Annotated in this window: 41 protein-coding genes and 1 tRNA gene (1 of these 42 running past the window's edge); 27 read left to right on the forward strand and 15 right to left on the reverse strand. The window is 59.4% G+C overall.

The features are described from left to right. The 4 genes in view from IEV00_RS09260 to IEV00_RS09275 are tightly spaced (at most 57 nt apart) and all read right to left on the reverse strand, a layout consistent with a single transcriptional unit that may run on beyond the window. A protein-coding gene (locus tag IEV00_RS09260) for a SulP family inorganic anion transporter (RefSeq protein ID WP_188360073.1) crosses the window boundary here: on the reverse strand, positions 1–1517 show its 5' portion. Its footprint begins 1 nt before the window's first position; the window shows 1517 of its 1518 coding nt (coding positions 1–1517); it begins with the start codon at positions 1515–1517; the stop codon is cut by the window's left edge — 2 of its three bases fall inside, at positions 1–2. 22 nt (positions 1518–1539) lie between these two features. Then, positions 1540–2787, reverse strand: coding sequence for a glycoside hydrolase family 76 protein (locus IEV00_RS09265; protein ID WP_188360074.1), 1248 nt, complete (start codon positions 2785–2787; stop codon positions 1540–1542). Between the two features lie 57 nt (positions 2788–2844). Continuing rightward, on the reverse strand, positions 2845–3924 hold the full coding sequence (locus IEV00_RS09270) for a pseudouridine synthase (RefSeq protein WP_188360075.1): 1080 nt from the start codon (positions 3922–3924) through the stop codon (positions 2845–2847). A 3-nt stretch (positions 3925–3927) separates the two neighbouring features. Beyond that, positions 3928–4815, reverse strand: coding sequence for a DNA-formamidopyrimidine glycosylase family protein (locus IEV00_RS09275; RefSeq protein ID WP_188360076.1), 888 nt, complete (start codon positions 4813–4815; stop codon positions 3928–3930). 149 nt (positions 4816–4964) lie between these two features. Between IEV00_RS09275 and IEV00_RS09280 the strand changes: the two genes are divergently transcribed. Further along, positions 4965–5120 carry a hypothetical protein gene (locus tag IEV00_RS09280; RefSeq protein WP_188360077.1) on the forward strand — a complete coding sequence of 52 codons (156 nt, stop codon included), beginning with the start codon at positions 4965–4967 and terminating at the stop codon, positions 5118–5120. 98 nt (positions 5121–5218) lie between these two features. On the opposite strand, the gene IEV00_RS09285 is transcribed toward IEV00_RS09280, so the two are convergent. Then, positions 5219–10423, reverse strand: a complete 5205-nt coding sequence (locus IEV00_RS09285) for a DNA glycosylase AlkZ-like family protein (RefSeq protein ID WP_188360078.1) — start codon at positions 10421–10423, stop codon at positions 5219–5221. A gap of 124 nt (positions 10424–10547) precedes the next feature. Here IEV00_RS09285 and IEV00_RS09290 point away from each other — a divergent pair, with 124 nt between their 5' ends. Next, complete coding sequence (locus tag IEV00_RS09290) at positions 10548–11144, forward strand: malonic semialdehyde reductase (RefSeq protein ID WP_188360079.1); 597 nt, start codon at positions 10548–10550, stop codon at positions 11142–11144. A 95-nt stretch (positions 11145–11239) separates the two neighbouring features. On the opposite strand, the gene IEV00_RS09295 is transcribed toward IEV00_RS09290, so the two are convergent. The 3 genes from IEV00_RS09295 to IEV00_RS09305 form a co-directional block, all read right to left on the reverse strand. Further along, positions 11240–12040 (reverse strand): DUF4232 domain-containing protein, encoded by an 801-nt coding sequence (locus IEV00_RS09295; protein ID WP_188360080.1) that lies wholly within the window; start codon positions 12038–12040, stop codon positions 11240–11242. Positions 12041–12080: 40 nt separating this feature from the next. Beyond that, a complete protein-coding gene (locus IEV00_RS09300; protein WP_188360081.1) occupies positions 12081–12401 on the reverse strand; it encodes a 2Fe-2S iron-sulfur cluster-binding protein in 321 nt (106 codons plus the stop codon). 995 nt (positions 12402–13396) lie between these two features. Then, positions 13397–13469 (reverse strand) — tRNA-Arg (locus IEV00_RS09305). 399 nt (positions 13470–13868) lie between these two features. On the opposite strand from IEV00_RS09305, the gene IEV00_RS09310 reads away from it, so the two are divergent. Beyond that, on the forward strand, positions 13869–15746 hold the full coding sequence (locus tag IEV00_RS09310; protein ID WP_188360082.1) for a phosphoenolpyruvate carboxykinase (GTP): 1878 nt from the start codon (positions 13869–13871) through the stop codon (positions 15744–15746). Between the two features lie 131 nt (positions 15747–15877). Beyond that, positions 15878–17359: a sugar ABC transporter ATP-binding protein gene (locus IEV00_RS09315; RefSeq protein ID WP_188360083.1), complete on the forward strand. Its 1482-nt coding sequence runs from the start codon at positions 15878–15880 to the stop codon at positions 17357–17359. Positions 17360–17454: 95 nt separating this feature from the next. Here IEV00_RS09315 and IEV00_RS09320 read toward each other — a convergent pair whose 3' ends face one another. Continuing rightward, the gene (locus IEV00_RS09320; RefSeq protein ID WP_188360084.1) at positions 17455–17823 is read right to left on the reverse strand and encodes a hypothetical protein; all 369 of its coding nucleotides are present in this window, start codon (positions 17821–17823) and stop codon (positions 17455–17457) included. A 264-nt stretch (positions 17824–18087) separates the two neighbouring features. Between IEV00_RS09320 and IEV00_RS09325 the strand changes: the two genes are divergently transcribed. The 4 genes from IEV00_RS09325 (at position 18088) to IEV00_RS09340 (ending at position 21707) form a co-directional block, all read left to right on the forward strand. Continuing rightward, positions 18088–18576 (forward strand): RrF2 family transcriptional regulator, encoded by a 489-nt coding sequence (locus IEV00_RS09325; protein WP_188360085.1) that lies wholly within the window; start codon positions 18088–18090, stop codon positions 18574–18576. A gap of 304 nt (positions 18577–18880) precedes the next feature. Further along, positions 18881–20071: a globin domain-containing protein gene (locus tag IEV00_RS09330; RefSeq protein WP_188360086.1), complete on the forward strand. Its 1191-nt coding sequence runs from the start codon at positions 18881–18883 to the stop codon at positions 20069–20071. Positions 20072–20294: 223 nt separating this feature from the next. Continuing rightward, on the forward strand, positions 20295–20894 hold the full coding sequence (locus IEV00_RS09335; protein WP_188360087.1) for a DUF1648 domain-containing protein: 600 nt from the start codon (positions 20295–20297) through the stop codon (positions 20892–20894). Between the two features lie 18 nt (positions 20895–20912). Next, the gene (locus IEV00_RS09340) at positions 20913–21707 is read left to right on the forward strand and encodes a sulfite exporter TauE/SafE family protein (RefSeq protein WP_188360088.1); all 795 of its coding nucleotides are present in this window, start codon (positions 20913–20915) and stop codon (positions 21705–21707) included. A gap of 107 nt (positions 21708–21814) precedes the next feature. Here IEV00_RS09340 and IEV00_RS09345 read toward each other — a convergent pair whose 3' ends face one another. Further along, a complete protein-coding gene (locus IEV00_RS09345) occupies positions 21815–23218 on the reverse strand; it encodes a phosphomannomutase/phosphoglucomutase (protein ID WP_188360089.1) in 1404 nt (467 codons plus the stop codon). A gap of 113 nt (positions 23219–23331) precedes the next feature. Between IEV00_RS09345 and manA the strand changes: the two genes are divergently transcribed. From manA to nrdG, 5 genes are all read left to right on the forward strand, one after another. Next, entirely contained in the window at positions 23332–24522 is a 1191-nt protein-coding gene (gene manA, locus IEV00_RS09350) for a mannose-6-phosphate isomerase, class I (RefSeq protein ID WP_188360090.1), read from the forward strand. 276 nt (positions 24523–24798) lie between these two features. Next, complete coding sequence (locus IEV00_RS09355) at positions 24799–25086, forward strand: ACT domain-containing protein (protein WP_229723164.1); 288 nt, start codon at positions 24799–24801, stop codon at positions 25084–25086. A 9-nt stretch (positions 25087–25095) separates the two neighbouring features. Then, complete coding sequence (locus IEV00_RS09360) at positions 25096–26460, forward strand: PFL family protein (RefSeq protein ID WP_268234178.1); 1365 nt, start codon at positions 25096–25098, stop codon at positions 26458–26460. 239 nt (positions 26461–26699) lie between these two features. Further along, complete coding sequence (nrdD, locus tag IEV00_RS09365; protein WP_188360091.1) at positions 26700–28577, forward strand: anaerobic ribonucleoside-triphosphate reductase; 1878 nt, start codon at positions 26700–26702, stop codon at positions 28575–28577. After that, positions 28561–29157 carry an anaerobic ribonucleoside-triphosphate reductase activating protein gene (gene nrdG, locus IEV00_RS09370; RefSeq protein ID WP_188360092.1) on the forward strand — a complete coding sequence of 199 codons (597 nt, stop codon included), beginning with the start codon at positions 28561–28563 and terminating at the stop codon, positions 29155–29157. The genes nrdD and nrdG overlap by 17 nt, the downstream gene beginning before the upstream one ends. 19 nt (positions 29158–29176) lie before the next feature. Here nrdG and IEV00_RS09375 read toward each other — a convergent pair whose 3' ends face one another. The 3 genes from IEV00_RS09375 to IEV00_RS09385 are packed head-to-tail and all read right to left on the reverse strand — an operon-like array spanning position 29177 to position 31923. After that, the gene (locus tag IEV00_RS09375) at positions 29177–30313 is read right to left on the reverse strand and encodes a DNA polymerase III subunit delta' (protein WP_188360093.1); all 1137 of its coding nucleotides are present in this window, start codon (positions 30311–30313) and stop codon (positions 29177–29179) included. Further along, positions 30310–30987 carry a dTMP kinase gene (tmk, locus tag IEV00_RS09380; protein WP_188360094.1) on the reverse strand — a complete coding sequence of 226 codons (678 nt, stop codon included), beginning with the start codon at positions 30985–30987 and terminating at the stop codon, positions 30310–30312. The genes IEV00_RS09375 and tmk overlap by 4 nt, the downstream gene beginning before the upstream one ends. Before the next feature lie 24 nt (positions 30988–31011). Next, a complete protein-coding gene (locus IEV00_RS09385) occupies positions 31012–31923 on the reverse strand; it encodes an Lrp/AsnC family transcriptional regulator (RefSeq protein WP_188360095.1) in 912 nt (303 codons plus the stop codon). A gap of 130 nt (positions 31924–32053) precedes the next feature. On the opposite strand from IEV00_RS09385, the gene IEV00_RS09390 reads away from it, so the two are divergent. The 7 genes from IEV00_RS09390 to IEV00_RS09420 all read left to right on the forward strand — a co-directional run bounded on the left by IEV00_RS09390 (position 32054) and on the right by IEV00_RS09420 (position 38917). Beyond that, complete coding sequence (locus IEV00_RS09390) at positions 32054–33514, forward strand: MFS transporter (RefSeq protein WP_188360096.1); 1461 nt, start codon at positions 32054–32056, stop codon at positions 33512–33514. A 35-nt stretch (positions 33515–33549) separates the two neighbouring features. Then, entirely contained in the window at positions 33550–34533 is a 984-nt protein-coding gene (locus tag IEV00_RS09395) for an amidohydrolase family protein (protein WP_188360097.1), read from the forward strand. A gap of 77 nt (positions 34534–34610) precedes the next feature. After that, entirely contained in the window at positions 34611–35354 is a 744-nt protein-coding gene (locus tag IEV00_RS09400) for an arylamine N-acetyltransferase family protein (protein WP_188360098.1), read from the forward strand. Positions 35355–35386: 32 nt separating this feature from the next. After that, a complete protein-coding gene (locus tag IEV00_RS09405) occupies positions 35387–36358 on the forward strand; it encodes an NADPH:quinone reductase (RefSeq protein ID WP_188360099.1) in 972 nt (323 codons plus the stop codon). A gap of 222 nt (positions 36359–36580) precedes the next feature. After that, positions 36581–37774: a trans-sulfuration enzyme family protein gene (locus IEV00_RS09410; RefSeq protein ID WP_188360100.1), complete on the forward strand. Its 1194-nt coding sequence runs from the start codon at positions 36581–36583 to the stop codon at positions 37772–37774. A 16-nt stretch (positions 37775–37790) separates the two neighbouring features. Further along, positions 37791–38093 (forward strand): DUF2516 family protein, encoded by a 303-nt coding sequence (locus IEV00_RS09415; protein WP_229723165.1) that lies wholly within the window; start codon positions 37791–37793, stop codon positions 38091–38093. Positions 38094–38176: 83 nt separating this feature from the next. Further along, a complete protein-coding gene (locus tag IEV00_RS09420) occupies positions 38177–38917 on the forward strand; it encodes a phosphoglyceromutase (RefSeq protein WP_188360101.1) in 741 nt (246 codons plus the stop codon). Between the two features lie 72 nt (positions 38918–38989). Here the strand turns inward: IEV00_RS09420 and phoU are convergent, their stop codons facing one another. After that, complete coding sequence (phoU, locus tag IEV00_RS09425; RefSeq protein ID WP_188360102.1) at positions 38990–39631, reverse strand: phosphate signaling complex protein PhoU; 642 nt, start codon at positions 39629–39631, stop codon at positions 38990–38992. 310 nt (positions 39632–39941) lie between these two features. Between phoU and IEV00_RS09430 the strand changes: the two genes are divergently transcribed. Together IEV00_RS09430 and IEV00_RS09435 are read left to right on the forward strand one after the other, a co-directional pair. Beyond that, the gene (locus tag IEV00_RS09430; protein WP_229723166.1) at positions 39942–40982 is read left to right on the forward strand and encodes a sensor histidine kinase; all 1041 of its coding nucleotides are present in this window, start codon (positions 39942–39944) and stop codon (positions 40980–40982) included. Next, positions 40982–41662, forward strand: coding sequence for a winged helix-turn-helix domain-containing protein (locus IEV00_RS09435; protein WP_188360103.1), 681 nt, complete (start codon positions 40982–40984; stop codon positions 41660–41662). Before IEV00_RS09430 ends, IEV00_RS09435 begins: the two co-directional genes overlap by 1 nt. Positions 41663–42209: 547 nt before the next feature. Here IEV00_RS09435 and IEV00_RS09440 read toward each other — a convergent pair. Then, on the reverse strand, positions 42210–42827 hold the full coding sequence (locus tag IEV00_RS09440) for a hypothetical protein (RefSeq protein ID WP_188360104.1): 618 nt from the start codon (positions 42825–42827) through the stop codon (positions 42210–42212). Between the two features lie 243 nt (positions 42828–43070). Between IEV00_RS09440 and IEV00_RS09445 the strand changes: the two genes are divergently transcribed. The 5 genes from IEV00_RS09445 to rlmB all read left to right on the forward strand — a co-directional run bounded on the left by IEV00_RS09445 (position 43071) and on the right by rlmB (position 47457). Further along, complete coding sequence (locus IEV00_RS09445) at positions 43071–43556, forward strand: CarD family transcriptional regulator (RefSeq protein WP_188360105.1); 486 nt, start codon at positions 43071–43073, stop codon at positions 43554–43556. 27 nt (positions 43557–43583) lie between these two features. Next, positions 43584–44351 carry a 2-C-methyl-D-erythritol 4-phosphate cytidylyltransferase gene (ispD, locus tag IEV00_RS09450; protein WP_229723167.1) on the forward strand — a complete coding sequence of 256 codons (768 nt, stop codon included), beginning with the start codon at positions 43584–43586 and terminating at the stop codon, positions 44349–44351. Beyond that, positions 44351–44827: a 2-C-methyl-D-erythritol 2,4-cyclodiphosphate synthase gene (gene ispF, locus IEV00_RS09455; RefSeq protein ID WP_188360107.1), complete on the forward strand. Its 477-nt coding sequence runs from the start codon at positions 44351–44353 to the stop codon at positions 44825–44827. Before ispD ends, ispF begins: the two co-directional genes overlap by 1 nt. A 47-nt stretch (positions 44828–44874) precedes the next feature. Further along, on the forward strand, positions 44875–46284 hold the full coding sequence (gene cysS, locus IEV00_RS09460) for a cysteine--tRNA ligase (protein ID WP_188360108.1): 1410 nt from the start codon (positions 44875–44877) through the stop codon (positions 46282–46284). A gap of 192 nt (positions 46285–46476) precedes the next feature. Next, positions 46477–47457, forward strand: coding sequence for a 23S rRNA (guanosine(2251)-2'-O)-methyltransferase RlmB (gene rlmB, locus IEV00_RS09465; protein WP_188360109.1), 981 nt, complete (start codon positions 46477–46479; stop codon positions 47455–47457). The last annotated feature ends 523 nt before the right edge of the window (positions 47458–47980 follow it).

The following is a 47980-nucleotide window of genomic DNA, read 5'->3' on the forward strand; positions in this document are numbered from 1 at the left end:
TATAACCTGCCGGTCAAGCGCCCGTGCAGTTCTCCCGAGACTTCATCGAGCCCTATAACCCGGGCAGTTTTGCCCAGGCGGTGGTATTTAGTAACCACCGAATCTAGGGCTGAGACGGTAGAGGCATCCCACACGTGGGAATCGCTCATGTCGATGATGACCTGCTCGGGGTCCTCCTGGTAGTCAAAGAGCGTGTAAAGATCGTTTGATGAGGCAAAGAAAAGCTGCCCGCTCACCCGATAGGTTGCCACAGCCGGCGAATCCGAAGAAGCGCCGTCCTCAGACAGGGAAACGGTGCGGGCCACCGTCACAAAGCGCGCTACGCGGCGGGCGAAGAGGGCCATCGCCAGCAAAATGCCAGTGCCTACTCCCAGGGCGAGATTATGGGTGGCCACGGTGATGAGTACGGTTGCCAGCATCACGGCCGTCTCTGCCTTGGGCATGGTTTTCAGGGTTGAAGGAGACACTGAATGCCAGTCGAAGGTGGTCAGGGCAACGAAAATCATGATAGCCACCAAGGCTGCCATGGGAATCATCGCCACAATATCGCCCAGAAGGAGCGAGAGCAACAGAATAAAGAAACCGGCAAAGAAGGTGGAGATTCGGGTGCGAGCGCGGGCACCGTTGACGTTAATCATGGTTTGGCCAATCATGGCGCAGCCGCCCATGCCTCCAAAGAAACCGGCCGCCAGATTGGCGATGCCCAAGCCTGCAGATTCACGGGTTTTATTGGAGTGGGTATCGGTGATGTCATCAACCAGCTTGGCAGTCATCAGCGACTCAACTAAGCCAACAAAAGCCATACCCAGGGCATAGGGAAGAATCACCCGCAGGGTTTCGAGCGTGAGGGGTAGCGCTGGGAAAAAGAGGGTCGGTAAGGACGACGGTAGCTCGCCGTAGTCGCCCACGGTAGGTACCTGCGCCCCGGTTAATACTGCAAAGAGCGTGAGGAGAACAATGACCACCAGTGGTGCCGGAACGGCCTTTGATAGCCGAGGTAGTCCAAAGACCAGAAGCACTCCCACCGACACCATGGGATAGACCAGCCAGGGAACCCCAATGAGCTGGGGCAGCTGCGACGAGAAGATAAGAATCGCCAGTGCATTGACGAAGCCGACCATCACCTGGCGGGGAATAAAGCGCATGAGCTTGGCGACTCCCAGGGCAGCAAAAATAATCTGGAGCAGACCTGCCAGTAGAACGGTGGCAACCAGGTAGTCGGTACCGTGGCTTGCCACCAGCGGAGCAATTACCAGGGCAGTGGATCCGGCGGCACCCGAGATCATCGCGGGCCTGCCGCCTGTAATCGCGATGACCATCGCCAAAATAACAGAGGTGAAGAGCCCGGTTTTGGGGTCTACTCCTGCTACCACGGCAAAGGCAAGGGCTTCGGGAATGAGCGCCAGCGAGGTCACCAGACCTGCAAGTATCTCAATCAGAAGAAGGTGGGGAGATTTGAGGGTGAACAGAACAGACTGCCTGCGCAGGGGAGCTAGTGCGTGAGAAGTAGGGACCATATTCCTTAACAGGGTTGAGAAGTTACAGAGTGGCCGCAGCCTCAAGAATCATCCAGGCCTGTAGCTGGGAGGAGAGCTCTACGGGAGCCCCCGGCTTGAGGGTCTCCGAGGAATGCAGGGTGGAAGAGGTCGAGAAGAGCACCGCTGCCTCACCGCGGATTTCGTTGACGTCGATTCCCATCTCGTTCAGGGGCAGGTCGGGGTCAAATTCGCGGCGGCCCTCCCAGAGAATTTCGGCGGTGTTGAGCACCAGCTCGCGGGCGCGCTCGCGCAGGTCGGCCGGAGCCTGGGGAGAGCGTGCCACATAGGCAAGGTAGCGGGCAAGAATGCCGGTGAAGAGCCCGCCGTCACCGCCTGCCTGGGTGCGCAAAACGGTGAGCTTCTCACCAGAACTGGCCACGGTGAATTCGGAGGTAAAGTGCCGGTCGATTCCTTCAAAAAGGGCGGAGAGCCGCTCGGATACATCGCAGCGAAGTTCCCCGCCTGCTTCGACTACCTCAAGCAGGGCGGCCAGCACCGGCCCCTGGTTGTAACTAAAGAGACCGCGCTCCAGTGAGATAGCGCCGTCCTTGACCTTCAGCCCGTCGAGGTAGGCGGATTCCTCACCCGACCACAGCGATGAATCCAGCCAGTTCAGCAGGCCGGCGGCGCGCTGGGGCTGCTGGCCTCGCACGAAAGCCAGGGCGGCGGGAGCGGTGGCGGGGGTATTCTTGAAATCGTGCCGGGCAGACCAGAACATGCCGCCGCCCAAATCATCGGTTGCCCCCTTGGCCAGGGCAGCGAAGAGTGCCCGTCCGGCATCAGAGGCCAGGGAGTCGGGCCGCCCGCGCAGGGTCAGCGAAAGGTCATTGAGGCGGCCGGCTGCCAGGGCAAGCCAGGCCATGTCGTCGTAGAAGGCGTTGGTAAAAACGTTGAAATTACGGGTTTTGATACCCCGCAGAATCTTCTGGGCTGTTTCAAACCACTCATAGGCCCCGGAGGAATTGTGCAGGCGGTGCTCCCGGGCCGCGGCGTCTAGCGCACAGTCGAGAAAATGCGCCTGCCACCAGTAGTGCCAGTCGGCAAAGCGCTTACCCAGCGTGCGGGTTTCGGGAATCTGAACGCTACCCACCAGGGTGCCGGGAATGCCCATGACCTTTTTTCCAAAGAGTCTGATCACCGAGCGCCCGGCCAGTTCGGCGCGCCGGTTGAGCTCCTGGGCGTGCTCGGAGTCGAGACGCTCAACTTCATCGGGGTTCAGGTGGGCTGGGTGGGGGTTGGTGTTCTTCATGGCTCTCCTCGGGGTCTGCTCTCTAGTCTAGCGGGCATAGCCGGTAGGCCAGCAAAATTAGGCGCTGAGCTGGGTTAGCTTCAGCTGCCTCTGGCTTGTAATGGTGGTCGCCTCGCCGGTAACGGGGTGCTCGAAACTGACCGAGCGCGCCAGCAGCTGCAGGGGTAGTAGCGGTTCGTCGGGGTGGTAGCCGAGAACCCGGGGGTAGAGGACGTCGCCGGCGATAGGGGAGCTTAGCGCCCACAGGTGGGCGCGGAGCTGGTGGGTTTTGCCGGTGTGGGGTTCCAGCCTCAGGTGCGCCAGCCTGCCGCGGGGAAAGGAAAGTTCTGGGTTGACGCTTGAGGTCTCGGGGAGGACGCCGCTGGCCAGGCTAAACTCCCGCAGGCAGGTGATCCGGGTGCGGGAATTGGTGGCTAGCCCGGCAGCTTCTGCCGCCTCAGCCGTGAGCTGGGAGACCTGCAAATTCCCGTGCTGCTTGGTGATTCTGCTGGAAAATTCTATAGATTCTCCCTCACCCAGCCTTTCGATAGGAGCCGCTACCGCTTCGTAGACCTTAGAGACAAACCTCTCCTGAAACATAGTTTGAAAGGGCGCCCGAGCCTCGGGAGTTTTGGCAAAGAGAACCACCCCGGCGGTGAGCCGGTCGAGCCGGTGAATCGGAATCAGATCCGGGTTATTTTCCCGCACCCGCAGTTTAGCCAGGGCGGTGTGGAGCACGAAAGAACCGTTGGGGGTGGTGGGCAGAAAGTGGGGTTTGTCAATGGCAAGAACCCAGTCGTCTTCAAAGAGCACCGGCATGTCGAAGGGAACCGGGCGCTCATCGCCAAGCTGACGGTAGTACCAAATCTGCTGACCTGCCAGCGGGGCCCCGGCGGAAACCTGCCGCCCGTCGTCATCCACCACTTCACCGCGCTCGAAGCGGGCGGCGATGGGCGCGCGCTCGTGCGGAAAGAAGCGCGCCACCAGGTAGTCCAGCACCGTCTCGGCGCCAAAGGTCTCGGTGGGCCGGGGCGGCTGGGCGGCGGCAGCCTCTTCTGCCGATTCCCCGGCGCGGGGCAGCAGCAGGCAGACGGGGTCAATCCCCTGGCGTTGCGGCAGGGGCTTGGTCTTGAGGGAACGGGTTACTCTGCGGGGCATACTCTATGTATATAGCACCTGGCAGCCGGGGCAGCGGTAGGAAAGCCGGGCGCGGTCTTCTTCGGTAGCGATTCTGTGGGGAGTCTCACCGAATTTTTCGCTGTCCAAACCCAGGTCGCTGATCTCTTCCCGCACGATGGTTGCTCCGCAGCGGTAGCAGGCGCGGCGGGCCCGCCCGTAGCACCAGAGGGGCTCCGCCACGGTGCGGGTTACCCGCAGCGGGCGCTCCTTATTCGCCTGCAAGAGCAGGTGGGCTGTGTGCACCAGGCGGGGTAGGTCGGGTACAGCCCCTACCGGGGTGCGCGGGTCAACCCCGGTCAAAAACAGCGTTTCAGCCCGATAGATGGTGCCAATGCCCGCCAGGTTCTTCTGATCCAGCAGAGCCGGGCCAATCATGCGCTCGGGGGCTTGAAGCAGGTTGTCCACCGCCAGATTAAGGTTCCAGTCGGGCCCCAGCAAATCCGGGCCAAGGTGCGCTACGGGCTCCAGCTCGCGCTCGCGGGGGAGCAGGTCTAACATGCCCAGCGAAAAGCCCACCGCCGAGACCGGGGTGGAGTCGGGGATTACTTGGCCGGTCGAATCCAGGCGGGCGTTGGCTTCAATGACGGCGCGGGCGGTAAAGGCGGGGCGCTTCCACCGCTGGGGCTGCCCCGAGGAGTCAACCCCGTAGAGGTGCCAGATTCCCTCCATGAGCAGGTGGGAGTGCACGGTGGTCTGCCCGATGCGCAGAAACAGGTGTTTGCCGCGGGCAAAGGCTCCCTCGATTTTCTCTCCGCCCAAATCTATCTCGGCGTAGGCGGGAACCCTAAAGCGGGTACGCCGAACCACCCTGCTACTTAAACCGCGGTGCAGGTTCCGTGCCTGCCGCCACACCGTATCGCCTTCTGGCATCTGTTACCTTTGACTAGCTCTTTTGAAAAAAATGGCAAATTACTTGAAAAAAATACTAAATCTTCTGCTATTATTTTTTTGTCCCCATTATGGTGGCTACATATCCCCCTAAAATGTGGCGCCATATCCCCCAAGGGAAAGAGAAAATTATGGCAGAAATGCTGATGCATATCCTGGCCTTTATTCTAGTTGCGTTCGCAGGCCTAGCAGTTGCTGCTCTGGTGTACCAGCTGCTTCGCTCCGTGCGTGAGTTCCGTGAAGGCTACAGCGGTGTAGACGAGCACAGCTCCCTGCACACTATTTAGGCGTGAAATTCAAGGATATGATTCGCTAACCCCGGGCTTCCCCTAGGCCCGGGGTTAGATTTTTAAACCATCCCTGCCAAGGAGCCGGTTCCTGACCCTTAGAGGGCGCCAATTTCCCGCCGCATCCTCAGCCCCCTGGGCGTTGAGTAGAAACCAGCCCGTATTAGCCCGGAGCGCAGGGCAGCGACCGGGTGCTCTTCTCCGCCCTCCAAAGGAGCAGGGGTTTCCAAAATTCCCAGCCCGTTGACCTTCTCAATCATGATTTTTTCCGCCGCCCCGCGCTGCACCAGCTCAGCCACCAGGGGAGCCGCCGCGGCGGCGTCCTGCGAATCCTCGCTGAAAAGCAGCACCGTGCGGCCGCCGCGCTCCAGGTAGAGAGCGAGCCTGCCGTCCACCAGCACCACCACAGCCCCGGCCTTGCGCCCCGGCCGGTGCTTGCTCGCGGTTTCTCCGAAGGACGCCGCTTCGGGCCAGGGGAGCGCTGCCCCAAAGGGGTTTGCCGGGTCGGTGGCGGCCAGCAAAACCAGGGACTTCCGAACCTTAACTGACCCGGCGGTGTTCTCTTCTTCCCTGTTGAAGTCGCGCAGGCGGTCTACCGTGGTGGCGGTGGAGAACTGGGCGGCTCCCAACTCCTCGATGAAGTAGCCGCGGCGGGCAATTCCCTTTTCTTCGGCGGCAGAGAGTACTCGGTAGACGGCACCAAAGCCGCCGGGGGTGTCTTCTGCCGCAACGGCACCGCGGGTGAGCACCCCGTAGCGGTCGAGCAGAAGTTCGGCGCGGGCGGCGCTGGCCACCGTGGGGTCTAAGTCCTCGGTGATAAGACGAGACCAGCGACCGGAGTCGATGGGGTTGATGCTGACCTGGGCTGAGGCCAGCCGAGCCGCCGAAAGATGGGAGGCCGAAAGGCGGGAGGCTGAAAGTCTCGCTGCCCCGCGCCGTACCGCCGAGCGGGGTGCCGCTGCCGGCTTGGAGAGCTTGTGCGCCGAGTGACCGCCCGCCAGGTGGGAGCGCACTGGGGCGAAGGTATCGTTGGTAACCAACCCTGCCCAGGCGAGTTTCCACAGGGCCCGGGAAACATCGGGGGCACCCGCCTCAAGGCCGGCGGCAGAGAGCCTTTCCCGTACCTGGTTGAAGAAGAGACCCCCTGCGCCCAGGGCCTCAAAAACCGCCCGTTCCAATGGGCCGAGTTCCGCCAAAACCTGCTCGGTATCAGAGGACTCTGGCAGGGTCAGGGCGGCGGCCTCGGTCAGGTGCAGGGTAATCCAACCGTCTCCGGTGAGCTCCCCGGCTCCTGCCCAGAGCACATCTCCCGAGGCAAGAGCCCGGTCGAGCATCTCGGGCCTATAGTCGCTCACCCGCGAGCGCAGCACCAGCGGTTCCAGCGCCGAGGCGGGAATCCGCACACCGGCAATTTGGTCGATAGCGGTGAGCAGGCCGTCGTAGCCGCTGAGCATTGCTGAGTCGTCAACCTTGAAAGCTGTTTTCTTGCCCGAGGCGGGAGCCCCAAAGGTGCCCGGGGCAAAGGTTTCTTCGGTGAGGGTCCAGGATTGCAGGTGCTGCCAGCTGGGCAGAAAGCGCCCAAAAATGTGCTGGGCAACGGGTTCGACATCGGCGCGCAGGGCGGCCAGGGAACGGGCGCGAAGGGTGCGCAGCACCCCGGTATCTACCCACTCTGTGCTGGCGGCCTCAGGGCTGCCGGTGCGCGCTAGCGCTAGCTCCCCGCGCACCTCCTCGGGCAGGAACTCGCCCGAAATCACTCGACGGTCGGTGGCTAAAGCCCGCAGGGTTGTTTCGACGACGGCGGTGCCCAGCCCCAGCGCCGCAGCCGCCTGGGCGGTGGTAAAGGGGGCGTGGGTGCGGGCATAGCGGCCCACCAAATCTTCCAGCGGGGTTTCCACCGGTTCGAGGAAGGCCAGGGGCACGCCCATGGGTAGCGGCACGCCCAGGCCGTCGCGCAGGCGGGCGGCGTCCTCAATCGCGGCAAAGTGGGCCTGCCCCTGCAGGGTGATTTCCAGGGCGCGGCGGCTGGCAACCAGCTCCCGCGCAAAGCCGGCGGCCTCGGCGGTGCTCGCGACGGCGTCGTCCTCGGTAGTCTCAGCCCTGGAAGTCCCTGTAGACTCGGGAGCCCGCAGGCGGGCCGCCAGCTGCTCGGCGGTCAGGGGGCCGAGCAAGCGGAGTAGGTCGGCAACCCCCTCAACCCCCTGATAGCGGTAGCCGGGGGCAGTGTGCTGTAGGCGTGCCTCGGTCTGGCGAATTACGTTGGCATCGAGTAGCTCGCGCAGCTCATCGCGGCCCAGCAGCTCCGAGAGCAGGGCGGGGTCGAGTGAGAGGGCAGCGGCCCGGCGCTCTGCTAGCGGCGAGTCGCCCTCGTAGAGAAACTGCGCCACGTAGCCAAAGAGCAGGGTGCGGGCAAAGGGGGAGGGGGTCTCGGTTTCAATTTCCGAGACCCTGATAGAGCGCGCCTCAATCTTCTTGTGAACCTCGGTCAGGGCAGGCAGATCGTAGACATCCTGCAGGCACTCGCGCACGGTCTCCAGAATAATGGGAAAGTCGGGGAACTTGCGCGCCACATCCAGCAGCTGGGCCGAGCGCTGCCGCTGCTGCCAGAGCGGGGTGCGCCTGCCCGGATCCCGGCGGGGCAGCAGCAGGGCCCGGGCGGCATTTTCCCTAAACCGCGAGGCAAAGAGCGCCGAAGAAGAAACCCGCTCGGTCACAATATCCTCAAGCTCCTGCGGGTCGAAGAAGAAAAGGTCGGCTCCGGGGGGCTCTGCCTCTACGGCGGGAATGCGCAGCACAATGCCGTCGTCCGCCGCCATAGCCGAGGCATTGACCCCGAACATTTCCTCTGCCCGCTGGCCCACCGCCAGCGCCCAGGGGGCGTGCACCGGCATGCCGAAGGGGGAGTGGAGCACCACCCGCCAGTCCCCAATTTCGTCGCGGAAGCGCTCCACCACAAACTGGGTATCCGAGGGCACCACCCCGGTTGTCTCCACCTGCTCGCGCACGTAGGCCTCGGTGTTATCGGCCGCCCAGGTATCCAGGCCAATCGACTCTAAACGCTCACGGGCGGCGGAACCACCCGCCTGAATTTCAGCCGCCAGCTCGCGGGTAAACTGCCCCAGCGCTCGTCCTAAATCAACCGGCCGCCCCGGGCCCTCGCCGTGCCAGAAGGGCAGTTTGCCGGGCACACCGGGGGCGGGGGTCACGCTCACGCGGTCGTGGCTGATGTCTTCGATTCTCCAGGACGACGCCCCCAGGGCAATCACGTCACCGGCGCGGGACTCGTAGACCATTTCTTCGTCGAGCTCACCCACGCGCTTGGGCGCCTTAGAGTCTTCTGAGCCCACGATAAAGACCGGAAAGAGGCCGCGGTCGGGAATGGTTCCGCCGCTGGTTACCGCGATGCGCTGGGCGCCGGGGCGGGGCTCGAGAATGCCCTGGTCCCGATCCCAGATAAGGCGCGGGCGTAGCTCGGCAAACTCGTCTGAGGGGTACTTGCCGGTGAGTAAATCCAGGGTTGCCTCAAAGGCAGACCGGGGGAGGGTAGCAAAGGGTGCGGTGTTGCGCAGCGCCTCGAACCAGGTTTCTACCCCGATGGGGCCCAGGGCTGCGGCTGCCACGGTCTGCTGGGCGAGAATGTCCAGCGGATTGGTGGGAATGGCCAGCGGCTCAATCTCGCCCGCCAGCATCCGCTTGACGGTGACCGTTGCGTTGAGAAGGTCTCCGCGGTGCTTGGGGTAGAGATAACCCCGGGAAACCTCGCCCACCTGGTGGCCCGCTCGGCCCACGCGCTGGAGCCCCGATGCCACCGAGGGCGGCGCCTCGACCTGCACCACTAAATCTACGGCACCCATATCGATGCCCAGCTCCAGCGAGCTGGTAGCCACCACACACCGCAGCTGCCCCGACTTCAGGGCTTCTTCAATGAGGGTGCGTTGGTCTTTAGAGACCGAGCCGTGGTGGGCACGCGCCAAAATTACAGGCCCCTCGGCTTCTCCGCGAGCCAGCTGCCGGTCAGTATAAATCTCGTTCAGGCGGGCGGTAAGCTTCTCCGCCAGGCCGCGGGAATTGGCAAAGACAATGGTGGAGCGGTTGCTTTCCACCAGGTCAACAATGCGCTCTTCCACGTGCGGCCAGATAGACGCCTGAAAGCCGCTGGTCTGCGGGGTCGGCTCAGCGGCAGTCTCCGCCGGAACCAAATCTGCCGGGTCAATCTCCTCGATGTTCAGCGGACCAAGGTTGGGGTTATCAGCCCGCGATTCTCTCTGCTGATCCTCGCGCGGGAAAATACCGATAGCGTCTGCCAGGGTGGTTCCGGCGGGTAGCTGTTCGGGGCTGATCTTCTTCTCAGCCTCGCTCGACTGGGCTTCCAGAAGCGAATCGCCCAGGTTCAGACCGTCATCAAAAGAGTGCTCGCCGGTTTCAAAAGCATTGATTTTTTCTTTCGCCTTGCGGGCCAGCTTATCGAGGTAGGGGCTGGAACCGACCGGGGCCAGGCCCCCGGACGCCGCCCCGGAGCCATCCCCCTCGCCGTAGGTGTTGGGCCCGCCCAGCGCCGTCATATCTGGAACAGGAACCGAAACCTTCAGCTCCCACTCCTTCTGCGAGGGCGGCTGCACAATCTCCACCGGCGCCGTTCCGCCCAGAAAGCGGGTCACGGTTTCCACCGGCTCAACGGTCGCTGAAAGTCCCACCCGCTGGGCGGGGGAGGGCAAAATCTGATCCAGGCGTTCCAGGGTCACCGCCAGGTGGGCACCGCGCTTGGTACCGGCCACCGCGTGTACCTCGTCAATAATCACCGTGTGCACGTTCGCCAGGGTAGACCGCGCCTTGGAGGTCAGCATCAGATACAGAGACTCGGGGGTGGTAATCAGAATATCCGGCGGGTTAGAAATCAGTTGCCGCCGCTCTTTTGCCGGCGTATCGCCGGAGCGAACCCCCACGCTCACCTCGGGCGGGGTAGCACCCAACCGCTTAGCCGTTTGGGCAATACCGATCAGGGGCGCTCGCAGGTTGCGCTCGACGTCCACACCCAGTGCCTTCAGAGGCGAGATATAGAGAACCTTTGTATCTGGCTTAGCGTGCTCCTCATGAATGTGGAGCTGGTCGAGCGCCCAGAGAAAAGCAGCTAGGGTTTTTCCGGAACCGGTAGGGGCAACAATCAGGGCGTGCTTGCCCTCAGCAATGGCAGACCAGGCACCGGCCTGAGCAAGAGTGGGCTCGTGAAAAGCACCGGCAAACCATTCACGGGTGGCGGGGGAGAAATAGCTCAGCACCTTAGAGGTCTCACCGGAGAAAGTCATTCTCCTATCCTATGTGACCTGCGCCGTTGATTACATGAGTGATTCCACAGAGCATAAAACCTGAATTTTCCACCCGCACGCTATAAACTTTCTTTGTAAATAAAATAGGAAAGAAAGGTCGCCCATGACTCAGGCACTCTCAGAAGAAACCCTCAATCAACTTTTCTTTGAACCCCGCACCGTCAATAAGTTCACCGACGAGCCCGTGAGCGAAGAGACCCTGCGTGATATCTGGAACCTCACCAAGATGGGCCCCACCGCCTTTAACTCCCAGCCCCTGCGCGTTACCTTCGTGCAGTCTGATGAGGCCCGTGCCCGCCTCAAGCCCCTGCTCTCCCGCGGTAACCAGGAGAAGACCATGGCGGCACCGGTGGTTGCTGTGATGGCCTACGACACCGCCTGGCACGAACGCTTCCCCGAGTTCAATGCCCGCGCTGCTGAAGCCGGTCTGGACGACATGTACAGCAAGAACGAAGAGCTCAAGCTCTCCACTGGTCTGCAGTCGGCAACCCTGGCCACCGGCTACTTCATTACCGCTGCCCGCGCTATGGGCCTCTCCGTAGGCCCCATGTCTGGCGCTGACTTTGCCGGTATCGACCGCGAATTCTTCCCCGAGGGAAACCGCAAGTCCTTCCTGGTCATCAACCTGGGCTACGGCGTGCAACCCTCCTACGAGCGCAACCCCCGCTTTGAGCTGGAGCAGGCAACCCAGATTATCTAGTAACTTATAGCGCCGATAATGGTGCACTTAAGCGGGAAAAGGGCGGTTTTAACCGCCCTTTTCCCGCTTAAGTGCACCGGTGAGACGAGCTGAGATTAACCCTGCGCCCCCACCTGGCCCACGCTCAACTGGGAGGTGGACATATTGCTACAGGCCTCCGCCGGGAAACTCAGTACGTAGGAGGTGGAAGTGCCCGGAATGGTCACCCGGTAGCCAGACGCCGTTTCGGGCTGGCAGGTAGCAGGGTCAAAGAGGCCCGCACGGGTCTCGCGCAGAATAGCGGTTGAAGACTCGCCGGGGGCAAGAACCTTGCCGGTGCTGGTCCATTCGGCAGCCTGGTTTGCGGTAGCGCCAATCTGGTTGCCCGAGGAATCCACGTAGTTAACACTGGGATAACCACTGACGGTGCAGGGGTTATCACCGGCGTTGGTGAAGGTCAGGTTGATATAGCGCGATCCAGCCGCCCCGCCGCCGTCGGCAACCTCAGCCATCACGTGAATCTGGCCGTAGTCGCAAACCGGGGTGCCCGCGGCAGTTGCTAGGGGCTCGGTGGGCTGGGTGGATGAAGAGTCGCTGGGGGCAGCTTGGGGGGAACTGTTTGATTCTTCAGGGGCGGGTGCAGGATCCACGGTCTCAACGGTGCCCCGGGCGGGAGGCTCGGTTGCCTCAGACTCCGGCCGGTTGCCGGAGTCACCCTCGCCGGGTGCGGTTGAGCCCGGGGTCGAATTATTTGAGGACGACGCCGCGGTGGGTTCTGCCTGCGCTGTTGCCGAAGCTGAGGGAGCAGACGCTGGCGCGGTAGCGGTGGCAGTGGTCGCCTCGAGGGCAGGCGCTGCCTCGTTACCCTGCGGCTGGTCGGCGCAGGCGCTCAAAACAAGACCGGCAAGGCAAAACATAACCGTTGCACCAAGCCGTGAGGAATTCAAAAAGCTCATTTTACATACCGGGTTTCAGGGTAACGGTAGCCCCGTCCATGCCCTCGGTGAATTCGGTCTGGCAGGAGAGGCGGGAGTATTCGTTGGAGATATCATCGACCATATCCAGCAGGTCTTCCTCAGCCTCGGTGCGCTCACCCAGAGACGCAAAGTGCTCGGGGTCGATGTAGGCGTGGCAGGTGGCGCAGGAGGCATTGCCACCGCAGGTTGCCAGCACGGGGAACTGGTTGGCCAGCAGGGCCTCAAGCAGGGTCTGATCTTCGTGCCACTCTGCTGAGCGCTCTTCGCCGTTCTCGTCGATAACATTGATATTGATGCTCACGTCTTTACTCCTTGTGTGATTGCTAGGCCGCCAGCCCCGCTAGGCGAGATTGGCGGTTTTCTCTGCCCCCTATTATTCAGGTTTGTGAGGCCCTACGCATTATTTAAGGCCTAGATGAACCATTTATGTGGTGAACGTAAAAGGTTACGGGTGGCCTTAACCATCGTTCCTTACTTCCTCGAGAGGCCACTTTTATACCGAAAATCTGCGAAAAACGGTCAAAAATTGGCCTCTCGGCACTAAGAGCGCCCCTTTTGTTGGATTAGGGGCAGAAAAGTGTCTCCCACCCTCCCCACAACGAGAAGGCAACCAGCCCCCCATAGGTTAGGCCCAGAGGCTAACTTCACCCCTTACACCACCCAAAAATTCCAGCATCTGTGGCTTGGGGCATGGGAAGGATGGGGTATTTCTGGATTTGTGCTGAAACAAGCTCTCGGTACACGTAGATTCCTGTGGGTAGATCTAAGGTACACACAAAGCCCGGTTGAGAGACCAAAGGTACACCTGTATTCCCTGGGTACACATCTAGATGTGTACCCAGGGAATACAGGTGTACCTACGTCAGCCCAGCAAGAAGAAACGTGTACTTTATCTATCGAGCTTTCCCGAGTGGCCATTTTTATACCGAAAATTGGAGAAAAACAGTCTAAAAATGGCCGCTCAGCGATCATGGCAGCCTGTGCAGATGGTCCTGTTTCATTGAGTCGCCGCTTCAACGACAAATCGCCGGTCACGAACCGGCGAAACGTCGTTGAAGCGGCGATATGTCACCGAAGCGGCGACTCGGTGCACTGACCCGTTCTGGCAAAGTAACCGAGCATTGGTTTGAAAGGAGTCGGCTTCTACACAATGAGTCGCTTAATAAACGGCTTTTTGCTCAGAAGCCGACTCCTGAGCGCGGCGAACACAGATTTGTCTTATACCCCCCTATATCCCGAGCAGGTCATCAGGGTAAGAAAAAAGCCCCTCTTCTTTCGAAGAGAGGTTGTAAGATGTGCGCCCGAAGGGATTCGAACCCCCAACCTTCTGATCCGTAGTCAGATGCTCTATCCGTTGAGCTACAGGCGCATGTTCTGTTTGATCGGAGCCTTGCCCCGTCTCAGCAACAAGTAATACTTTACACGGGTGGGTGCACCATGCCAAATCGAAAAGGCGTGAGGCTGATTACAGTATGCAGGTTAGGTTTACAAAACCTTGAGATTCCGGGGAACCCGGCGTTAAGAACGCGTTAAAAAAGTGATTTTTTCTCTCAGCGGCACAAATTAGTTTTGAAAAAAGCTCTTAGCCGTTACTCTGGTCTTATCACGATGAGGTGAGCAACCCCGAACACTTTTGCGTTGCCTTCTCCCATATACGAGTAGGTGGCGCTTTTTTGTTTCTTGAAGACCAGGAGGCAAACGGTGGCTGGGGTTTTTGTTTCGGCACAACGCGGTGCCGGAATGAGACAACATATAAGGGATTCTTCAGATGACTGACCTTTTGAACGGAACTATATCTTCCACGCTGGCTCCCGAGGTGCGCCAGCAGCTTGAGCAAGCGCCCACCGACTACCGTGAACTGGTGGAGTGGGTCACCGAGATTGCTGAACTGACTGAGCCTGCGGCGATTTACTGGGCAGACGGTTCTCAGGAAGAATACGACCGTCTGGCGGGCGAGCTGGTGGAGGCAGGCACCTTTATCAAGCTCTCGGACCACGAGTTCCCCAACTCCTACGCTGCTTTCTCTGATCCGGATGATGTGGCTCGCGTTGAGGAGCGCACCTTTATCTGTTCAGAAACAGAGGCGGGGGCTGGCCCCACCAACAACTGGCGCGATCCGGTTGAGATGAAGCAGACCATGACCGACCTCTACCGCGGTTGCATGCGCGGGCGCACTCTCTTTGTGATTCCCTTTGTCATGGGATCGCTCGATGCCACCGAGCCCAAGTACGGCGTGGAGATTACCGATTCTGCTTACGTGGTCTGCTCTATGCGCATTATGGCAACCATCGGTTCTGACGTGCTGAAGAAGATGTCTGAGACCGAGGCTTTCTTCGTCAAGGCCCTGCACTCGGTGGGTGCGCCTTTGGAGGAGGGCCAGCAGGACGTCGCGTGGCCGTGTAATCCCGAGAAGTACATTGTGCATTTCCCCGAGACCCGCGAAATTTGGTCTTTCGGCTCCGGCTACGGCGGTAACGCTTTGCTGGGTAAGAAGTGCTACGCCCTGCGCATCGCCTCGGCCCTGGGCCACGATAACGGCTGGATGGCCGAGCACATGCTCATTTTGAAGGTCACCAACCCCGAGGGTAAGTCGAAGTTCTTCTCGGCTGCCTTCCCCTCAGCCTGTGGCAAGACCAACTTCGCCATGATGGAACCGACCATCGACGGCTGGAAGGCCGAGATGGTGGGCGATGACATTGCCTGGATTAGCTTCGATGCCGAGGGCAAGCCCCGGGTGGTCAACCCCGAAGCAGGTATGTTCGGTGTGGCCCCCGGCACCGGCTGGTCAACCAACCCCAATGCTATGCGCGCTATTTCCGGCGGCAACACCATCTTCACCAACGTTGCGCTGACCGACGACGGCTCCGTGTGGTGGGAGGGCAAGACCGACGAGGTTCCCGAGCACCTCATCGACTGGCAGGGCAACGACTGGACTCCCGACTCCGTCCGCCCCGCAGCTCATCCCAACTCTCGTTTCTGCACCCCCATCGAGCAGGTTGAGATGCTGGCCCCCGAGTTCTCTGAGCCCGACGGTGTGCCCCTGTCTGCCATGATTTTCGGCGGCCGTCGCAAGACCACCATTCCGCTGGTGTCTGAGGCCCAGTCCTGGGAGCAGGGCGTCTTCCGCGGCGTCACTCTCTCATCGGAGACCACCGCCGCAGCTAAGGGTGCTGTGGGCGTGGTACGCCGCGACCCCATGGCTATGCTGCCCTTTATCGGCTACAACGCCTCTGACTACTTCCGCCACTGGCTTGATCTGGGCGAGAAGCACGGCGAAGAGAATATGCCCGGTATCTACTACGTCAACTGGTTCCGCCGTACTGAGGACGGCGGCTTCGCCTGGCCAGGTTTCGGTGAGAATTCCCGTGTGGTGAAGTGGATCTTCAACCGTCTTGAAGGAAAGGCAGACGGCCAGGAGACCCTCTTCGGTGTGGTTCCCACCGCTGAGGATCTTGACTTGACCGGCCTGGAAATTTCAGACGAAGAAATCGAGGCTGCCCTGGCGGTCAAGGTTGACGAGTTTGAAACCGAGCTGGCCGGTATTGATGAGTGGCTGGCAAAGTTCGGCGATGACCTTCCGGCTCGTATTCGTGAGCAGCGTGATGACATGGCAGCTCGGATTGAGGCGGCTCGCTCTCACAGCTAGCGGGTGAAACCTCATATATGGCGACAGGGAGCTTGGTTCTCCCTGTCGCCATTTATGTTCTTCAAGATTTGATTGACATATAATAATCAATTGGTTTTGCTCACACTTGCGTTCTAAATAAGGGGAAATACGTGGAACACCTGCTCAGTGTCAAGGGGGTCACGAAGAAGCACGAACATCTGCGTGCGCTCAAAGGTGTAGACCTAGAGGTTGGCCGCGGCGAAGTTCTGGGGCTGCTGGGGGAAAACGGTGCGGGAAAATCTACCCTGCTCTCGATTCTGGGCGGCTGGGACACACCGGATTCTGGCAGCATGGTTTTGGCGGGGGAGGAGTACAACCCCCGCAGTTCCGAAGAAGCCATGGTCTGTGGAGTGGGCTCAATTCGGCAGAAGTTTAAGGTTGATCCTGAACTCACCGTTGCCCAGGCAATTTTTCGCTCGGTAAGCCGCCCGATGACTGAAGAGCAGCAGGTAGAACGGGCTGCACAGCTACTGGCTGAAGCCGGTGTTGATGTTAAGGCTGAGGCTATGATGGGCTCTCTGTTGCGGGCTGAACAGGCGCTGGTTGAAGTGGTGCGCATGGTGGCTGAGGAAACCCAGCTGGTGCTCATCGACGAGGTCGCAGCGACTTTCAACGACTATGAAATTTTCCAGTTTCACGAGGTAACCCGCCGTCTGGTAGCAGAGGGCCGCTCGGTTATCTTTATTACCCACAGACTCGATGAGATTCGTGCGCTGGCGGACCGCGCCGTCATTCTGGACGACGGCAGCATCAACCACGAAATCACCCCCGGCCGTATGACCTCAGCGGAGATCGCCTTCAAGATGTTCCGGCGCGATATCAGCATGGGCAACCGACCCGAGGAATTCAGCAGCGGTAACGAAAAGCTAGAGGTTGCGGGGCTTACCTCGGCCAACGGTTTTCTCAAGAAGGTGAGTTTTAGCGTTGATCGTGGCGAAATTTTTGGCCTGACCGGTCTGCGGCGCTCGGGTATCAACGAGGTTGCCTCCGCCCTGGTTGGCGTGCAGCCTGCCACCTATGAGACTCTTCGGGTCAAGGGGGAGGACGTTACGATCACCAGCCCCGAAGACGCCGTGAAGCACGGCATCGGCTACCTATCGGATAATGACGACGAGCTGGGGCTGGCCAGCGAGCGTTCCATTGCCAAGACCCTTCTGGAATCATTGGGTGTTGACCCGGGCGAGGGTGATTTTCTGCGCGAGGTCTCCGCTTTGCGCGAGGTAGCCGAGCAGGTGCAGCGGCTGCGCATCAAAACCACCAATATCCAGGGGGAGGTGGGCAAGCTCTCCGGCGGTGACCAGCAGAAAGTGGCGCTGGAACGCTGGATTACCTCTGACTGCGAGATTCTGATTCTCAACCACCCCACCCGCGGTATCGATATCAACGCTAAGAGCGAGATTTATAAGATGCTCAAGGAGCTAACCGATAAAGGCACCTCAATTATTATGATTAGCTCTGATATGACCGAACTGATAGAGCTCTGCCACCGTATTGGGGTGATGCGCAACGGTGAGATGGTCTCGATTCAGCGCAATGACGAGGCGAGTGAAGATACCCTGATGATGGCGGCTATCGGTGAGGAAGTGCTCTAGCCTGTATCAGGGGAGTCTCAAACAAGAACCTATATAAGAAGGGGAGCCCGCTCAGCTTTGAGCGGGCTCCCCTTCTTTGTATGCCGGTCTATCTCTTAGAGAGAGATGCGGGAGGCAATGGCGTTGAGCTTGTGGCGGGCCAGTGCTAGGTTAGCGGTGTTGCGATCCAGAACCAGGTAGACGAACAGACCCGAGGTATCAGAGGTGTTCAGAACGTTGACCAGGTGGTACTGGGTGTTGAGGGTAATCATGATGTCTTCGATGTTGCCATCGAGGCCAAGATCAGACATGGTCTTCAGCTTGGCGCGCACCACGTTAGAGTTACCGGCTGCTGCAACGGTCAGGTCGAAACCGGGGTTACCACCGGAAGCCAGAGCCATACCGGAGGAAATATCAACAAGTGCCGCCCCTGAGGCACCTTCGATAGTGAGCAGTTCCTGGATTGAGTTATCGAGAGAAGACATAAAGGAGTCTCCCTTTCATGCTGAGTGAATTAAGTGTGTAGACTGCCCGAGTGGGCGCCCATGCGAACACACTTATAATACTCTGTGGGGCGCGGTTTCTAGCGGTTTTAAGGCGGTGTCGGGCAAGCACTCATGGGTTCAAAAGGGCAGAAATGACCCTTAGACCTAAAGCAAGCTCACATAAGCAACGCTTTCCTTAAAAACTGTCAGATAAGTTTTCGGCGTAAAATATACATAAAGCGAGTCGGAGGGAGGAAATTCATTATGCGACTGACTGCTTTCTCCGATGTTTCTCTGCGCATCATGATGCTTCTAGCCGGTGCTGAGGGAGAAAAACTCTCCACCCAGACCATTGCCAACGGCGTGGGTACCCCCTATAACCACGTGGCGAAATCTGTAGCCTTCTTGGCCAACCACGGTTGGGTGAGTGCCAGCCGGGGCCGTTTTGGCGGTGTCTGCCTGTCTGAGGCGGGTTCGGCGGCAACCGTGGGGCAGGTGCTGCGCGCGACCGAAGGTGATATTCCCATGGTGGAGTGCGAAAGCCACGAGGGCTCCTGCCCGCTGGATCAGAGCTGTAGGCTCAAGGGTGCCCTGGCCAAGGCCCGCGAGGCTTTCTTTGCGGTGCTGGATCCCGTGGTGATTTCAGAACTTCCGAGCCAGCGTCAGATGGGGCCGGTTTTCGTGGAGCTGGGCCTGGGGCCGCTGGCTCAGACCAAGAAGCTGGAGCACGCGCAGAAACTTCCGCAGTCGTAAAAGACTGGGTGGGCTTGTTTGAATGGGCGTAAAGACAGCTCGAGCGCACCTGGCCAACTGGCATCGGGATGAAGCGACACGGGTGCGAGCTTGCGAGCACTCAGGAGTGAGCGGAATCGCGAAGCGTGCGTTTAAGGGAGGTTGGCCAGTGTGCTCGGGCTGGATAGACCATTTCTGAGCAAGTATTGGACAAGTGAGTTTTCCCTCGTGGGGGCACGAGTTGTGCCCACTGTAACTAAATCTGCATTGAATATGCTAGTTTTGTTAGTGGTTTTAGAAACAACCTGTCTCTAAGGAGCACCCTATGCTTTCCGAAAAGTCCCGCCCCATTGTTGAGGCAACCGCTCCCGTCGTCGCCGAGCGCATGCCCTTCATTACTCCTGAGTTCTACAAGCGAATGTTTGCTGCCCGCCCCGACCTCATGGACGGCATGTTCTCTCGATCATCGCAGCTCGAGGGAACCCAGCCCCAGGCTCTGGCAAACTCCATCGTTATTTTCGCAACCTATATTCTGGCCAACCCCGATAAGTACCCCGATGAGGTGCTCTCCCGCGTAGCCCACAAGCACGCTTCCCTGGGTTTGCAGGAAGATGAATACCCCACCGTCTACAAGTACCTCTTCGAGGCAATCGCCGCTGACCTGGGCGATGCTGCCACCGAGGAAGTCGTTGAAGCCTGGACCGAGGTCTACTGGCTCATGGCAGATGCCCTCATCAAGATTGAGAAGGGCCTCTACGCCTCCCAGGCCAACGACGTCATGCACGCTCCCTTCACCCTGGTTGACCGCAAGGAGACCGGTAACGAAACCGTCGTCCTCACCTTTGAGGCGGCCGACGACACCGCTCTGACCGAAGCGAAGGCCGGCCAGTACGTCTCCATTATCACCGAGGCAGAAGACGGCCTGCGCCAGCCCCGCCAGTACACCCTGCTCCCCTCGGGCCCCAAGCAGCGCCGGGTTGCTATCAAGCTCGACCACGAGGGCGAGATGACAAAGCGCCACCACCAGCTGGCCCTGGGCGACGTCGTCGAAATCTCTAACCCCTACGGTGACATTACCCTGGGCGGTTTCGGCGACGACGGTTCCGGCCCCCTCTACCTCTTCTCTGCGGGTATCGGTGTGACCCCCATGGTGGCTTTCCTCTCTGAGCTGGCTGAGCAGGGCTCAACCCGCGAGGTTGTGGTGGTTCATGCTGACCGCTCGGCTGATTCCTGGCCCCTGCGCGAGGAAATGAGCGAGCTGGTAGAGAAGCTACCCAATGCCAAGCTGGTGAGCTTCTTCTCTGCCGGCGGTGGCGACTTCGAGGGCCGGGTGGATGTCTCCAAGCTTAGCGTTCCCTCCAATGCTGCGGCCTACCTCTGCGGCCCCTTAGACTTCATGAAGAACGTGCGGTCTCAGCTGGTGGGCGCGGGTGTGCCCGGCTTCCAGGTACAGTACGAAATCTTCGGCCCCGACCAGTGGATGCTGCGCGATACAGCGCGTGCTGAGAACAAGTAGGTTCAATCCGAGGACGCCGCCGGGGCGGGTTTTCTGCCTCGGTGCGGGTTTTCGGTACACCTGAATTTCTATTTGTAGAAGTTTGGTACACATGGGGAGCGCCAGTACACATCTATTTGTGTACTGGCGCTCTGAATGTGTACCGACCGAAAATACAGGCCCCCCGTGCGAGATAGGGGGGTGCGGTAAACTGGTCAAAACCCTTCTGACACAAGGATGTGCCATGACCGAGAACCACAAACGCTACCTGACCGAAGCCGAGCTTGAAGAAATCAGGCAGAACCGGTCTGCCAACCGCTGGCAAGCCAAGGAGCCCACTAACAGGCAGCAGCGCCCGCAACCTGAGCCAGCGGCGTCCTCCACCCGAATTCTGCTCGCAATCGGCTGGACCATTCTGGTGCTGGGCAGTATCTACGCGATTGCAAGCTGGTTGCGCCTGCCCGAGCAAGTACCGGTGCACTTCGGCCCCAACGGCGAGCCCGATGCCTGGGGCTCAAAATACGAATCAATCATTGGCCTGGCGGTTTTGCTTCCAAGCACTGTGCTCTGCCTGGTTCTAGCGCGGTTCCCCAAAATTCATAACGTGCCCTTTAACTATGAGACCAATGAGCAATGGCAGCGTTTCTACACCCTCAGTGCCAACCTCTGCGCCTGGCTAGGTATTGGAATGGCCCTTTTCATTCCCGAAATCGCCTGGGCAACCGCGCACCCGGCGACCCTGCCCTGGCTCTTCTGGATACCCCTGGCCATCTGCATTCTGCCCCTCTTCTTCTACTTTCCCGCCATGGTAAAACTTCGCAAAAGAAAACTCGCCCGAAAGTAGGCGGGTTACTATCGGAGCATGACCTTAGACCCCACCCTGATTTGGCAGGCGCTCGCTATTATCGCCGCAGGGTTCGGAGCCGGCTTCATTAACGTGATCGTTGGCTCCGGCACCCTGATTACCTTTCCCGTTTTGCTCTGGTTTGGACTACCTGCCCTCACCGCCAACATGTCATCGAACCTGGGACTGGTGGCCGGAAATTTCAGCGGGGTGTGGGGCTATCGCAAAGAGATCGCGGCTAACTCTGCCATCGCCCGCAAACTGGTGCTGGCATCAGCGATTGGCGGAATTATTGGTGCCGCCCTGCTGCTGACCCTGCCCTCTTCGGTCTTTGACGTGGCGGTTCCCGCCCTGATTGCGCTGGGAGTGCTCATGGTGGCGCTTGCCCCGCTGGTGCAAAAACGAACAGCGGCTAAGCTCCGCGCAACAGGTAGTCGCCCCAATACTCAACAGATGTCTCGGCCAGCGCTGACCTTTATCATCGTGCTCCTGCTGGGCATCTACGGGGGCTACTTTGGCGCTGCCCAGGGCGTTCTGCTGGTGGGCTTTCTGGGAATGCTACTCACGATCTCCCTCCAATCGCTGAACGCTCTGAAGAACCTGCTGGCGGCCGTGGTGAATGTGCTGTCAGCGGCTATCTTCACCGTCTTCGCCTTCAACCAAATCAACTGGTGGGTGGTTCTCGCTATAGCTTGTGGCGCCATGCTGGGTGGTATTGCCGGGGCTAAGGTAGGACGACGCTTGCCGCCGAGCGTGCTGCGGGTGGTCATTATCGTGGTGGGGTTGGTTGCTCTGCTGAACATGCTGTTTTAGCCACCAGACAACAAGGCCTGCAGGGCGCCCCTCGCCGACACCCTTAACGCCAGCCCCGAGCCAGTCGGCTCGGGGCGCCCTGCAGACGCGTTCTGTGCGAGAAACAACTAGACCGCGCGCACCAGCTCCAGCACGCGGTCGCGCACGCGTTCCATGGTGGCGGTATCGGGAGCTTCCAGGTTCATGCGCAGGAAGGGCTCGGTGTTGGAGGGGCGCAGGTTCACCCACCAGCCCTCGGTCTTGTGCTCGAAGGTGGTGCCGTCCATCTCAGAGACCTCAACCTCATCGCCGAAAGCGGCACGCACGCGCTCCACGGCGGCTGCCTTGTCTTCAAGCTCGGAGTTGATCTCGCCGGAAGAAGCGTAGGGGGAGTAGGCAGCGCCAATCTCAGACAGCGGGCGCTCGTCGGTGCCCAGCACCGCCAGCACGTGCATAGCTGCCAGCATGCCGGTGTCGGCGTTGAAGAAGTCCTTGAAGTAGTAGTGGGCGGAGTGCTCGCCACCGAAGACGCCGTTCTCTTCGGCCATCACTGCCTTGATGAAGGAGTGGCCCACGCGGGTCTTGATAGCGCGACCGCCCTGGGCCTCGACCAGCTCGGGAACTGCCTTAGAGGTAATCAGGTTGTAGATAATGGTGGGTTCAGCGTTGCCCTCTGCCTTGGCGCGGGCAATCTCGCGCTCGGCAACAATGGCGGTAATGGCGGAGGGAGTTACCGGCTCACCCTTTTCATCGACCACGAAGCAGCGGTCGGCGTCGCCGTCAAAAGCCAGGCCCAGGTCGGCGCCGTGCTCCACCACTGCCTTCTGCAGGTCAACCAGGTTGGCAGGCTCCAGCGGGTTGGCGGGGTGGTTGGGGAAGGTGCCGTCTAGCTCAAAGTAGAGAGGTTCAATTTCCAGGGGCAGGCCGGGCAAAATGGAGTCGCCCAAAACGGCGGGGGTGGTCATGCCGCCCATGCCGTTACCGGCGTCTACAACTACCTTGAGGGGGCGAATGTTTGAGAGGTCAACCAGCTTGCGCAGGTACTCGGCGTAGGCCTTGAGGAAGTCCTTTTCAGAGACGCTACCGCGGGTCTCTGCGGCGGGAATCTCACCGGAATCCAGGTACTTCTGCGCCAGATCGCGCACGTCAAAGAGGCCGGTCTCTGAAGAAATCGGCACGGCACCGGCCTTGGCCATTTTCATGCCGTTGTACTCGGCGGGGTTGTGCGAGGCGGTGAAGGTAACACCGGCGGCATTTTCAACACCGCAGGCGAAGTAGAGCTCGTCGGTGGAAATCAGGCCAATCTTGATAACGTTGGCGCCGCGTGCAGTTGCTCCCTCAGCAAAAGCATCGACAAATGAGGGGCCGGAGGGGCGCATATCAGAGCCCACCAGCACGTTCTGACCGGCCAGACCCAGCACGTCAACAAACGCAGCGGCGGTGGCGCGCACGGACTCTTCGGTAATGGTTTCGCCTACGATGCCGCGAACATCGTATGCCTTAAAAGATGCGGTTAAATCAATGGTGTTCACAGTCCCCCAGTCTAACTGGCGCAGACAACATATTTTCTGATTTTGTTGAGCCTATGGCAATAAACACGCAGAACACCGAGCGTTTGTCGGTAAGTCTGTGGTTTTATAAAAGCATGGGTGAACTTATTAAACTGAGTAATCAAATTCAGAATTACGCCTGGGGATCACACACCACGCTGGCTTCGATGCGGGGCCTTTCCGTGCCCAGCCAAAAGCCCGAGGCCGAAGTCTGGGTGGGTGCCCACCCCTCTGCTCCCTCGACAGTTCACGCTTCTTCGGGGGATATTGCCCTAGACCGGCTGGTTGCAGAGTCCCCTGAACGGGTGCTGCCCGCCGGCCTGACTTCCTTCCCTTTTTTGTTTAAGATTCTGGCGATTGACGCCCCGCTCTCGATTCAGGTTCACCCCACAGACGCCCAGGCTGTAGCCGGTTTTGAGGCCGAGCAGGCCGCCGGCGTTGCGCTGGATTCACCGCACCGTAATTACAAGGATTCTTTCTCCAAGCCCGAGACTGTTATCGCCCTCTCCGAGATGAAAATCCTTACCGGTGTGCGCCCCGCCGACGAGCTGGCGCAGCTGGCGCAGGGGTTGGAATTGGACTGGCTGAAGCCGCTACTGGGTGCAGGTTCTGCCCGCGAGCTGCTGGCGGCGATTATTCATATGGACGACGACGCCGCCGCGGCCGCCGTCGCGCAGACGGTCGCCCGCGCGTCGTCCTGGGCGGCTGCGCACCCCAGCGAGGCCTCAGCCCTCGACACCCTTCTTGCCCGAGCTGCTGACCTGGTGGCGCAGGTGGCTCAGAAACATCCGGGAGACCGCGGCCTGCTGGTGGCAGTGGTGATGAACCTGGTCTATCTGGCTCCCGGCGATTCCGCCTTTACCCCCGACGGTCAGGTACACGCTTACGTTTCGGGTACCGCCATTGAAATCATGAACCCCTCGGATAACGTGATGCGGGCGGGCCTAACCCCCAAACACATTGATACCGAGGAGCTCATAAAGATTCTGGGGGAGCAGCAGGCTGCTCCTGAGATTTTGCGGGCTGAACCCGATGATGCTTCGGTGAGCGTTTTTAGGCTCTGGGACGAGCGCATGAGCGTGACCAGGGTTTGCCTGAACGATGATTCTGTGGCTCTGACCCTGAGCGGGGTGGCGGCTGTGCTGGGCGTTTCAGGTTCTTTGACCTTCACCTCTGCTGAGACCTCGATTGCTATCGAGCCCACCGAGTCTCTGTTGCATATCGGTAGCGATACCGAGGTAGAGGTTTCGGGCAGCGGAGAGGCTTATATCGCCGCCTACGTGTAGGGCGCTGCGGTAAGCACATCTCACTGGTGCAGAAAAGCGGTTTTCGGTTGCAAATATCAAACCGAAAACCACTTTTCTGCACCACTGACCTTGGGGGGGGCTTATTCAGAAGCTTGCAAAACGACAGTCTGAGGGCGTCGGGCAACTGGTATCGGGGCTGGCGTTTAAGGGAGGTTGCCCGACGCCCTCAGACTGGAAGTATCAGTTTTTGAATAAGCCATCTTTAGGTGAGCCCTCTTTCGCTGGCTAGTATGGAGTGAGAAGCCAATCTCACTCATGAAAGCGAGCGCGCACGTGAAAATTATTCTGACCGTCACCGGTCTTGACCACGAGGGCATTGTTGCAGCCGTTGCCACCCGGCTGGCTGAGCGTAAGGTGAACATCCTCAATATTTCCCAGACCCTGATGGATAACTACTTCACCATGATTCTGCAGGGTAGCTTTGACGAGTCGAGTCAGAGCATTCAAGATCTTCAGGCTGCCTTTGAAGAGGTAGAGAAAGAACAGGGTTTGCAGATTCGTATTCAGTCAGAGTCCATCTTTGACGCCATGCATACCCTCTAGGAGCTAGCTGTGGTTTTTGATCGTAACGCGAATGTTCTCGAAACCCTACAGATGATCGATGAGGATAAGCTCGATATCCGCACGGTCACCATGGGTATTTCTCTGCTGGATTGCGCCGACTCCAACGGTGAGGTGGCGCGCCAGAAAATCTATGACAAGATTACTACCCGCGCTGCCCACCTGGTAGAGGTTGCCGAGGGCATTGAGGCTGAGCTGGGTATTCCGATTATCAACAAGCGGATTTCGGTGACCCCTATTTCTCTGGTGGCGGGAGCTTCCTCCGATGAGGACTACGTGGAGTTTGCCAAGACTCTCGACGCCGCCGCCAAGAAGGTGGGCGTTAACTTTATCGGCGGTTTTACCGCCCTGGTAGACAAGGGCGCCACGGAGGCCGACGAGAAGCTGATGAGCTCTATTCCGCGGGCTCTGAACGAGACCGATGTGGTCTGCGCTTCGGTCAATATCGGTTCTTCGAAGGCCGGTATTAATATGACGGCGGTGAAGAGGATGAGTGAGGTCATTCGCGAGACCGCCGAGGGTTCAGCTGAGGCTCATGGTTTTGGTTGCTCTAAGCTGGTGGTCTTTGCCAACGCGGTCTCTGATAACCCGTTTATGGCCGGCGCCTTCCACGGCGTCCAAGAAGCAGACACCGTGATTTCGGTGGGAGTCTCGGGCCCCGGCGTCGTCAAGCGCGCCCTGGAGAAAGCTCGTGGGCAGGACTTCGGCGCCTGCGCCGAGGCTATTAAAAAGGCAGCTTTCAAGATCACCCGCGTGGGCCAGCTGGTCGGTAACCTGGCAGCGGAGCGGCTGGGCGTGGAGTTCGGCATTGTCGATCTCTCGCTAGCTCCCACCGCAGAGGTGGGTGACTCGGTGGCTCATGTGCTCGAAGAGATGGGTCTGGAGACCGTGGGTACCCACGGCACGGTTGCCGCGCTGGCCCTGCTCAATGACGCCGTCAAGAAGGGCGGTCTGATGGCCTGCTCCTACGTGGGCGGGCTCTCGGGTTCCTTTATTCCGATTTCTGAGGACATCGGAATGATTGAGGCTGCCGCTGCGGGCAAGATTACCCTGGATAAGCTCGAGGCCATGACAGCTATTTGCTCGGTGGGTCTTGATATGGTGGCGATTCCCGGCGATACACCCGCCTCTACGATTACCGCCATGATTGCAGATGAGGCGGCGATTGGTGTGATGAACCACAAGACCACGGCGGTGAGGGTTATTCCCGCTATCGGTCTAGAGGTGGGTGAAGTCGTGGAGTTTGGTGGTCTGCTAGGACGAGCTCCGGTAATGCCGGTGCACGAGGCCTCGGCTGAGCTCTTTGCCGCCCGCGGTGGCAGGATTCCCTCCCCGGTGCACGGTTTCCGCAACTAGTCTCTGGGTAGCCCGGCGGTGTAGAACGTAGCAGCTGCACCGCCGGGGCGTGGCGCGGTTCTCGAAAAATTTTTATTACTTGAAAATGCAAATGCCTACCCCTGAGAATCCGCCCCGGTGGGCACATAAGGTTTTTACAACCATATATAACTAAGGGCTTTCGGTGACTTTCTGTCATCAAGACCAAAATATTTTTGGGTCTACCATATCTAGTGTTCCCCAACGAAAGAGGCCACTAGATGTTGTTGTCTGAAGAGAAAAAGTCAGTTTCAGCCCTAGAGCAACTCCAGAGCGGCGAAGCGAGCGCCCTGCACGAAAACGCCAACAAAGACGCCACCGTTTTCAATACCCAGCGCGATTTGACTGCCGGTGCGGTGTCTAAAGATTTTGCTCTGGAACATCTGCTACCCAAGGCAGTGGCAGAGGCCCACCGCCGCGGTGATATTCACTTCCACGACCTCGACTATTCGCCCTATGCTCCCATGACCAACTGCTGTCTGATCGATATTGCGGGCATGCTCAAGCAGGGCTTTACCATCGGCAACGCCAACGTGGAGTCTCCCAAGTCAATTCAGACCGCAGCGGCCCAGGTCTCTCAGATTATTGCTAACGTGGCCAGCTCCCAGTACGGCGGTTGCTCGGTAGACCGGATCGATGAGGTACTGGCTCCCTACGCGCAGCTCAACTACGCCAAGCACCTGGCAGACGCCAAGGAGTGGGTGCTGCCCGAGAAGCAGGCCGACTACGCGGCGTCCAAAACCGTCAAAGACATCTATGACTCCATGCAGTCCCTCGAATACGAGGTCAATACCCTTTACTCCTCCAACGGTCAGACCCCCTTTGTGACCTTTGGTTTTGGCCTGGGTACCGGCCGCTGGGAGCGCGAGATTCAAAAGGCGATTCTGAAGGTGCGCCTGAAGGGCATCGGTAAAGACGGCACCACCGCGATCTTCCCCAAGCTGGTGATGGGGCTGAAGCGGGGTACCAACCTCGACCCGCAGGACCCCAACTACGACATCAAGCAGCTGGCGCTGAAGTGCTCCGCCAAGCGCATGTACCCCGATGTTCTCAATTACGAGAAGATTGTTGAAATTACAGGTTCCTACAAGGCGCCCATGGGCTGCCGCTCTTTCCTGCAGGGGTGGAAGGACGACGCCGGGCAGGAGGTTGCCGCCGGCCGCATGAACCTGGGGGTGGTAACCCTCAACCTGCCCCGCATCGCACTGGAAACCGCCAACTTCTCGGAGCCCGCGCACAGGCAGCAGGCCCTAGAAAACTTCTGGGCCCTGTTGGATGACCGGATTGAGGTGGCCCGGCAGGCCCTTTATTACCGGGTGCAGCGCTGCAAAGAGGCCCTGCCCGAAAACGCCCCGATTCTCTACCAGCACGGTGCCTTCGGTCTTCGGGCACAGCGGGGAGAGAGCGTGGACCGCTTCTTTGACGGCGGCCGCGCCACGGTGTCCCTGGGCTATATTGGCCTCTACGAGGTAGCCACCGCCTTCTTCGGCCCCGACTGGGAGACCAACCCCGAGGCCAAGTCCTTCACCCTCGATATTCTGGCCAAGCTCAAGGCCCACTGCTCCGCCTGGTACCGCGAGACCGGCATCTGGTTCTCGGTCTACTCCACCCCCTCGGAGTCGCTGACCGACCGCTTCTGCCGTCTCGACCGCGACCGCTTCGGCGCCGTCGCCGATATTACCGATAAGGACTACTACACCAACTCCTACCACTACGACGTGCGCAAGAAGGTGACTCCCTTTGAGAAGATCGACTTCGAAAAGGACTATCCGGTCTATGCCGCCGGTGGCTTTATCCACTACTGCGAGTACCCCAAGATGACCCAGAACCTGCAGGCGCTGGAGGCTGTCTGGGACTACGCCTACGACAGGGTGGGATACTTGGGCACCAACGCCTCAATTGACCGCTGTTTCGACTGTGGTTTTGAGGGGCAGTTTAACCCCACTGCTGAGGGCTTTGAATGCCCCGACTGCGGCAACACCAACCCCGAAACCTGCGACGTCGTCAAGCGCACCTGCGGCTACCTGGGCAACCCCATGAAGCGGCCCATGGTGCACGGCCGCCACGAGGAGATCGCCTCCCGTGTTAACCACCTCTAAGGACGACGGCCCCCGCCAGCTCCCGCCCGTCAACGGGAGCTGGTCGGCGGCTAGGCTCTCCCAGCGCTTTGTTGCCGACTATAAACCCCACGTGTTTGTAGACGGTCCCGGGGTGCGCTGCTCGCTCTATGTCTCCGGCTGCCCTTTCAAATGCGTGGGCTGCTATAACGAAGCAGCCCAGTCTTTCCGCTACGGGTTTGAGTACACAGACCAGTTGGAAGAGAGGATTCTGGCTGACCTGGCCCACAGCTATGTGGCGGGCTTGACCCTGCTGGGTGGTGAGCCCTTTCTGAATACGGGGGTCTGCCTGCAACTGGCCCGTCGGGTGCGAGAAGAGCTGCCGCAGAAAACTATCTGGGCATGGAGCGGCTATACCTGGGAGCAGTTACTCTTTTCAGCCCGGCAGGGCAGCAGCGACCAGCTGGAACTGCTAGAGCTCTGCGACGTGCTGGTTGATGGCCCCTTTATCCAGTCGCGCTATAACTCTCAGCTGGCTTTCCGGGGCTCGGAGAACCAGCGCATTATTGACGTGCAACAGAGCCTGACCCGGCCCAACCCGGTGGTCTTAGACCTCGACTAACGCCCCGGCCCCAGCGCGCCTAGAGAAAACTCGCCATCATTGCCTCAAAGGCGAGTTTGGCGCTGGCATTGGTTGAGATGCGGCGGCGGGTCAGCGCCACCGAGTCTAGCAGTTCCAGTGTTTTAGCGGAGGAACGCGCCTGAGCGTAGGCCGCCAGCTCATCGGCCAGGTGGGCATTAATCAGGGCAGAACCGGTTCCCAGCTGCAGGGTCAGCACATCGCGGAAGAAGGTCTGCAAATCCACCAGAAACCGATCAAGGGTATCTGTTTTGATACGGCGGGCCCGGCGCTTCTGGTCTTCTTCAAGATTGCGCAGCTGCGCCCGCATAGAGGGGTTAACCTTCTCGCCCTCCTCAATGCCCAGGGTGCGCATGAGCTCCTGGCGCTCGCGCTCGTTCCGCTCGGCAGCAACGGCCTCGGCGGCGTCATCGGAGATACCGATCAGCTTCTCAGCAGCAGCCATAGCATCGGAGATTCCCCGAATGCCCAGGGGCATCCGCACCACTGAATTGCGGCGGTCGAATTCTTCCCGGGAGGTAGCCAGCTGGCGGGCGACGTCCAGGTTACCCTGGGCCAGCGCCGCACACTGACCCGCCAGCTCTGCGGCTACACCTGAAGCAACCAGGGCTTCTGCCACCGCCTGTTGCGATGGAACCCGCAACTTTACCGGCCGGCATCGGGAGCGGATGGTTACCAGCACGTCCAGGGGGGAGGGGGCGGTCAGTAGCCAGATGGTGTGCGGCGGAGGCTCCTCGATTGCCTTGAGCAGCACGTTAGAGGTGCGCTCGGGCATGCGGTCTGCGTCTTCAAGAATGATTACGCGCCAGCGACCCACCGAGGGGCGGTCTTGAGCCTTGACCACCAGGTCGCGGGCCTCTTCGATACGAATCTGTAGATTCTCGGTGGTGAAGTGGGTGAGGTCGGCGTGGGAGCCCGAGAGGGCGGTCTGGCAGGATTTGCAAACCCCGCAGCCGCGCTGGCTGGGCTCGGGAGAATCACAGAGCAGGGCAGCGGCGAAGGCACGGGCTGCCTCAGACCGGCCGGAACCGGGAGGTCCCGTAAAAAGCCAGGCGTGGGTGGGGCGGTCTTCGGCCGCCGCACGTGCCAGCTGGGCGGTCACCTCGGGCTGGCCAACCAGCCTATCCCAAACACTCATGCTACCTCCTTCAGGTGGGCGGTCACCGCGGCAAGCACCGCCGCGTGGACGTCGTCGATAGAGCCGGTGCCATCAATCACCGCGTAGCGCTGGGGGTTGGCGGCCGCCAAGCGTCCAAAGGTGGCGTGCAGGCTGGCGTAAAAGTCATCGGATTCAGATTCCATGCGGTCGGCAGCGCCGCGGGCCTCTGCGCGGCTGCGGCCGGCGCCCAAGGGAACATCGAGTAAAACGGTGAGGTCGGGGAGCAGGTTCTCGGTGGCCCACAGGCTCAGGTCGGTTACAGACTCAATTCCCAAACCCCGGCCCGCGCCCTGGTAGGCGGCCGAGGAATCAATATAGCGGTCGCAGAGCACCACCTTGCCCTCTTCGAGGGCGGGGCGAATCAGCTGGGCTGCGTGGGCCGCCCGCGAGGCGGCAAAAATCAGGGCCTCGGTGCGGGCGTCGATGGTGCCCTGGCCGTGGTCTAGCACCAGCGAACGCAGTTTCTCCCCAATCTCTGTTCCTCCGGGTTCCCGGGTAACCACCACGCTCAAACCGGCAGATTCTAGGGCAGCGCGAAGCCGGGCAACCTGGGTAGACTTACCGGCGCCGTCCCCGCCCTCAAAAGCAATGAAGGTGCCGGGGCAGGCGGGGGTAGGTTCGCTGCTGGCCTTATAGTTGAGGGAATCAGTCACGCTTCTTAGCCTATCGTTTTTGATCTATGACAGCCCTGCGGTTCGCTTAAAGGTGGTTCCCATATGCTCGATTTCGCAGCGGGCCAGCCCGCGCGGGGCAAGGTCTTTATCTATAAAGTCTAGTAGCTGGCCGAAGGTGGGCAGAAGCAGGTGGGCCACCAGCGAGTATTGGCCGCTGGTGGCGGCCACAAAACGACAGTGGGGGAGCTGGCTTAACCATGCTCCCAGCTTGGTGATGTGGCCGGGGTTCACGTGCATCCAGAGCATTACATCGGCGGTGCTGTTGAAGGCATCGGGGCTGATGTCGGCTTCAAAGTAGAGAATGTTGGATTCGATGAGCCGCTTGCGTCGGCGGGAAACGGTGGAGGCGTCCACCCCTAATTTTTTACTGATGGCCTGGACCTCCATGCGACCGTCTCCGTGGAGCAGGTCAAGAATTTTGTGGTCGAGGGCGTCAAGGTGAAAGTCGGCTTCGGTCAGGGTGGGCTGGGGCGTGCGCGACCACACCTCAAAGAGCTCAAAGACCTGGAGGGATTCGAGGTGCTGGTTGTTTTGAAGGACGTCGAGTGGTTCGGTGTGCTCGGGCGTGGTCACTAGCCCGCACATGAGTTCGGAGCGGTCAAAAGAGAGCCTGACCCAGCGGCTGGTGGGTTGCTTGGCCATGTGCTGGGCTAGCAGATGGAGCAGGTTGGGTTTTGCCGTCGCCCGGCAGAGCCAGACGTTATGCCCGCCAAAGCCGGGCAGGGTGCGACCGGTAATTTTGAGAACCCCCGACTTTTTCAGCGCTGCGTAGCGGCGGGAGACGGTTCCGGCGCTGACACCCAGCTCACCGGCTAGCTGCTGGAAGCTGGCAGTGGGGTTGGCATCGAGGGCTAGGAGTAGTTTTCGGTCTAGATTCTCGAAGGTGTGGTGCAGGGCGGGAATATCAGGGGTCATGGATTTAACCTATCAAATCGCAATATATATGCACTAAATATAGATATTTTATATTTTCATGCAAGAAGATTTAGAAGCATGCAGAGTAGCGCTAGGGTTTTAGCGTTTTGACCCTGAGAGAAAGAAGCTCATGACCACAGCGTCACAGCCTGCGATCTCTGCCGATTCTAAAAAGCAAGAGAGTCGCTACGACCAAGAATCTGTACTGCACCCCCACGGCAACGGCCTCATTGCCGTTGCGGCCTTTAGCTGCCTGGTAGTCGCCCTCCAACAGACCCTGGTGGTGCCCGCTACTCCGCGTTTTCCCCAGCTGCTGGGCGAATCGGCAACAGCGGTCTCGTGGATTGTTACCGCCACCCTGCTGACCGGTGCTATTGCCACCCCCATTATCTCTAAGCTCTCCGACATGGTGGGCCGCCGCAAGATGCTGGTCTTTTCCATGACCTTTGTGCTGATTGGCTCTGTGATTGCTCCCCTGGGCGGGCTGCCCCTGGTGGTGGCGGGCCGGGCCCTTCAGGGTCTGGGCACCGCTTTGGTACCCGTGGCTATGGCCCAGATGCGCGATAGCCTGCCCCCTCATAAAATCGGTAGCTCCCTGGCCATTCTCTCGGCCACCCTGGGCGTGGGCGGCGGCATCGGAATCCCGATCGGCGGCGTCATTATTTCTATCGCCAGCTGGCAGTGGCTCTTCTGGGTCTCGGCAGCTCTCTCGGTGGTCTCTATCGTGCTGATTGCTCTGGTGGTTCCCCAGCACAACCCCGAGACCCACAGGCCCTTTGACACTACCGGCGCGGTGCTGCTCTCCATCGGTCTTGTTTCCCTGCTGCTGGGTATTTCCCAGGGCGGAATGTGGGGTTGGGGCTCGCTTCCGACCATTCTCACCCTGGTGCTGGGCGTGCTGGTACTGGTGGTGTGGACTTTCTTTGAGCTGCGTAACCAGGCTCCGTTGGTTGACCTGCGCTCCTCGGCAATCCGCCCCGTGCTACTCACCCACATCTCATCCTTCACCATGGGTATTTTGATGTTCACCAACCTGCTCTTGACCACCCAGCAGCTACAGGGCGCTACCGGCGAAAACGGCTTCGGTTGGAGCGCCCAGGCAGCCGGCCTGGCGATGCTCCCCAACGCCTGCGCCATGTTCCTGGTGGCTCCGCTTACAGCGCATCTGGCTAAGCGTTTCAGCCCCCAGATGGTTCTGGGTCTGGGCGCAGTGGTCACCGGCCTCGGCTACCTGCTGCGCATCTTCCTCATTCCCAACGGGGCAATGCTGATTGTGTGGACGACGGTCATCGGCATTGGCGTGGGCATCGGCTATGCCGCGCTGCCCATGCTGATTGTGCGCTACACCCCGGGCACCCAGATCGGTGAAGCCAACGGAATGAACGCGCTGGTTCGGGCTATCGGCACCGCGGTGGCTTCGGCGGGGGTTTCCGTGATTGCCACCATGTTGGCGGTCACCGTTGAGGGCCACAGCACCCCCTCGGCCACCGCTTTCCTGGTTCTCTCCATCATCGGCGCGGTGATTTCAGCGGCAACCCTCATCTTTGCCCTGGGCGCTCGCTCGGAGAAACACCGGGTGCACCAGGCGTAAGCTGAAAATAGGCAAGGCAGGAAAAGGAAGACACCGTGAAAACCCAGGCTATTGATACCCACGCCCACATTTATCCCTCCTGGTATCTCGACGAACTCGAACGCATTGGCGTCAATCCCGAGACCGCCAAGATCGCGCGGATTCCCGGGGCTGACTCCACTGAAACAGACCTGGCAGACCGCTTTGAGTGGATGACGAAAGCCGGAGTAGCCCGCCAGGTTCTCGCGGTCACCCCGCAGATACCCAGCGGAAACCACGCCGAAGGGTCGCTGAGAGCGGCGCAGATGATCAACGATCACTATGCCGAGCTGGTGGCAACCTATCCTGACAAGTTCAGCGCCTACGGTGCCCTTCCCCTGCCTTTCATCGAGGAGTCCCTCTCCGAAATTGCCCGAATTTTTGATGAGCTGCACTTTCGGGGAGTCTCCATCACCACGGTTCTTCCCACCGGTGTGGGATTAGATGACCCTCTCTTTGACCCCGTCTGGGAGGAGCTGAACCGCCGCGGCGCCGTCGTCAATATCCACCCCACCGGCTCCGGTGCTTACTCACCCCTGATTACGAATTCCCGCCTGGAGTGGGTGAATGGGGCACCGGTGGAGGACGGCGTGGCGGTGCTGCACCTGCTCAAGGCGGCTGTGCCCGAGCGGTTCCCCAAGATTACTTTTCATCTTGCCCACTTAGGTGGCGATATTCTCTTTATGTTCCAGCGTCTCGAAGATAACTTCACCGACTGGGGTGCTTTTGAATCGTCGCCCCAGAAAAATATCCGGTCTATGTACTTTGATGCCGCCAACTTTTACGAGCCTTCCCTGCGGCTGGCGGTAGAGGCGGTGGGTGCCTCGCAGATTATGGGTGGTTCCGACCACCCCTATTTCCAGCACAGCCACTACGAGCGGGCTTTTGACTACATTCGCTCAGCCCGCCTGCAGGAGGAAGAAAAGCAAGCGATTCTCAGCGAAAACGCGGTGCGTTTGCTGGGGCTACCAGAACCTGACTCAAGGGGTGAAGGAAAATAGCGCTCGATAAATATCTCACGGGGGAGAGCTGGAATTCTGACCAGTTCGATGTAGACCGCTACCTGCACGTTCTCGGAATGGGCAGGCAGGCGCCCAGTCTGACCTACCTGTCTGATTTGCACTCCGCCCACGTGCACACGCGGACTTTTGCCAACGTGGATGTTCTGCTGGGCCACCACCCCGGTATTGATCCCAAGAGAGTTCAGCAGCAGCTACTCGACGACGACCGCGGGGGCTACTGCTATGAGCACGCGCAGCTCTTTGCCGGGGTGCTAGAGCAGCTGGGCTTTAAAGTGAGGCGCCGTTTGTCGCGGGTGCACACCGACTTTAATATCCGCGCCCACCTGTGCCTGACCGTCTCGATTGAGGGTAGCGAGTATCTGTGCGACCCGGGGTTTGGGTTTAGCATTGACCGGCCGATTGAACTGAAAGACGGCGCCACCAGAAGCACTGTGGGGCAGGTCTTTACCCTCGGGAAGAAAGAGCAAGAGGGCCAGACCTTTTGGTACCTGACGCGCAACGGCAAAACCGAACACATCATCGACACACTGCCGGTGATGCCCAACGATGCCCGAACCGGCCACCTGATTCTTACCGCTGACCCGCTCTCAATCTTCCAAAACCACCTGGTGGTCGCCGGCTACGTGGGCCAAGCCCACTACACCGTCACCGAGAGGTCAGTAACTATCCGGCGGGCCGGGCAGGAAACCGAGCACAGGGAAATTGGCCTGGACGAGGCGGTGGAGCTCTCACGCCGGGTGGGCCTTCGGATCAGCGATGCTGACCTCTCTAGCCTGAAGCAAAAGTTCGGTGAAGAGTAGAATCACCCACAGAGACTCTCACGGAGGTAGACATGAAAGCCGCTTTCATCCAGCAGACCGGGGCAGCTGAAACCATTGAGGTGGGGGAGCTGCCCCAGCCGAAGCCCGGGCCCACCGACGTTGTGGTGAAGGTCGAGTACGCGGCGGTCAACCACGTTGATACCTTTGTGCGCTCTGGCGCCTACGCCACCCAGCTGAACTTCCCCTTCCCCATTGGCCGGGATTTGGCGGGAACGGTGGTGGAATCTGCGGTAGAGGAGTTTGAGCCCGGCCAGCGGGTCTGGTCTAACTCGATGGGCTATGACGCGCGCTCGGGCAGCTTTGCCGAGTACGTCGCCGTCCCCCGTGAGCGGCTTTTCCCCGTGCCCGAGGAGGTGGACGATACCAGGCAAATCGTCGCGGCGTCCCACGGCTTTTCAACCGCTTTCCTGGCTCTGCAACGCTTTGGCCGCATCTATCCTGGCGAGACCGTGCTGATTGGCGGAGCCGCCGGGGCGGTGGGGTCTGCCGGGGTACAGCTGGCCGCCCTCGCCGGGGCCCGGGTGGTGGCAACTGCCTCCGAAGGCGACTTCGACTATGTGCGTCAGCTCGGTGCCGCTGAAGTCATTGACTACCACCGCAAAGACCTTTTTGAGGCATTAAAAGCGGTTGCTCCCGACGGTTACGATCACTGGTGGGATAACGGAGGCAACCACGATTTTGAGCGGATTCTGCCCCTGCTCGCACCCCGCGGCGAGATTATCCTCAGCGCTAATATGGCAGCCCGCCCCGAGCTACCGGTGGGGGCAACCTACACCAGGGCGGTGACGGTGCGCGGCTTTGCCATGTCGGTAGCAACCGGCGACGACCTCGCTGAGGCGGCCCGCACGCTGAACACCCTCATGGCGCAGGGGCGGCTGAAGAGCCGCTGGGAGAAGGTCTTTTCTCTGGACGACGCCGCTGCCGCCCACGCTGCCCAGGAAAGCGGGAGCGTGCACGGTAAAATCCTGGTCAAAGTGAGCTAATTAACATTTCAGCGCGATACGAAGGGGGTAGCCAACCTCCCTTAAACGTACGCTTCGCGATTCCACTCACTCTTGAGTGCTCGCAAGCTTGCACCCGTTTCGCTTCATCCCGATGCCAGTTGGTTACCCCCTTCGTATCGCTTGTGGTCCGTCAGCCCTCACTTTTTCTCGCTGTGTGAACAGCAACCTGCGCGGCGATTCCGTTCGGTCTAATCTAAGAGCATGACCGATCAGACAAAAATTTCCGCAGAGACCCTGGTGGTGGGCGTTGGCCGCCCCGCCCATGACCACGACGCCCCGGTGAACCCGCCGATTGTGCTGTCCTCAACCTTTAGAGGGGCGGGCAAGGTTGTTCCCGAAGACACCGTCTACGCCCGTTTCGATAACCCCACCTGGAACGGTTTTGAAGACGCGGTGGCCTCTCTTGAGGGCGCGGAACTGCCCGGTCTGGTGTTTTCCTCCGGTATGGCGGCGGTGGCCTCGGTGATGGACCTGGTGCCGGTGGGCTCCATTATTCTGCTGCCCCAGCACACCTACATGGCATCGGTGGGCCTGGCCAGCGACCTAGCCAAGCGCGGCATTGCCGAGGTGGTGCGACTGGATCTCAACGACACCGACTCGGTGCTGGCAGAGTTGCATGCCGCGGCAGACAGGGCTGGCACCACCGCCGAGAACATCGACTACGCGGCCCCCAAGGTTCTGCTGTGGATGGAAAGCCCCACCAATCCCATGCTCGAGGTCGCCGACCTTCCTCAGATTCTGGGCGAGGCACGCAAACTGGGCATTGTCTCCGCCGTAGACAACACCTTTGCCACCCCGCTGCTACAGCAGCCGCTGAAACTTGGTGCTGACATCGTGGTTCACTCCGCCACCAAGTACCTGGCCGGCCACTCCGATGTGGTGCTGGGTGCTACCGCCACGAACAACCCCAGGTTGCGGGAGGCCATGTTGCACCACCGCACCACCAACGGCGCTATTGCCGGCCCCTTTGAGGCCTGGCTTGCCCTGCGCGGGGTGCGCACCCTGGCCCTGCGCGTGAACAAAGCGATGGAAAACGCTCAAATTCTGGCGCAGAAGTTCCTTGCCCACCCGGCGGTCACAGAGGTGCGCTACCCGGGCCTGCCCACTGACCCGGGCCACGAAAAAGCCAAACAGCAGATGAGCGGCTTCGGCTCCATTCTCTGCATCGTGCTCGATGCCTCTGCCCAAGAAACCGAAGAAGTGCTGAACCGGCTCCAGCTCTGGACCCCCGCCACCAGCCTGGGCGGCGTCGAGTCGCTGGTGGAGCGGCGTCGTCGTCATTCCTCTGAACCAGACTCCATTCCCGACTCTCTGCTACGCCTGGCGGTGGGCATCGAATCGGCAGAAGACCTCTATCGCGATTTTGAGCAGGCGCTCGCGCCGCTGGGAAAGTAACGGTAGGGTTAGAAGCGTGAGTCCAATTGAACTTGTTTTTCTTGTAACTATCACCATCGATAAGGCTTTTGCCCTGGTGGTGGCTGTGATGTCGGTGTGGGCGCTGGTTTCTGCCCTCTCCGCTACCAACTACGCCTATGAGAGTGCTTTTAAACGCACCAAGAATTTCTGGGTGGCGATCACCGCCGGTTGCACGGTGGTTTCTCTGCTGATGCTGTTCACCAACTTCAACTCGCTCTTCCTGCAGCTGATTGTGGCAACCGCCGCCGGTGTGTTCATGGCGGATGTGCGCCCGGCCGTGACGGTACGCCGCCGATAAAAACCCACGTAAACACACAAAGAAATGGCATATTCGCGTGGGAATGTCTTTGCACGTGTGCTTTTTAGTGGGATAATAAAGGCATGACTTATAAACTGGTATTGCTCCGTCACGGACAGTCTGAATGGAATGAAAAGAACCTCTTCACCGGCTGGGTAGATGTTAACCTGACCGAGAAGGGCATGGCAGAGGCAAAGCGCGGCGGCGAGCTGCTGAAGGAACGCGGTATCCTTCCCGACGTCGTCCACACCTCCCTGCAGCGCCGCGCCATCAACACCGCCAACCTGGCTCTCGATGCCGCAGACCGCATCTGGATTCCGGTCAAGCGCAGCTGGCGTTTGAACGAGCGCCACTACGGTGCGCTCCAGGGCAAGGACAAGGCTGAGACCCTGAAGAAGTACGGCGAAGAGCAGTTCATGACCTGGCGCCGTTCCTACGATGTGCCGCCTCCGGCCATCGACGATAACGACGAATTCTCTCAGGCTAATGACCCCCGCTACGCAGACGTTGAGAACGCACCCCGCACCGAGTGCCTCAAGGACGTTCTCGAGCGTATGTTGCCCTACTGGGAATCAGACATCAAGCCCGATCTCGAATCCGGCAAGACCGTTCTGATTGCAGCACACGGTAACTCCCTGCGTGCACTGGTGAAGAACCTTGAGGGTATCTCAGACGAGGATATCGTGGGTGTGAACATTCCCACCGGTATTCCGCTCTACTACGAGCTGGACGAGAACTTCAAGCCCACTAAGGCCGGCGAATACCTCGATCCCGAAGCAGCAGCTGACGCGATCAAGGCAGTAGCTAACCAGGGTAAGAAGTAATTCCCTGAAACACAAAAGGGGAGGCACCCGCAGATCGGGTGCCTCCCCTTTTTGTTTTAAAGATTCAGAAACCTAGCTCCACTCGCCGGTAACCAGGTAGTTGACCTTGCGGGCAACAGAGACGCCGTGGTCGCCAAAGCGCTCCAGGTAGCGGGAGGCGAGGGTAACGTCTACGGTCACCTGGGGGCTGTGCTGCCAGTCCTCGGCATTCATCATCTTGAAAACCTCGCGGTGGAGGTTATTGATACGGGCCTTGTGGCTGTAAATCTCTTCGGTCAGGGAAAGCTCGCGGGTTTCCAGCAGCTTGATGACCGAATCAATAATCTGGGTGTCGAGCTCAACCATCTCGGAGAAAATGGTTGCCACTTCCTCGGGCACAGCCTTTTCGGGGAAGCGCATACGGGCAATCTGGGCAACGTGGCGGGCAAGATCTCCCATGCGTTCCAGCGAGGAGCTCATGCGCAGAGAAGAGACAATCGCGCGCAAATCGGAGGCTACCGGGCCCTGCAGGGCAAGAATGTCGATGCAACGTTCGTCGAGCTGGTTCTGCAGAAAGTCAATGCGCTGGTCATTGGAAATTACTTCTTCGGCTTCTTCAATATCTGAGTTGAGGAAGGAGTCTGCGGCGCGAACCAGTGCTTCTTTAACCAGGGTTGAGATTTGAATGAGTTCTTCGCCCACCTGGTGGAGTTCTGCCTGAAAGACTTTGCGCACGTGCGAGCCCTTTCGCTTGGAGGATTAGGTTTGGCGGCTTGCTTTAACCGCTAGTCATACGTTTATACAGTGTGCCAAGTGAATGTGAACGATTCTGTTCACTGGGGTAAACGTTAGTTGAACCTGCGGGTAATTTGGGCGGCTAAAGGGGAGTTTACTTGGGCTTTATGTCTAAGCTAGATAGGTGGATCCTATCCTCTTAGCATTGATTTCAGTTTTGGTTGGTCTCTGCATTGGCGTGGGTAGCATGTGGGCGGTCAATAAAAGTGAACGCGAGCGTGCTCGGTGGGCCGATGTTGAGGAACCCGGTATGAGTGACGGCGCAGCGGAAGTGCTGGCCGTTATTGGGCGTGCCTACGTGGTGGTTGATGCTGTGGACGGGGTGGTGCAGGCTTCTCCGGGCGCCTACGCCCTGGGGCTGGTCAAGGGCCATTCGGTGGCTACCGCTGAGCTACTTGAGATGATTCACCAGGTGCGTTCGCGCGAGGTGATTGTTGAGCGGGAGATTAGGGTTTCGCGCGGTATGACTTCGCAGTCGCAGCTGGTGATTGACCTGCGGGTTGCGCCGGTGGGCGATGAGTTTATTCTGGTGCTTGCCGATGACCGCACCGAGTTCGCCCGCGTGCAGGTTATGCGCACCGACTTTGTGGCGAATGTTTCCCACGAGCTCAAGACTCCGGTGGGGGCGATTGGTCTTATGGCTGAGGCTATCGAATCGTCTGCTGATGACCCCGCCTCGGTGGAGTATTTCTCTCAGCGACTTCAGAAGGAATCACAGCGGCTCTCCCACCTGGTTCAGGATGTCATTGAGCTCTCACGTTTGCAGTCCTCTGACGTGGTGCGCCAGTCTCAGCTGGTTGATATTAACCAGGTGGTCTCGGCCTCTATCGACCGCAACCGGATTACCGCTGAGGGTAAGGAAATCATCTTGCAGGCCGGTGGCCGGGCGAAGCGACCCGTTCACGGTGATCCGGAGCTTTTAGGCACGGCCATTAGGAACCTGATTGAGAACGCAATCCGCTATTCGCCAGAGAAGACCAAGGTGGGTATCGGCATTACGGAGCGGGACGGCGTGGTGAAGGTTTCGGTGAAAGACCAGGGCCCCGGTATTCCCGAGGACGAGCAAGACCGTATCTTTGAACGGTTTTACCGGATTGACCCGGCGCGGTCGCGCCAGACCGGCGGAACCGGCCTGGGCCTGTCGATCGTCAAGCACGTGGTGGGCCAACACAGCGGCGAGATTTCGGTCTGGTCTGTGCCCGGAGAGGGATCTACGTTTACTATGACATTACCTACGGTTGATGAAGAGACCGAGCAGGATTTGCTGAATACAATGAAGGGCGCAAACTAGTGACCAGGATTTTGGTTGTTGAAGATGAAGAGGCTTTGAGCGAGCCTTTGGCTTTCCTCCTGGGCCGTGAGGGTTTCGAAGTGCAGGTGGTAGACAACGGAACTGATGCCGTTGCCGAGTTCGAGCACACCGGCGCTGACTTGGTCTTGCTGGATGTGATGCTTCCCGGCCAGTCGGGTATGGAAGTCTGTAAGCAGATTCGTTCTACCTCCACCGTGCCTATCATCATGCTCACCGCTAAAGATTCTGAGATTGACAAGGTTCTGGGCCTGGAACTGGGTGCTGACGACTACGTGACCAAGCCCTATTCTTCCCGCGAGCTGGTGGCGCGAATCCGCGCCGTCCTGCGCCGTCGGGCAGACGTCGAAGAGCCTGCCGGCCAGAGCATCGAGGGTGGGCCGGTGCGCATGGACATTGAGCGCCACGTGGTAACGGTGGACGGCGAGAACGTTTCGATGCCGCTTAAGGAGTTTGAGCTGCTCGAGATGCTCTTGCGCAATGCTGGCCGGGTGCTGACCCGCTCTCAGCTCATCGACCGGGTCTGGGGCTCAGACTATGTGGGAGACACCAAGACCCTCGATGTGCATATCAAACGCCTGCGCTCAAAGATTGAGCCCGATCCCTCGCATCCGCGCTACGTGGTGACGGTGAGGGGCCTGGGCTATAAGTTTGAGCCCTAAGAGCGTCTTCATAAGGTGGAACGGCCAGCCCGAGAGCGCTGGCCGACCTTCCTTAATCGTGCATTTTGCGCTGAAACAAGCTCTCGGTACACATAGATTCCTGTGGGGACACCAAAGGTACAAGCAAAGCCCGGTCGAGAGGCCAAAGGTACACCTGTGTTCCCTGGGTACACATCTAGATGTGTACCCAGGGAACACAGGTGTACCTACGTCAGCCCAGCAAGAAGAAACGTGTACTTTATCTATCGGGCTTCCTCGAGGGGCCATTTTTATACCGAAAACCTGCGAAAAACGGTATAAAAATGGCCACTCGGCGATTATGGTAGCCCGCGCAGTTGCCTCTGTTTTATCGAGTCGCCGCTTCGGTGTGCTTGTCCCTTTTGAATCTGCGCCCAGGTGGTTAGAAGCTACGCTTTTCTGCCGTTATCTTGAGTGGCATGCCCGGGGTGGGACACAGATTTTGTCCTATAACCCGACCTTTGGCTAGAGTCTTTAAAGAAATGGCCCGGCTCCCTTTCCAAAGGGAGCCGGGCCATTTCTTTAGGCTTTAGTTGTTAGCGTCTGCTGAAGGGGTTGCAGTCGCCTGGGCCAGTTCCTCATCGGTGAGGGGACGGGCAGAGACCGAAGGAGTGGGGTTGGCAGAGTCAGCCTCGGCTGCATTGGGCAGGTAGGGCTGGTACTCTTCCAGGGTTCCGTCAAGAACGGGCAGGCTAGATGCCTCGGTGGTATCACCGATTACGCCGGTGGTCTGTAGAATTTCACCGGGCTGAACGGGAATCTCGGGAATGATGAGCTGGTTAGCGTCGTCCTCAAAACGAACTTCCTCGCCCACGGGAACGTGAATGGTGGGGTTCTCTACTCCGTCGATACCCAGATCCAGGGTGAAGTCAACGTCTTCGTTGCCCAGGTTCAGCACGGTACCGAGCAGGCGGCCGGGCTGGCCGTTACCCTCGGAAATCACCATCAGGTTGCGAATATCGAAGCGCTGGCCCTTGACCCACATGGTGTAGGAGACTCCGTCAGAAGCATCGTACATCAGGGTAGTGGGCTGGTCGCCCTTGTAGGTGTTGATGAAGGTACAACCGGTGGTACCAGTCAGCAGCGCTGCTGAGAGTGCAACGGCTACACTTGCGCGCTTGGCAGTGCGGGAAGCTGCGAACTTCACTGTAGGAACTCCTTGATGGTCACGAAGGATTTGAATTCTTGAACGCTGATTGCATGTGTGTGATTGGCGCAAAGAATCCAAAGAGTAGAGTCTTTCGCTCTCCAGTCTAACGGTTTATGAACAGAACGTCTGTATAAGTACCGGCAGTTCCCCGGCATTTTGACATATGAGACTTAATTTTTACTTAAAACCCATATAAAACTGCCCGTGCTAGAATAGATAGGCTGAAAGGGGTTTATCCATATGCTTTTTGAGGTTGGCGAAACCGTCGTATACCCTCACCACGGCGCTGCAACGATTGAAGAAATCAAGATGCGCAAGATTCGTGGCGAAGAAAAAATGTATCTGAAGCTCAAGGTAGCACAGGGCGACCTTGTGATTGAAGTACCCGCTGAAAATGTTGACATGGTGGGCATGCGTGACGTGGTTGACGAGCGCGGTCTGCAGGAGGTTATCGACGTTCTTCAGGCTACTGACACTGAAGAGGCAGCCAACTGGTCTCGCCGTTACAAGGCGAATGTTGAGAAGCTGGCCTCTGGCGATGTTATTAAGGTCGCTGAGGTCGTGCGCGATTTGTGGCGCCGGGAGAACGATCGCGGTCTTTCTGCCGGCGAGAAGCGCATGCTGGCTAAGGCTCGCCAGATTCTCTCTTCAGAGGTTGCTCTGGCGAAAGACATTGACGAAGAAGCTGCTGAGGTTGAACTCGATAAGATTCTTGAGAACGTCTAAACCTCGTTTCGGGTATGCTCTTTGTCTGTGACTGAGACTAAGACTTTTTCTGCAACGGCGAACGTGGGTGCACACCGGCACCGTGCGTTCGCCGTTGTTGTTGTTGCGGCGGGTTCGGGTTCGCGGCTGGGCTTTGGGGTGCCTAAGGCGCAGGTGCCGGTGGCTGAGAAGTCCCTGCTGCGCTGGGCGCTGGAGGGCGTGGACGCCGCCGGGGTGGCTTCTCGACTGGTGGTGACGGTTCCTGCCGGCGACAGCGAGCTGACGGCGACTGCCCGCGAGTTTGGGGCTGCCGTAGTTACCGGCGGAGCAAGCCGGGCTGATTCGGTGGCGGCCGCCCTGGCGGCCCTTCCCACCGCGCCGGTCCGTGAGGGCTTCAGCGATACCGAACCCAGCGCCGTCCTGGTGCACGACTGCGCGCGCTGTTTTACCCCGGGCGAGGTTTTTGCCAACGTGTGCGCTGCGCTGGACGACGGCGAAGAGGCCGTCATCCCGGTGCTACCGGTGGTCGATACCATCAAGTCGGTCGATGCCGAGGGCTATGTGACCGGCACTCCCGCCCGCTCGCAGCTAAGAGCGGTGCAGACCCCTCAGGGGTTCAACCTGGCAACTCTGCTGGGTGCCTACGAGAAGGCAGCGCAGAAGGGGCTGGCAGAGTCGATTACCGACGACGCCATGCTGGCAGAGACCCTGGGAATCCCGGTCAAGACCGTGCCCGGCTCGGCAGATGCCTTCAAAATCACAACCCCGCTTGATCTGGCCCTGGCCAAGGCGCTCTACGAAAAGGAAGAAAAATAATGATGATTCCCCGCACCGGTATCGGTGTAGACGTGCACGCCTTTGGAGAAGAGGGCACTGAGCTGTGGGTGGCGGGCCTGCATTGGCCGGGCCAGCGGGGCCTGAGCGGCCACTCGGACGGCGATGTGGTGGCTCATGCGGCAGCAGACGCCCTTTTCTCGGCGTCGGGAACCGGGGATTTGGGCTCTAACTTCGGGGTAGACCGGCCCGATATGGCCGGTGCCTCGGGGGTGCGGATTCTTTCTGAGGCGGCGGCAATTGTGCGGGCCGCCGGCTTTGAGATCGGAAATATCGCGGTGCAGCTGGTGGGCAATAAGCCCAAATTTTCTCCGCGCCGAGACGAGGCGAACGCGGTGCTCTCTGAGGCGGCGTCCGCCCCGGTGACCGTCACCGCAACCACCACCGATGCCTTGGGACTCACCGGCAGGGGAGAGGGCGTGGCTGCAATCGCTACGGCCCTGGTTTACCCGGCCTAGGGCTTTGCCTTGTGCAAAAGCTCCGCGGCTTTGCTTAGACTAGATACGTGACTTTACGTTTTTACGATACAGCTACTGCATCTGTCCGCGACTTTGAACCCGTACATGAGGGTGAGGCCCGCCTCTACTACTGTGGCGCCACCGTTCAGGGAGCCCCCCACATTGGCCACGTGCGCTCGGCCCTGGTCTTTGACCAGCTTTCCCGCTGGCTAACCTACCGGGGGTTTAAGGTCACTACCGTTCGTAACGTCACCGATATTGACGATAAGATTCTGGCTAATTCCGCCAGGTCTTTTGAAGAGGGTTTTGAAGGTGAGCACCCCCGCGAGGAGTGGTGGGCGCTGGCCTACCGCTTTGAGAAGGTTTTTGCCGCCGCCTATGCTGCGCTGGGCATTGCCCCGCCCACCTATGAGCCCCGGGCAACCGGCCACATTCCCGAGATGTTTGCGCTGATTCAGCGTCTGATGGACGAGGGCCATGCCTACCCCGCCCTGGATGACTCCGGCGATGTCTACTTCGATGTGAAGTCCTGGCCCAACTACGGGGAGCTGACCCACCAGTCCATCGACGATATGAAGGACGCCGAGGACGCCGACCCCCGCGGTAAGCGCGACCCCCGCGACTTTGCCCTGTGGAAGGGATATAAGGAAACCGAGCCCATTTCTGCCTCCTGGGAGTCCCCCTGGGGCCGGGGACGCCCCGGCTGGCACCTGGAGTGCTCGGCGATGGCGGGCAAGTATCTGGGCGCCCGCTTCGATATTCACGGCGGTGGCCTGGACTTGCGCTTCCCCCACCACGAGAACGAGCTGGCGCAGTCCACCGCTGCCGGCGACGGCTTTGCTAACTTCTGGCTCCACAACGGTCTGGTGACCTACGAGGGCGAGAAGATGTCCAAGTCCATTGGCAATACAGTCTCTCCCGCGGAGATGCTGGCAGAGGCCCGCCCCCTGGTGGTGCGCTACTACCTGGGGCAGGCTCACTACCGCTCGGTGCTGGACTACCGCCCCACCTCTCTGGAAGAGGCACGGACTTCGGTGGAGCGCGTGGAGGCTTTCCTGGCCAAGACCGCACCCGCTGCCGGCGGCGCCGTCCCCGAAGCCTTTGCAACCGCAATGGACGATGACCTCAACATTCCCCGCGCTCTGGCCGTTTTGCACGAGACCACCCGGGCCGGTAATTCGGCGCTGGCTCAGGGCCAGGACGCTTCGGAGCTGGCAGCCCAGGTCTACGCTATGGCCGATGTTCTGGGTCTGGTGCAGTTGATGGATTTGGGCGCAGGCTCTGGTGGCGGTGAGCACGAGGCGCTGGACTCGCTGATTCAGTCCCTGCTGACCCAGCGGGCAGAAGCCCGAGCCACGAAGGACTGGGCTACCGCTGACTCTATCCGCGATGCCCTTGCCCAGGCCGGCATTGTGGTTAAAGACGGCGCGGACGGCTCGACCTGGTCGATCGGTTAAGCAACAACTAAGGGATGGCGCTAGCAACATCCCTTAACGCCAGCCCCGAGCCAGTTGCCAGCGCCACCCCTTAGCCGTTGCTCTTACCTAACAGGTTCAACTTCGACTAGGCTATTGACAAATATAAGTTTTATTACAGCGCCAGATTTAGGTGTTTCGAGTGAGCGGGTTTCCGCTCAGAATTGAGTTTGTATGGCTAAAGCAGGACGACGCCCCGGCGCAAGCAGCGCGAAGAAGGGTCCTACCAAGGGCTCGGGTGGTAAAGGCCGCCGTGCTCTTGAAGGTAAGGGTCCTACTCCCAAGGCTGAGGACCGCCCCTACCACAAGGCCTATAAGATGAAGCGTGCCGCTGAGCGCCGTCAGGTAGGCTTGCACGCCAAGCCCCAGCCTCGACTCGGTGGCAAGCGCACCTCAGAGGAGCTGGTGACCGGCCGCAACGCCGTGCTTGAGGCACTGAAAACCGACATTCCCTCCAAGCATCTTTACGTGATGAGCCGTATTGAGACGGACGAGCGCGTTAAAGAAATCATGGTGCTGGCCAATAAAATCAACCTGCCCATGCTGGAGATTTCCCGCGGTGAGCTGGATCGTTTGACCGAGGGTTCGGTGCACCAGGGGGTTGCGCTACAGATTCCTCCCTACAAGTACCCGGATGCTACCGACCTGGTTCTTTCCGTGATGGAAAAGCATCACCAGGGTCAGCTCAGCACCCCGCCGCTCTTTGTTGCCCTGGACGGTATTACCGACCCCCGCAACCTGGGCGCTATCATCCGTAGCGTGTCGGCTTTCTCCGGTGACGGCGTGATTATTCCTGAGCGTCGCTCGGCGGCAGTGACCGCCTCGGCGTGGAAGACTTCTGCCGGTGCGGCAGCCCGTATTCCCGTTGCTATGGCTACCAACCTCACCCGCGTGGTGCAGCAGGCCAAAGACCAGGGCATTTTTGTGATTGGTCTTGACGGCGGGGGAGATATCGAGCTTCCCCAGCTGGAGCTTGCCACCGAACCGCTCATGATTGTGGTTGGTTCTGAGGGTAAGGGAATTTCCCGCCTGGTGACCGAGAACTGCGATCAGATTGTTTCTATTCCGATTGACTCGGCGATGGAGTCGCTGAACGCTTCGATGGCGGTGGGCATTAGCCTCTACGAGGTCTCCCGTCGACGAGCCGCCCAGTAGTTCCCAGCAACAAGAAGCCGGGGAACACATCTTTTGTGATGTGTTCCCCGGCTTCTTGTTTCTTTGGTGATAGATAGTTCGTAGGCTGACTTTTATGACCTCAATATGACGTGAAAGGGGTGGCACTCGGGGTATTGGAGGGTGAAAATGAGGCTTCTGAGGGGACTTTAAAAGTTTTTTGAAAAAAATTATGAACCTCAAATTACGGGTTGACTAGGAGAAACAGTAAAATAACACGCTTGTAAGTAAGCTAGCACACCGAGAACCGGGTTGCAAGGGGTCTTGCACCTGCGTATAGTAGATGAGGTCGCCGCGGCGAGGGAAGAAACTTCCCGGGACATCGCGGTGAATTTTCCAAGAAATTTTGACTGACCTACCCGGTACATATGACTTCTTATGGTGGTGTGTCTGGTGGGTGTGGTTTGTTGTTTGAGAACTCAATAGTGTGCTTTGTTCAATAAGGAACACGCCAACCATGTGGTTGGTGTGTTGACTAGGACTGATACCAAATATTTATTTGTTT

Source organism: Rothia aerolata, from assembly GCF_014635585.1.
GTDB lineage: Bacteria > Actinomycetota > Actinomycetes > Actinomycetales > Micrococcaceae > Rothia > Rothia aerolata.

What these genes read in the sequence shown, in the direction of transcription:
- IEV00_RS09355 (WP_229723164.1), top strand. Translation starts at nt 24,799, where the DNA reads ATGAAAGCGAGCGCGCACGTGAAAATTATTCTGACCGTCACCGGTCTT.
- IEV00_RS09390 (WP_188360096.1), top strand. Translation starts at nt 32,054, where the DNA reads ATGACCACAGCGTCACAGCCTGCGATCTCTGCCGATTCTAAAAAGCAA.
- IEV00_RS09280 (WP_188360077.1), top strand. Translation starts at nt 4,965, where the DNA reads ATGGCAGAAATGCTGATGCATATCCTGGCCTTTATTCTAGTTGCGTTC.
- nrdD (WP_188360091.1), top strand. Translation starts at nt 26,700, where the DNA reads ATGTTGTTGTCTGAAGAGAAAAAGTCAGTTTCAGCCCTAGAGCAACTC.
- IEV00_RS09270 (WP_188360075.1), bottom strand. Translation starts at nt 3,924, where the DNA reads ATGCCCCGCAGAGTAACCCGTTCCCTCAAGACCAAGCCCCTGCCGCAA.
- IEV00_RS09400 (WP_188360098.1), top strand. Translation starts at nt 34,611, where the DNA reads ATGGGCAGGCAGGCGCCCAGTCTGACCTACCTGTCTGATTTGCACTCC.
- IEV00_RS09410 (WP_188360100.1), top strand. Translation starts at nt 36,581, where the DNA reads ATGACCGATCAGACAAAAATTTCCGCAGAGACCCTGGTGGTGGGCGTT.
- rlmB (WP_188360109.1), top strand. Translation starts at nt 46,477, where the DNA reads ATGGCTAAAGCAGGACGACGCCCCGGCGCAAGCAGCGCGAAGAAGGGT.
- IEV00_RS09445 (WP_188360105.1), top strand. Translation starts at nt 43,071, where the DNA reads ATGCTTTTTGAGGTTGGCGAAACCGTCGTATACCCTCACCACGGCGCT.
- IEV00_RS09285 (WP_188360078.1), bottom strand. Translation starts at nt 10,423, where the DNA reads ATGACTTTCTCCGGTGAGACCTCTAAGGTGCTGAGCTATTTCTCCCCC.
- IEV00_RS09275 (WP_188360076.1), bottom strand. Translation starts at nt 4,815, where the DNA reads ATGCCAGAAGGCGATACGGTGTGGCGGCAGGCACGGAACCTGCACCGC.
- IEV00_RS09310 (WP_188360082.1), top strand. Translation starts at nt 13,869, where the DNA reads ATGACTGACCTTTTGAACGGAACTATATCTTCCACGCTGGCTCCCGAG.
- IEV00_RS09320 (WP_188360084.1), bottom strand. Translation starts at nt 17,823, where the DNA reads ATGTCTTCTCTCGATAACTCAATCCAGGAACTGCTCACTATCGAAGGT.
- IEV00_RS09295 (WP_188360080.1), bottom strand. Translation starts at nt 12,040, where the DNA reads ATGTTTTGCCTTGCCGGTCTTGTTTTGAGCGCCTGCGCCGACCAGCCG.
- IEV00_RS09265 (WP_188360074.1), bottom strand. Translation starts at nt 2,787, where the DNA reads ATGAAGAACACCAACCCCCACCCAGCCCACCTGAACCCCGATGAAGTT.
- IEV00_RS09405 (WP_188360099.1), top strand. Translation starts at nt 35,387, where the DNA reads ATGAAAGCCGCTTTCATCCAGCAGACCGGGGCAGCTGAAACCATTGAG.
- IEV00_RS09290 (WP_188360079.1), top strand. Translation starts at nt 10,548, where the DNA reads ATGACTCAGGCACTCTCAGAAGAAACCCTCAATCAACTTTTCTTTGAA.
- IEV00_RS09335 (WP_188360087.1), top strand. Translation starts at nt 20,295, where the DNA reads ATGACCGAGAACCACAAACGCTACCTGACCGAAGCCGAGCTTGAAGAA.
- IEV00_RS09340 (WP_188360088.1), top strand. Translation starts at nt 20,913, where the DNA reads ATGACCTTAGACCCCACCCTGATTTGGCAGGCGCTCGCTATTATCGCC.
- IEV00_RS09375 (WP_188360093.1), bottom strand. Translation starts at nt 30,313, where the DNA reads ATGAGTGTTTGGGATAGGCTGGTTGGCCAGCCCGAGGTGACCGCCCAG.
- IEV00_RS09325 (WP_188360085.1), top strand. Translation starts at nt 18,088, where the DNA reads ATGCGACTGACTGCTTTCTCCGATGTTTCTCTGCGCATCATGATGCTT.
- manA (WP_188360090.1), top strand. Translation starts at nt 23,332, where the DNA reads ATGGGTGAACTTATTAAACTGAGTAATCAAATTCAGAATTACGCCTGG.
- IEV00_RS09330 (WP_188360086.1), top strand. Translation starts at nt 18,881, where the DNA reads ATGCTTTCCGAAAAGTCCCGCCCCATTGTTGAGGCAACCGCTCCCGTC.
- IEV00_RS09385 (WP_188360095.1), bottom strand. Translation starts at nt 31,923, where the DNA reads ATGACCCCTGATATTCCCGCCCTGCACCACACCTTCGAGAATCTAGAC.
- IEV00_RS09430 (WP_229723166.1), top strand. Translation starts at nt 39,942, where the DNA reads ATGAGTGACGGCGCAGCGGAAGTGCTGGCCGTTATTGGGCGTGCCTAC.
- ispF (WP_188360107.1), top strand. Translation starts at nt 44,351, where the DNA reads ATGATGATTCCCCGCACCGGTATCGGTGTAGACGTGCACGCCTTTGGA.
- IEV00_RS09420 (WP_188360101.1), top strand. Translation starts at nt 38,177, where the DNA reads ATGACTTATAAACTGGTATTGCTCCGTCACGGACAGTCTGAATGGAAT.